Origin of the sequence: Actinomyces sp. HMT897, assembly GCF_016626125.1 — a bacterium.
GTDB lineage: Bacteria > Actinomycetota > Actinomycetes > Actinomycetales > Actinomycetaceae > Actinomyces.
Map to the genome: position 1 here is coordinate 978,038 of NZ_CP067336.1, position 54,843 is coordinate 1,032,880.

Here is a 54,843-nt window from a genome sequence, read left to right on the forward strand (position 1 = left end):
GAGCGTCGTCGTGTGGGACCGGCACACCGGCAGACCCGTCTACAACGTCATTGTCTGGCAGGACACCCGCACCCAGAGGATCTGCGACCGCCTGGCGGCCGCGGCGCCGGCACCGGACGGCTCCCCCGACTACGACCGCTACAGGGACCGCGTGGGCCTGAGCCTGGCCACCTACTTCTCCGGCCCCAAGGTGGCCTGGATCCTGGAGAACGTGGAGGGCGCCCGCGAGCGCGCCGAGGCCGGCGACCTGCTCATGGGGACCATGGACACCTGGGTGCTGTGGAACCTCACCGGCGGGACGGACGGCGGCGTGCACGCCACCGACGTCACCAACGCCTCGCGCACCATGCTCATGAACCTCGACACCCTGGACTGGAACACGCGGATCTGCGCGGACATGGGCATCCCCACCTCCATGCTGCCCGAGATCCGCCCCTCCTCGGGCGTGTTCGGGCTGGGCCGCAGGAACGGCCTGCTCATTGACACCCCGATCAGCGGGATCCTGGGCGACCAGCAGGCGGCCACCTTCGGCCAGGCCTGCTTTAAGGTGGGCCAGGCCAAGAACACCTACGGCACCGGCTGCTTCATGCTCATGAACACCGGCACCACCCCGGTGCGCAGCGACAACGGCCTGCTGACCACCGTGTGCTACCAGATCGAGGGCCAGGCCCCCGTCTACGCCCTGGAGGGCTCTATCGCGGTGGCCGGGTCGCTCGTGCAGTGGCTGCGCGACAACCTCGGCATGATCGCCGAGTCCCGGGACGTGGAGGCCCTGGCCCGCTCCGTGGACGACAACGGCGGGGCCTACTTCGTACCGGCCTTCTCCGGGCTGTTCGCCCCGCACTGGCGCCCCGACGCCCGCGGTGCCCTGGTGGGCCTGACCCGCTACGTCAACAAGGGGCACATCGCCCGGGCCGTGGAGGAGGCCACCGCCTACCAGACCCGTGAGGTGCTCGAGGCCATGAACGCCGACTCCGGGCAGGCCCTGACCGAGCTCAAGGTCGACGGCGGCATGACCCGCGACGAGCTGCTCATGCAGTTCCAGGCCGACCAGGTGGGCGTGCCCGTGGTGCGCCCCAAGGTTGTCGAGACCACGGCCCTGGGGGCCGCCTACGCCGCCGGCATCGCGGTGGGCTTCTGGTCGGGCACCCAGGACGTGGTGGACAACTGGGCCGAGGGCAGGCGCTGGGAGCCGGTCATGGAGGTCGCCGAGCGTGAGCGCCTCTTCCGCAACTGGGTCAAGGCCGTGGCCCGCACCCTGGACTGGGTGGACGACGACGTCGTGGAGTAGCCCCGCCCGCGCCCCGCGCTCCCACCCCATCCGCCCCCACTCGCCGAGAACGGTACTTATTCGCCGTGAGAACGGTACTTATTCCCCGCGAGAACGGTACTTGTTCGTGCTGAGAACGGTACTTGTTCGCCGTGAGAACGGGCGCGCCGCCCTAGCCCCTGCCGCCAGGGACCCGGCAGGAGGTGCCGGGACGCCGACGGCGGGGTACCAGCCGTGTCAGCTGGCACCCCGCCGTCGCGAGAGTGAGAGAGGTGAGCCCCGGTCGGGGATCAGGCGTCGAGGTCGGTCTCCAGGAGGGCCTTGAGCTCCTCCAGGGCGCCCTCAGAGCCAGCGGCGTCAGAGGCGAGGGTCACGACGTCGCCGAAGCCGGCGCCCAGGGTCATGACACCCAGGATGGAGGAGGCGTCAACGGGGGCGCCGCCCTCCTTGGCAATGGTGACGGGAACGCCCTTCTCGGCGACAGCCTTGACGAAGGTGGCGGCGGGACGGGCGTGGAGGCCGACCTTGGAGGCGATGGTGGCGGTGACCTGGGCCATGAGAGCTCCTTTAAGAGGATGGGGACGGCAGTGCGACGCCGTCAGACGCCACAGTGCCACATGACTGGGAGCAACCCGAGGGTTGCTTTGGGGCCACAGTACCGGACAATCGCCGTGCGCGCCGAGATCCTTTCGACCTGAGAGAAACATAGAAAGCGCTCCCCGTCACACCAACGACCCCCGGAGGCCGACCAACGAGCCCACCAGTATGGTCAGGGCCACACCGTGGGGGTCCTGCCGCCAGCACCCCACCGCTGGCCCCGTGAGCGGGGGCGTCCGCTCAGGCAGACGCACCTGACGGCGTGGGAAGGACCTGACCGTGAGCGGGGACATCCGGCCCGGCGTACCCGACGGACAGGCCGGGTAAGAGGCTGCCACCCGGGTAAGAGGCTGCCGCTGGTGTCGGCACCGGGTGCCATCCTGGCCCCATGAGCACCACCGAACCCGCCTCGCCCCGCCAATCTCGTCCCCGCGGACCTGAGGCCACCCGCCCCGCCTCCTGGGTCCAGGGGCCCCTGCTCGGCTTCGACACCGAGACCACGGGTGTGGACCCGAGCCAGGACCGCCTGGTCACCGCCGCCCTGGTCTGGCGCGGCCCGCGCCGGGCCGACGGCCCACGTGCCCAGAAGGTGCGGACCTGGCTGGCGGATCCGGGGGTCGAGATCCCCGAGGCCGCCACCGCCGTCCACGGCATCTCCACGGCGCAGGCCCGCGCCCAGGGGCGCAAGATCTCCGAGGTCCTGGAAGAGGTCGCCGCGGTCCTGGCGCGGGCAATGTCGGCGGGGACGCCGGTGGTGGCCTTCAACGGCTCCTACGACCTGACCCTCATGGAGGCCGAGCTGGACCGCCACGGCCTGCCCACGCTGCGCCAGCGCCTGGGCCGGGACCTGGGGCCCGTGGTGGACCCGCTGGTCCTGGACCGGATGGTGGACCGCTTCCGCAAGGGCAAGCGCCGCCTGGGGGACCTGACCGAGGTCTACGGGGTGAGGGTCGCCAGCAGCCTGCACACGGCCGAGGTGGACGTGGAGGCCACCCTGGACGTCCTGGAGGCCATGGTGGACGCCCACCCCCAGCTGGCGGACCTGCCCCGGGAGGATCTGGTCAGCACCCAGGCCCAGGCCCACCGGAAGTGGGCGGAGTCCTTCAACCGCTGGCTGGCTCGCCAGGACCCGGGCCGACCGGGTGCCAGCCTGTCCTGGCCCCTGCCGTAGTAGAGGCCGCGTGCCCTGGCCGGCCCCGCGCTAACGCACCCCAGCAGGCCCCGGCAGGCCCCGCAGTACTCCCGCCAGCCCCCTGGTAGCACCCCGGCGGCCCGGTAGCGCACCCGACCAGCCCCTGCGGTAGCGCCCCAAACCGGCCCCGGTAGCACCCCCGGCGAGGGCACCGGGTGCTGCCCGCCTCAGCGCCCCTCGCCGCGCCCGGAGTAGTTGGGCGCCTCCACGGTCATCTTGACGTCGTGGGGGTGGGACTCCTTGAGGCCAGCCGCCGTAATGCGCACGAACCGCCCCCGCTCCTTGAGCTCGCCCACGGTGCGGGCGCCCACGTAGAACATGGACTGGTGCAGCCCGCCAGCCAGCTGGTAGACGACGTCGGCCAGGGAGCCGGAGTAGGGGACCTGCCCCTCAATGCCCTCGGGCACGATCTTGGAGTCAGTGGACACGTCGGCCTGGAAGTAGCGGTCCTTGGAGTAGGAGGCGCGTCCGCGCGAGCTCATGGCCCCCAGCGAGCCCATACCGCGGTAGCGCTTCCACTGCTTGCCGTTGACGAAGACCAGGTCGCCGGGGGACTCGGTGCAGCCCGCCAGCAGGGAGCCCAGCATGACCGTGTCCGCCCCGGCCACCAGGGCCTTGGCAATGTCGCCGGAGTACTGCAGGCCGCCGTCGGCAATGAGCGGCACGCCCGCGGGGGCGCAGGCCAGTGAGGCCTCGTAGACGGCCGTCACCTGGGGCACGCCCACGCCGGCCACCACCCGGGTGGTGCAGATGGAGCCCGGCCCCACGCCGACCTTGACGGCGTCCACCCCGGCGTCGACGAGCGCCTGGGCGCCCTCGCGGGTGGCCACGTTGCCGCCCACGACCTGGACCCGGCTGAAGGCGGGGTCGGACTTGAGGCGGGAGATCATCTCCAGGGCCAGGCGCGCCCCGCCGTTGGCGGTGTCCACCACGAGCACGTCCACCCCGGCCTCGGCCAGGGCGCCGGCCCGCTGCCAGGTGTCACCCCAGTAGCCGACGGCGGCGCCCACCACCAGGCGCCCCTCGGCGTCCTTGGTGGCGTGGGGGTACTGCTCGGTCTTGACGAAGTCCTTGACCGTGATCAGGCCGGTCAGGTGCCCGGCGGCGTCGATCAGCGGGAGCTTCTCGACCCGGTGGGCGGCCAGGAGGGCCTTGGCGTCCTGGCGGGAGATGCCGGTGGAGCCGGTGACCAGGCGCTCGCGCGGGGTCATGTAGTCACGCACGCGGGCGGTGGGCCACAGCTCACCGGGGACGAAGCGCAGGTCACGGTTGGTAATGATCCCCACCAGGGCGCCGCCCTCGTCCACCACCGGCAGGCCGGAGATCTTGTAGTGGCCGCAGATCCTGTCCATCTGGGCCAGGGTGGCGTCAGGGTCCACGGTCACCGGGTCGGTGATCATGCCGGACTCCGATCGCTTGACGCGACGCACCTGGTCAGCCTGGTCCTCAATGGGCAGGTTGCGGTGGAGGACGCCCATTCCGCCCTGACGTGCCATGGCGATAGCCATCTCGGACTCGGTGACCGTGTCCATGGCCGCGCTGACCAGCGGGACGTCCAGTGAGATCGTCCTGGTCAGGCGGGAGACCGTGTCCACCTCCGAGGGGATGACGTCGGTGAGCCGTGGGAGCAGCAGGACGTCGTCATAGGTCAGTCCGGTCGGGGCAAAGAGGTCCGAGTTGGTGATCGAGTCGCTCACAGCACGCATCGTAGGGTGACGGTGCCGGGGACGCACCCTGAGCCCGACCGTCGTCGGGGCCCGCACCAGCCGTCCCGGTCCATCGCCCAGGAGGGGCAAGCCTAGTGTCCCGCTCCCGGCCCGTCCTGCCACCAGGGCCCTAAAACCTCCCCATAACGTGCCCACAACCAATTAAACGGTTGGACTCGCAATCGTAACTCATATTGTGAAGACGACCACTGGGGCGCCCTTGACCTGCGGGTTTTCCGGAAGGTCATTATTAAACTCTCGGAAAACATCTGTCAAACCTTGTCCCAACAGTTCGGGCCACCTATCATTATAAACAGGCGCATGTGCGACACCTGCACGATAGGCGTCTATCGGAGGGACACGATGACGGAGAACTCACGGCTTCCAGGCCCGATCTCCGCTCTGTGGGAGTGGCAGTACGATGGCGCCTGCCTGGGGATGGACTCCTCCCTCTTCTTTCACCCTGAGGGCGAGCGAGGCTCATCGCGTCGCCGTCGGGACGAGGGCGCCAAGCTGATCTGCGGCACCTGCCCGGTTGTTGAGCAGTGCCGCGCGCACGCTCTGCGTACGCGCGAACCCTACGGAGTCTGGGGAGGTATGACAGAGGAGGAGCGTCGGGAGTGGCTCGACGCGGAGTCCCGCAGGCGCCGCCGAAGCGTGGGCGCCTGAGGGCAGCACGATCCCGGCCTGCGACCAGGCCGGGGTCGTGCGCGGGCTTGTGCGCCCACGCGAGCGGGCCAGGGCCCCGACAGACACGACCCGCCCCTGACAGACACGGCCCGCCCCCGAGAAGGTCCTTCTCGGAGGCGGGCTGGTAGCTACCGGGCACCGGGGCGCGGTGCCGGCGAGGTCCTCAGCGGGTGATGACGGCCAGGACGTCGCGGGCGGAGAGGATGAGGTAGTCCTCACCGTCGTACTTGACCTCGGTACCGCCGTACTTGGAGTAGATGACGACGTCGCCCTCGGCGACGTCCACCGGGACGCGGTTGCCCTTGTCGTCCACGCGGCCCGGGCCCACGGCCACGACCTTGCCCTCCTGGGGCTTCTCCTTGGCGGTGTCCGGGATGACCAGACCGGACGCGGTGGTCTGCTCGGCCTCGACCGTCTGGACGACGATGCGGTCCTCCAGCGGCTTGATGGAGATCGACATTGCGGACCTCCCCTTCTCGCTTCTCAGCGTGCAGTAGAACGGCTTATTCGCCCTCCGCCGGGTGCGTCCGGCCGCCGTCGCGGGGGTCGGCCTGACGCTGGTGGAGCGCGAGTCGCAGGGCGCGTCCCGGACGTCCGCACATCCTGGCCACGCGCCTGCGCCTGCGCAGAATCTACGACGGCGTTAGCACTCAGTCAATGCGAGTGCCAACCACGGGGTGCGGTTTCGCCCGTGGCGTCACCACCCTCGTAACCGGTGAGACCCGGCACACCAGGGCAGTCACCCGGCTGGCCCCGGCACGGGCGGCTCGGCGGCTTCGTCGAGCTCACCCGGCTGGCCCCGGTACGGTCGGCGCTCCCGGTACGGCGTCGGCCGCTCCCTCACCGGCGCCGCGAGCCAGGGCCGGGCACCAGGCCGTCACGAGACCGACGGGCGCTGCGAGCGGGTCCAGGCCCTGGCCTCATCGACCGTGACCTCACGGTCCCCCAGGATGGGCTGACGGTCGCTGACCACGTCCCAGGCCGCCTTCATGGCCGCCACCCGCTCACGCAGCCAGCTGCGCCACCACGAGCGGGTCCCCGAGACGGTCTCGGCGTCCACCACGCCGCGGGCGTCGACCCCCACGGCCCGGCACACCGCCACGGCCCGGGGGGCGTGGAAGTCCTGGGTGACCATAATCGCCTGGTCCACGCCGAAGATCCGGTGGGCTCGCACGCAGGTGTCATAGGTGTCCAGCCCCGCGTAGTCCAGGGCGATCGCCTCGGGCGGCACCCCCTGCTCAATGAGGTAGGCCCTCATGGCCACCGGCTCGTTGTAGGTCATCTCGGAGTTGTCCCCCGAGACCAGGACCGCCTCGACCCGTCCGGAGGCGTACAGGCTCACCGCGGTGTCCAGTCGGCGGCGCAGGACGGTGGAGGGCGTCCCGTCGGCGTACACGGAGGCACCCAGCACGACGGCCACCGGGGCGGTCGACGTGTCACTGGGCGACCCCAGGGTCCTAATGCGTCCGTGGCTGAGGTGCCAGATCCACAGGTTCGGCCCCAGGACCACCGTCAACAGCACCAGGAGCACCAGCAGGACCGTGACCCGACGGACTCGTTTCCCCATGCCTCCTCCTCCTTCCCCACCGGCGGCACGGTGAGCCAGCCAGAGCCGACCCAGGGCGTCACTGTAGCCCTTGGAAGGTGACAGGACGCTGGGAACACCCGGAACGTCATGGGACACACACCCGGCCCCGCGCGAGCCGGGACGTGTCAGAGCCGAGGCCGTGGAATGATCACGGAGGTGACCGCCACGCAGGACGCCCTCGCCCCGCTGCTCACCCCCGCCGGGTGGGCGCTGCTCGCCACCCTGCCGCCCTACCGGCAGGACGAGGCCCTGGCGCTCGGTGAGCGCCTGCGCGCCCAGGGGCACTCCCCCGACCTGGTGGCCGCGGCCCTGACCCAGCAGCGCCTGCGCGCCCGGGCGGCGGCCAAGTTCGGCCCCTTCGCCTCCACCATGCTCTTCACCTCCGACGGCCTGGAGCAGGCCACCCGCCTGGCGGTCGCGGCCCACCACGCCGCCCGCTACCAGCGCGCCGGGACCACCCGGGTCGCGGACCTGGGCTGCGGGATCGGGGGAGACGCCCTGGCCCTGGCCGGCCTGGGCCTGGGCGTCCTGGCCGTGGAGAGGGACGAGGCGACGGCGGCCCTGGCCACGGTCAACCTCATGCGCTTCCCGGAGGTCACGGTCCGCTGCGCCGACGCCCGGGAGGTGGACCTGGTCGCCGAGGGGGTGGACGGCGTCTTCGCCGATCCCGCCCGGCGCTCCGGCGGACGGCGGCTGACCGACCCCGAGCAGTGGTCCCCGCCCCTGAGCACGGTCCTGGCGTGGCGCGAGCAGGTGCCCGCCCTGGGGGTGAAGGCCGCCCCCGGCATCGACCACGCCCTCCTGCCCGCCGACGCCCACGTCCAGTGGGTCAGCGTCGACGGCGGCGTCCTGGAAGCGGACATCTGGTGCGGCCCCCTGGCCCTCGAGGGCCCCGGCCGCTCCGCCCTGGTCCTGCGCAGCGCGCCCGCCGCCACCAGCGGGGCGGGTACCAGCGGGGACGGCCCGGACGCCGTCGCCCGCCCCGCCGTCGCCCGCCTGAGCGACCCGGAGTGCACCGACCCCACTACCCCGCCGCTCCAGCTGCCCCCGATCGCGGGGCAGGAGGAGCTCGGCGAGTACGTCCTGGAGCCCGACGGCGCCGCCATCCGCGCCGGGCTGGTGGCCCACCTGGCCTCCCGCGCCGGGGCCACCCCCCTGGCACCCCGGATCGCCTACCTCACCGGCCCCCGCCTGCCCGGGACGGACCTGGCCCCCTTCCTGCGCGCCTGGCGGGTGCGCGAGGTGCTCCCGCTGCACCTCAAGGCGCTGAGGGCCCGGGTGCGCGAGCAGGGGATCGGCCGCCTGGAGATCCACCGGCGGGGGGTGGACGTCTCCCCCGACGCCCTGCGCGCCTCCCTGCACCTGGAGGGCCAGGCCTGCGAGACCTGGCTCCTGACCCGGCTGGGTCCCGGCGGGCCGGACCCCCGGGACCGGGGACCGCGGGGAGCCGTCCTGGTGGTCGACCCCGTCCCCATGACCTCCTGAGCCGCCCGGAGCCCGACTGAGCCGCCCGGCCACCCCGCCGTCAGCAGGTAGGCCCCCTCCTGAGCCGCCTGCCCCGGGGCCCGGACAGTCGTCCTTGTCAGACCGTTGCACGTGAAACCGGCAGCCTCACCGACTGAATCGAGGGATCCATGACCCGCCCCCGCACCGGTACCCACCGTCAGCCGCTCCCGTTCGCGCTCTCGGCGCGCTCCACCCTGGGGGTGGAGTGGGAGCTAATGCTCATTGACCGCGACAGCCTGGACCTGCGCCAGTGCGCTGCCGAGATCCTGCGCGTCGCGAGCCAGAGCCCCTTCGTCCACGGCGAGATGATGCTCAACACGGTCGAGGTGGTCTCCGGGGCACGCGAGCGCGTGGCCCAGTGCATGGAGGACCTCACCGCGGCCCTCAACCACCTGCTGCCCGTCACCGAGCCGCTGCGCGTCGACCTGACCAGCGCTGGCACCCACCCCTTCGCCGACCCGCTGGTACAGAAGGTGACCGACGCCGAGCGCTACGCGCGCCTGGTGGACCGCACCCGCCTGTGGGGCCACCAGATGCTCATCTTCGGTACCCACGTGCACGTCGGCGTCGAGAGGCGCGCCAAGGTCCTGCCGATCCTCAGGGCCCTGCTCACCCGCACCGCCCACCTGCAGTGCCTCAGCGCCTCCTCGCCCTTCTGGTCCGGGCAGGACACCGGCTACGCCGACAACCGGGCCATGATGTTCCAGCAGCTGCCCACTGCCGGCGCCCCCGAGCAGCTGGACACCTGGGAGGAGCTGGAGGCCTACGCCGGGGACATGGTCCACACCGGCGTCATCAGGGACTTCACCGAGGTCCGCTGGGACGTGCGCCCCTCCCCGCGCCTGGGCACCATCGAGGTACGGGCCTGCGACGCCGCCACCAACCTCACCGAGCTCGCCGGCGTCGCCGCCCTGACCCAGTGCCTGGTGGAGTCCTTCTCCCGGGCCCTGGACCGCGGGGAGGAGCTCGACGCCATGCCTGACTGGTACGTGGCCGAGAACAAGTGGCGCTCGGCCCGCTACGGCATGGAGGCCATCCTCATTACCAACTCCGCCGGTGACGAGGAGCTCGTCACCGACACCGTGGCCAGGATGCTCACCGAGCTCGAGCCGGTCGCCTCCGACCTGGGCTGCCTGACCGAGCTCGAGGGCGTACGCGCCACGCTCGACGCCGGGGCCTCCTACCAGCGCCAGCTCGCCGCCGTCGGGGCCGCCGGGGGCTGCAAGGAGGCGGCGGTACGCCTCCTGCTGGCCGAGACACGTGCGGGACGGCCCCTGCACCCCACCCAGGTGCTGGCCCTGGCCTCGTCGTCCACCTGACTCGTCGTCCACCTGAACGGCCCGGGTGCGGCCCGCAGACTTAAGGAGCCGCTGCCGTCCAGGTCCAGGCGGTCCAGGACCTGACCGTGCACCCCGCAGGCTTAAGGAGTCGCTCGCGCAGACGGGGATCGGGTCACTCGCGGCCTGCACGGCTCCTTTCGCTACGGCAGCCCGCTCCCCGCTACGGCAACCCGCCCTCCCGCCGCGGCAACCCGCGGCCTGCACGCCGCCGACCGTCTACTGTGGTGCCATGGCGACGCCACCGTCCTCCCAGCTCACGCCCTACCCGTGGCAGCCCGGTCCGGCTGGCTGGCTCGTCCTGGACGCCGGGAGGAGTACCCGCCGCGCGCTGGGGCTGGTCCTCATCGTCGTCCTGCTCATGCTCCTGGTCCCCGTCCTGTTCATGCTGTTCTGGGTCGTGGTATCCACCGGTACGGACAAGCCCTTGGGCGGCGGGCTGGGCCTCGGCGTGTTCGCGGCCGCCCTCGCGCTGCCCCTGGGGCTGTGCATATGGGCTATGACCCGGGCCGGGACGCCGCCGACCGTGGTCGACGCCCAGGGACTGCACCTGAACCAGCCGGGCGCACCCGTCCAGACCATCCCCCGGTCCCAGGCACACGGCCACGTGGCGGTCAAGACGGTCACGCAGTACGTGCCCAGCGCGGTCGGCACGCCGTCCATGGCCTTTGTGTGCCTGGCGTTCGACGACGGGGAGATCCCCCTGCCGGGTACCATGCTCAGCTCCCCCACCCCCTACGCCATTAGCCAGCAGTCCTACGTCACCGCCCTGAGGGTCCTGGCCTACGACCCCTGGCACCAGGAGGCGCCCCTGACGCTGACTGAGCAGACCTACACACCCTGGGTACCCACCAGCACCTACTACCACCACCCCTACCACTACCCTTACCACTATCCTCACCCGTTCACGTAAGAAGACGTCCTCCGGCCGGGGCTGCTGCGTGGTGGGCCGAAAGCCTGCGGCCTGGCGGACGTCCCCCAGGAGAAGCGCGAGGCGGAGCGTCAGCGTCACCGGAGCCCGTGGCCTGGCAGACGTCCCCCGGCAGGGGATGCTGACGGCCCGGGCGGGCGGGGACTGGTACGCGGGGAGGCTCCCGGCAGGGGCTGCTGCGCGGTGGCTCCCCGACCCACGCCCTTAACCGCCGCAGGGACCGGCTCAGGGGCCCGGGGCGGTTCACGTCGCGTGGTGGTGGTCCTAGCCGACCAGCTCAGGGGCCTGGGGGCACGGGCTGGCACCGCGGGCGCGGGCTGGCACCGCGGGCGCGGGCCTTACCTGGCCACGACCGTCTCCAGGGGCATACCGGAGTCCGGGGCGAAGTCCAGGGGCGAGGGGGCGACGCCGGAGCGCGCGGCCGCCGATCCCAGCGCCGCGATCTGGGCGCCGTTGTCGGTGCAGTAGCGCAGCGGGGGCAGGCGCAGGGTGATACCCGCGGCCCCGCAGCGCTCTGCGGCGAGCTCACGCAGGCGGGAGTTGGCCGAGTAGCCGCCACCGACCACGAGGGTGTCCACGTCCTGGTCCAGGCAGGCCTGGACGGCCTTGGCGGTCAGGGAGTCGTTGACGGCCTCGGAGAAGGCCGCGCAGACGTCGGCCACGGGGACCAGCTCGCCGTCGTCCTCCAGGGACTCCACGTAGCGGGCCACAGCCGTCTTGAGCCCGGAGAAGGAGAAGTCGTACCGGTGGCGCTGGCGGTCCTTGGCGGCGGCCAGCCCCCGGGGGAAGCGGATGGCGGCGCGGTCCCCGTGCTGGGAGACGCGGTCCACGTGCGGGCCGCCGGGGTAGGGCAGGCCGAGCAGCCGGCCGACCTTGTCAAAGGCCTCCCCGGCGGCGTCGTCCAGGGTGCCCCCCAGCTCGTGCACGTCGGTGGCGAGGTCGCCCACGGCCAGGAGGCTGGAGTGCCCGCCGGAGACGACGAGCCCCACGAAGCGCCGGGGCAGGGGCCCGTCCACGAGCTCGTCGACCGCCAGGTGCCCGATGACGTGGTTGACGCCGTACAGGGGCAGGCCCAGCACGGCGGCCAGGGCCTTGGCGGCGCTCACCCCCACGGTGAGGCTGCCGATCAGGCCCGGGCCCGCGCTCACGGCGACCGCGTCCACCTGGTCCAGGCCGACCCCGGCCTGCTCCAGGGCGGCGTCCAGGGTGGGGAGGAGGGACTCCAGGTGGGCGCGCGAGGCGATCTCGGGGATGATGCCGCCGTAGCGGGCGTACTCGTCCATGGAGGTGGCGGTGACGTCCGTCAGCAGCTGGCGGCCGCGCACCAGCGCCACGCCGGTCTCGTCGCAGGTGGACTCAATGCCGAGGATCAGGGGCTCACTCACGCCCCCAGCCTACGCCCGGCTGCCGCCCCGCCCCCTCCCGTGGCCAGTAAGTACCGTTCTCGCGACGAATAAGTACCGTTCTCGCGACGAACAAGTACCGTTCTCACGAAAGGAAGGAGGAGGGGCGGCGGCGGGGCTCAGCGGGTGTGGGAGTGCTGGCCCTTCCACAGGGCGTGGCCCAGGTCGCGGTTGAGGCGGGAGATGACCTCGATCGGCACGCTCTTGGGGCACACCGCCGCGCACTCGCCGATATTGGTGCAGCCGCCGAAGCCCTCGGCGTCGTGCTGGTTCAGCATGCTGACCACGCGGGCCAGGCGTTCGGGCTGCCCCTGGGGCAGCAGCCCCAGGTGGGAGATCTTGGCGCCGGTGAACAGCATGGCCGAGGCGTTGGGACAGGCGGCCACGCACGCGCCGCAGCCGATGCAGGCCGCGGCCTCGAAGGCGGCGTCGGCCTTCTCCTTCTGGACCGGCACCGAGTGGGCCTCCGGGGCGCCCCCGGTATTGACCGAGATGTAGCCGCCGGCCTGGACGATCCGGTCCAGGGCGGAGCGGTCCACGATCAGGTCCTTGAGGATCGGGAAGCCCGTGGAGCGCCACGGCTCGATGGTGATGGTGCCCCCGTCCTTGAAGGAGGGGTCCTCCGCGATGTGGCGCATGTGCAGCTGGCAGGTGGTGGAGCGGATGGGCCCGTGGGCCTGGCCGTTAATGACCAGGCCGCACTGGCCGCAGATGCCCTCGCGGCAGTCGGAGTCGAAGGCGACCGGCTCCTTGCCCTCGGCGAAGAGCTGCTCGTTGAGCAGGTCGAGGACCTCCAGGAAGCTCATGTGCTCCTCGATACCGGTCATCGAGTACTCCTCGAAGTGACCGGGGGCGGAGGCGTTCTTCTGACGCCAGATCCTGAGCTTGATGTTCACTTGTAACTCCGCTGCTTGAGCTCGATGTCCTTGTAAACCAGGTCCTCCTTGTGGAGGACCGGGGGCTGGTTCTCCCCGCCGTACTCCCAGGCCGCCACGTAGAGGAACTCGTCGTCGTGCCGCATGGCCTCGCCCTCGGGGGTCTGGGACTCAGCCCGGAAGTGGCCGCCGCAGGACTCGCGGCGGTGCAGGGCGTCAATGCACATGAGCTCGCCCAGCTCGAAGAAGTCCAGCAGCCGCCCGGCCTTCTCCAGGGACTGGTTGAGCTCGTCGGCCTCACCGGTGACGCGGGCGTCGCGCCAGAACTCCTCCTTCAGGTCCCGGATCCGCCTAATGGCCTCGCGCAGGCCGGCGTCCCGGCGCTCCATACCGCAGTACTCCCACATAATGCGCCCCAGGGCCATGTGGAAGTCGTCCACGCTGCGCGTGCCGCGCAGGGCCATGAGGCGGGCGACACGCTCCTCGACGCTGCGCCTGGCCTCGGCGATCTCCGGGGCGTCCGGGTCCACCTTGCCCAGGCGGAGCATGTCCGCCAGGTAGTCGTTCATGGTGTCAGGCAGCACGAAGTAGCCGTCGGCCAGGCCCTGCATGAGGGCCGAGGCCCCCAGGCGGTTGGCCCCGTGGTCGGAGAAGTTGGCCTCCCCGGCCACGTACAGGCCCGGGATGTTGGACTCCAGGTCGTAGTCCACCCACAGCCCGCCCATGGTGTAGTGCACGGCCGGGTAGATGCGCATGGGCACCTCGTAGGGGTCGTCCCCGGTAATGCGCTGGTACATCTCGAACAGGTTCCCGTAGCGGGCCGAGACGGCGTCCTTGCCCAGGCGGCCGATGGCCTCGGAGAAGTCCAGGTAGACGCCGCGGCGCATCATGCGCTCGTTGCCGCTCGCGTCGCGCTCCTTGATGGCCGGGCCCACGCCGCGGCCCTCGTCGCACATGTTCTTGGCCTGGCGCGAGGCGATGTCGCGCGGGACCAGGTTGCCGAACGCCGGGTAGATGCGCTCCAGGTAGTAGTCGCGGTCCTCCTCGGGGATGTCACGCGGGTCCTTGTCGCAGTCCTCGGCCCTCTTGGGCACCCAGATGCGCCCGTCGTTGCGCAGCGACTCGCTCATGAGGGTGAGCTTGGACTGGAAGTCGCCGGACTGGGGGATGCAGGTGGGGTGGATCTGGGTGTAGCAGGGGTTGGCGAAGTACGCCCCCTTGCGGTAGGCGCGCCAGATCGCGGTGGCGTTGCAGCCCATGGCGTTGGTGGACAGGAAGAACACGTTGCCGTACCCGCCGCTGGCCAGCACGACGGCGTCGGCCAGGTGGGTCTCGATCTGGCCGGTGACCATGTCCCGGGTGACGATGCCCCGGGCCCGGCCGTCGACGACGATCAGCTCGACCATCTCGTGGCGGCGGAACTCCTGGACGGTGCCGGCCGCCACCTGGCGCTCCAGGGCCTGGTAGGCGCCGATGAGGAGCTGCTGGCCGGTCTGGCCGCGGGCGTAGAAGGTGCGGGAGACCTGCACGCCTCCGAAGGAGCGGTTGTCCAGCAGGCCGCCGTACTCGCGGGCGAAGGGCACGCCCTGGGCCACGCACTGGTCGATAATGGCGGCGCTGACCTCCGCCAGGCGGTAGACGTTGTCCTCCCGGGCCCGGTAGTCCCCGCCCTTGACGGTGTCGTAGAACAGGCGGTAGACGGAGTCGCCGTCGTTGCGGTAGTTCTTGGCGGCGTTGATGCCGCCCTGGGCGGCGATGGAGTGGGCCCGGCGGGCGGAGTCCTGGTAGAAGAAGACCTTGACGTTGTAGCCCTGCTCACCCAGGGAGGCGGCCGCGGCCCCGCCGGCCAGGCCGGAGCCGACGACGATAATGTCCAGCTTGCGGCGGTTGGCGGGGTTGACCAGCTTGGCCTCGAACTTGCGCTGCTCCCAGCGCCTCTCAATGGGGACGGAGTGGGGGGCCTTGGCGTCGGCGATCTTCTCGCCCTCGTGGTACAGGCCGTCAATGAGCTCAGTCATGGTGGTTCAACTCTCAGTGGGATCCGATACCGGCCTCGGCGGCCTTGACCGCGTACTCGACGGCGTCCATGGGCGCGTCCACCAGGTGGAAGAAGATCGCGGTGGGCACGCACATGAAGGCGAGGAAGAGGCCGAAGGCGACGACGAAGGCGACCAGGCGCACGAAGGGGATCACGTTGCCGCGGATGGCGCCCAGGGTCTGGAGGGCCGACCACACCCCGTGCCACACGTGCAGGCACAGGGCGGCCAGGGCCACGGCGTAGATGAGCCACACCCACCACAGCTGGAAGCCGTACCACATGTTCATGTAGGCGCGACCGTGCTCGTAGTGGCCGCCGGGGGTGATCGTCAGGGTGGTGAACTGCAGGATGTGCCAGACGAGGAACAGCAGCAGGATGACCCCGCCCCAGCGCATGGTGCGCATGGCGTAGCGGGAGGCGAAGTACTCGGCGCCGGGCTTCTTGACCGCGTACCTGTCGGTGCCGCGCGCCTTCTTGTTGCGCACCCACAGGTGGAAGGCGCTGCCGGCGTGGACCAGCAGGCAGGCCATGAGCGCCACGCGCAGGATCCACAGGACGCCGCTGGGGGGCAGGATCGGCACGAGCAGCTGGCGCAGGAAGTAGGCGTAGTGGTCGTAGGCGATCTCGCCCTCGAAGTAGTGGGTGTTGCCGTAGGCGTGGAAGATCACGAAGAGTATGAACACGAACCCCGAGATCGCCATCATGCGCTTCATGAAGACGGTCGTCGTGAACGCCGTGCGCTTCTTGGAGAGGAGAGTCGCTTTGGTCACGTCACTAGTCTAGTGACCAGCCGTCGGTCGCAGGCACCACTTGGCCCCCCTCTCTGCGACCGCCTCCAGGGAACCTTGCCGTTCCAACGTTTTCCCGCCGCCCGCCAGGGCCGCTCCCACGGGGGCGGGCAGGGGGGAGGAGGGGGCGGGGAGGACCTGGGGCGGTACTTTTGGCAAGGAGGACGTCAGACAAATCCGAGGGGCCGGTGGCAGGGGCGCGGCTAGGAGCCCACCGGGGCGGGAGCAGGGCGCAGCAGGGCCCGCATAACGACGGCGTCCTCCTGGGGCGTCTGGTAGTAGCGTCGCCGCAGCCCGATACGGGTGAAGCCGTGGGCGGCGTAGAGGCTCTGGGCGGCGGCGTTGGAGGCCCGTACCTCCAGCAGCACGGCCCGGCAGCCCGCCCGCCGCGCCGTATCCATGAGCTCAGTCAGCAGGCGGGAGGCCACCTTGCGACGTCGGGCCTGCGGGATGGTGGCAATGGTCAGCAGGTCGGCGTCGCCAGCACCGTCACCCACCCACATACCGGCGTAGCCCAGGATCCGGCTCTCCGCTCCTGCCGCGCCCCGCGCGTCTTCCCGCTCCCCCGGTTTGGGGCCCGCGGCCAGGGGGCTGGCGGGGCCCGTAGCCGGGGGGCCGGCGGGAGCTGCGAGCGGGGGGTCGGCTGGGCCCGTAGCCGGGGGGCTGGCTGGCGCCAGCGCCCGTGACCCGCCTGTCCCGGCAGATCCCGTCTGCGAGGGGTCGCTGGCCGGCCCCGGGACAGACAACCCCGTACTGGCTGGCCCCGGGACGGGGCAGGGGCCTGGTGGGGATCCCGGCCAGGACGTCGGCCCCGGGACGGGGAGGGGCCCGCGGGCCACGACGTAGCGGCGGTCCCCGCCTGAGGCGGCCGCCAGCTCGGCAGCCAGGAGGTCCTGGCTCCAGGCCTCCGCCCCGAACAGGCTGGCCTCCAGGCGCGCCACGACGGGCAGGTCCGCCTCGGTCATGTCCTCCAGGGTGACGCCGTCGGGGCCGGGCGGGGTGCTCACCGGGCGCGACGGGCCGTGCCGGGCACGTGGACGTCCGCGTGGCGCAGGTAGAGGGGCTCGCTGCCCAGCTCCTCCCCCCGCCCCACCCGGGCCAGGGCCAGCCGGACCTGGCTGGCCGCGTCCCCGGAGACCGGGGCGTGGACGGGGACGCCGAGCCGGTGGGCCAGGGACGGGTAGAGCACCGCCCCCGAGCCGGCCAGGACCAGGTGGTCGTGGCCGTCCGCCAGGGACAGGGCCTGCTCGGGGGGCAGCACATGCAGGTCGCTGAGGCGCTCGACGTCGTCGCCCCCCCGGGCGCGGTAGGTGGCGGCGTAGACCTCCTTGCGGCGCGCGTCGGTCAGGACCAGGACGGTGGTACCCGCCTGGGCCCCCTGGGCGGCCGCCTCGTCCAGGGCGGTGCGGGCGACGGCGTCCAGGCTCGGGATCCCGTACAGGGGGACGCCCCGGGCCCGGCAGACCACGCGCGCCGTGACCAGCCCGGCGCGCAGGCCGGTGAACGGCGCGGGCCCGGTAGCGGCCACGACGGCGTCCAGGCGGGCGACGGGGCTGCCGGGGTCGCCCAGGGCCTGCCGGAGCATGGGCCCCAGGGACTCGGCGTGGCGGCGGGGGTCGTCCTGCTCCTCCGCCACCAGGATCTCCAGCCGCACCCGGGCCCCGACGGCCGGGAGGCCCGGACCAGCCCCCTTCGCGCCGTCGTCGGCCACGGTGGCCTGCACGAGGAGGAGCCGGGTCCCCCGGGAGGAGTCAATCGACAGGATGCGCACGCCCCCAGCCTAGCCCTGCTGGGACGCCTCCGAGGCCGGGCCGGGCCCGGTGGCGCCGTGGCCCAGCAGGACGGCGGTACGACGTCGCTCACGCAGGATAATGCCGACCACGGCCAGGGCCCCCAGTCCCAGGACCACCCCGGCGGTCAGCCACGCCTGCCAGCTCGGGCCACCGCCGCGGGGGGCGGGGTCGGCCCGCGCGGAGGCCTGGGCGGTCTTGGCCAGGACCGCCGAGTAGGTCTCCAGGCTGACAGGTCCGGCCAGGCGGTCGTGGGCCAGGGCGTCCATGGCCGTCACGGTGCCCTCCGACACCGCGAACCAGGCGCCGTCGTCGTCCCGGACGATGGCGGGCCCCTCGGCCCCGGTGGTGGGACGGGCGGTGGACTGCTCCCCCGCCCCGGCGTCGGCCCCCGTCAGGACGGCGGTGGCCAGGAGGGCGTCAGGTACCCAGGTGGCCGTGACCTCCTGGTCCACGTCGAGCAGGACCGCCCCGGCAGGCTGCCCGCCCTCCTCGACCGCGCTGACCCACAGGGACGTAGGCACCGGTGCCGCCTGTGGGTCCGTACCGTCGCGGAAGCCGTCCGCCCAGGCGCACACCGGCAGGGCGGGGTGGACGACCAGGACGCCGGTCAGCCCCTGGGAGCGCAGGTAGGACTCACCGGAGGACCTGACCCAGGTCCCCGCCCTGCCCGTGGTCTCCAGGGGCTGGCAGGTCGCGGGCAGGGCCTGGACGGTGGGACAGGCCACCGGCAGGGCGGGGAGGCCCAGCACGAGCAGGAGCAGCGTCGCACCCGGCAGGAGGCGACCGGGTCCTGAAGAAGCCCGCCACCGGCCTCTCGGCACCCGGGCGGGAGGGCGGGACGTGGATCGCGGGCGACGGCGTCGGGCAGCCACGGCGGCCCTCAGCCGGTCAGGACGGTCAGGTCCACGCCCTGCCAGCGCGGGCCCACGGCGCGGACGGTCATGGTGCGGCGCCCGTCATCGGCCCCGGCCAGGTCCGTCACCGGCGAGCCGTCACCGGGCCCCAGCCCGCCGTGGGGGCGGCTGACCAGCACCTCCAGGCGGGAGGCGGCCAGGCCCTCCACCTTGTCCTGGCCCCACTCGACCAGGGTCACGCACTCCTCCATGGAGGAGTCCAGGTCCAGGGCGTCCACCTCCTCCAGGCTGCTCAGACGGTAGGCGTCCACGTGGACGAGGTCGGGCCCGCCGCCCAGGGCGGGGTGGACCCGGGCGATCACGAAGGTCGGGGAGGTCACCCGCCCGCGCACGCCCAGGGCCTCGCCGACCCCCTGGGCCAGGGTGGTCTTGCCCGCGCCCAGGCCGCCCGAGAGCATGACGAGGTCCCCGGCCCGCAGGAGGCCGGCGAGCCGCGCCCCCAGGGCCCGGGTGGCGTCAGGGCCGGTGGTGGTCAGGGTGATCTGGTTGCTCATACCTGCTCCTGGGGGTGGCCGGGGCGGGGCCCGCCGACGTAGACCCGCGGCACGTGGGGGCCCAGGCGGGTGACGATCTCGTAGTTAATGGTGCCGCAGGCCCGTGCCCAGTCGTCGGCGGTGGGGACGCCGGGCGTGGTCGCCGGGTCCCCCCACAGGACCGCGGTGTCGCCCGCGGCCGCAGGGGCCCGGCGGGTGGGGAGGCCGGAGGTGCCCTGGGCGCTGTCCTGGCCGGCGTCCCCGTCCTGGGCGTCCCCGGTGGCGGCGTCCGGGACTCCCCAGGCGGGACCGAGGTCAATGACCAGCTGGTCCATGCACACCCGCCCCACCACACGGGTGCGGTAGGAGCCGGAGGCGGTCAGGACCGTCACCGGCCCGGTGCCCGAGGCCGCGCGCGGGACACCGTCGGCGTAGCCCAGGGGGACCAGCCCCAGCCACCGGTCGGTGGGGGCGGTCCAGGTCCCGCCGTAGGAGACGGCCTGGCCCGCCGGGACGCGCTTGACCTGGACCAGGGGCGCCTCCAGGCGCATGGCCGGACGCAGCCCCAGGTCGGCGGAGGTGGCGACGGCGGGGTCCGGGGACAGCCCGTACAGGCCGATCCCGGCACGCACCAGGTCCAGGCGGGCCGCCGGGTGCCACAGCAGGCCCGCCGTGGCCGCCAGGTGGCGCACGTCCACCTCCAGCCCGGCGTCGGCCAGGACCCGCTCAGCGGCCTCCAGGCGGCGCAGGTGCGTCTGCGTGGAGCCGCAGGCGGGCTCGTCGGCGCGCGAGAGGTGGCTCCACAGGCCGACGACCACCACGTCCCCGGCGTCCTGGGCCGTCCGGGCGGCACCGGCCAGGGCAGGCAGGTCCGCGGCGACGGCCCCGGCCCGGGACATGCCCGTGTCCGCCTTGAGGTGGACGCGCGCCGCCCCGCCCTCGGCCCGGGCGGCGGCGGACACGGCGTCGAGCCCGGCCGGGGTGGAGACGGAGACGTCGATACCGGCGGCCAGGGCGGCCCGCAGGGGGGAGCCGGGGGCGGCGGCCTGGTCGGGGCTGAGCACCGGCAGGATCCAGGTCAGGAGACGGGGTGCCCGGGAGGTGGGAGCGGACCTGCCGGCGTCGGGACGCGGGAGGCCCGCCTGGTCCAGCAGCTCGCGCAGGCGCAGCGCCTCGGAGAGCTGGGCCACGCCGAGCCAGGTGGCGCCCGCACCCAGGCAGGCCAGGGCGACGGGCCCCAGCCCGTGGCCGTAGGCGTCGGCCTTGACCACCGCGAGCCAGGGCGTGCCAGCGGCTCGTGCCAGGAGCCTGGCGTTGGCGGCCACGGCGTCGAGGTCGACGACGGCCCGGGAGGTAGAGGCTGGTATCGCGGTCGAGGAGGTCACGACGCCGATTCTCTCACTGCGTACCGGTAACCCCGCCCAGGGCGAGCCACCTCTCCTCCTCGTTGGCCAGCAGCAGGGGCCCCTCGGCCCGGTACAGGTCCTCGATAATACCAGGCAGCTCACATGCCAGGTCCATGGCGGCCACGGCGTGCCCGGGGCCGGGGGCCTGTGAGACGGACGACGCCACCCCCGAGGCGGCCTCGGCCCCCACGGTGCCCGAGGCCGCCTGGGCCGCCAGCCGGTGGAGGCGCACGGCCAGCCCCACCGCGCCACGCACTCGCGGCAGAGGCATCTGGACCGCGGTGGTCAGCCCCCCGGCGGAGGGGGGCGGCAGGGTCCCGCCCTCGGTGTCCGCCTGCGCCCCGGCCAGCACCGCCCCGAGGATCCCGGCCAGGACGTCGCCGCTGCCAGCCGTGGCGAGCCAGGCCGGACCCGGCCCGGCCGTCCACAACCGGCTCGGGCGCCGGGACCTGGGCGGCGTGTCGCGGGGGGTGGCGATGACGCAGCGGGCGCCCTTGAGCAGGACGGTGGCGCCGGTGCGGATCGCCAGGCGGCGGGCGGCGTCCTCCTGGGCGGCCTCGACCTGGGCGCGCTCCGTGGGGCGTCCGAGCCCGCTCAGCAGGTCGGCGGCCTCCCCGGCGTGGGGGGTCAGGACGGTGGTGTGGGTCAGCCGGGTGCCTCCCTCCAGCAGCCCCGGCAGGAGGCTCAGGGCGCCAGCGTCCACGACGGCGGGCAGGACGCCCTGCGGGACGGGGTCGAGCGGGCCCGCCCCGCGCCGTGCCGTGGTCCCGGGGGCGTGCGGGGAGACGACGTCCTCCCCGGCGTCGGGTACGCCTCCGGGCTCGTCTCCCACGGGCACGCCTCCGGGCGCGCCTCCCACGGACTCGGCCCCAGGGCCACCGCCCAGGGAGGCGTCGACCGCGTTCACCGGCAGCGGGGTACGCACCAGCTGGCGCAGGACGTCACGCAGCTCCCTCATCCGGGGCTCGTCGGCGGGGTCGGTGCCCGGCCCCACCACCAGCGCCTGGCAGCGCCCGGTGGCGGGGACCACCTCGGGCCGGGCGGCCAGCACCAGGTCCTGCACCCGGCGCGGGGCCATGAGCCGGACCATGCCCGCACCGGTACGCACAGCGGCGGCACAGGTCAGGACCGCGGCCCCGGGGTAGGTCTCGCTGCCCGCCCAGACACTGAGGACACCGCGGGTGTACTTGTGGTCGTGCGACCCGGGGACACGCAGGTAGGTGAAGCGGCGGGGCGCGGGAAGGGTGTCAGTCACCCGCACATTGTCACCCGCCCACCGTCCGTAGGCGGTCAGGCCGCGCAGGCCGTCGTGCCCCGGGTGCGCCCGGGGCGGCAGGGACGGACGGTGCCGCTGGTGAAGTTAGTGGCCAGACTGCATTGCCACCCGCGCGGGCGGCGGGGACACTGGTGACGTGACGCGCGCAATCGGGACCGACGTGGTGGAGGTGGCCCGCCTGCGGGGCTACCTGGCCCGGGTGGGCCGCCTGGGTGAGCGCCTCTTCACCCCCGCCGAGCGACAGGCCTGCGCGGGCAGGACGGAGTCCCTGGCAGCGCGCCTGGCCGCCAAGGAGGCGGTGCTCAAGGCCCTGGGAGCAGCCCTGGAGGCCTGTGGCGCACCGCCGCCGACCGGCTGGCGCTACCGGGACGTCGAGGTGGTCGCCGGCCGGGGCAGCCCACCGCGCCTGCGGCTGCACGGGCCGCTGCAGGAGGCCGCCCGTGACGCGGGGGTCCGCACCTGGCACCTCTCCCTGGCGCACGACGCCGGTATAGCCCTGGCCTTTGTCGTGGCCGAGTAAGCCGAGCAGGTGCTGACGCCATCGGCCCAGCCCCCGGAGCAGGGACGGCCAGTGAGCACCGCGCAGGGGGCCGGGCGGGGCTCCACCCCGTCCCCTGGGCTCCACCCCGCCCTTAGAGCAGGGACGGCCGGGCCTACTCCACGGTGACGGACTTGGCCAGGTTACGCGGCTGGTCGATGTCCAGGCCCTTGGCCCGCGCCAGGGCGGCGGCGAAGACCTGCAGGGGGACCACGTCCACCAGGGGGCGCATGAGGGTCGGGGTGTCCGGCACCCGGATAATGGTGTCGGCGACGGCCTCCACGGCGTGGTCGCCCTCCTCGGCGATGACAATGGCCCGGGCCCCCCGGGCGCGGACCTCCTGGATGTTGGAGAGCACCTTGCCGTGGAGCTCGGGGCGGCGCGGGGTGGGCACGATAATGAACACCGGCAGCCCGTCCTCCACCAGGGCGATGGGCCCGTGCTTGAGCTCCCCGGCGGCGAAGCCCTCGGCGTGGACGTAGGCGAGCTCCTTGAGCTTGAGCGCCCCCTCCAGGGCCACCGGGAAGCCCACGTGGCGGCCCAGGAACAGGAAGGAGGCCTGGTCGCACAGGGCCGCCCCCAGGGCCTTGACCTCCTCCTCCTGGGTGTCCAGGAGCCGCTGGATCCGCTCGGGCATCCGCCCCAGGTTCTCCAGGTAGTCGGCGACCTCGTCGGGGAACTTGTTGCCGCGCAGCCGGGCCAGGTAGAGCCCCAGCAGGTAGCAGGCGGTGATCTGGGCCAGGAAGGCCTTGGTGGAGGCCACCGCCACCTCGGGCCCGGCGTGGGTGTAGAGCACGGCGTCGGCCTCGCGGGCGATGGTGGAGCCGTAGGTGTTGACGATGGCCAGGACCTTGGAGCCCTGCTCGCGGGCGTGGCGCACGGCCTGGATGGTGTCCATGGTCTCCCCGGACTGGGAGATGGCCACGGTCAGGGTCTTCTCGCTGACCACGGGGTCGCGGTAGCGGAACTCGTGGGCCAGCTCGATCTCGACGGGGATGCGGCACCAGTGCTCGATGGCGTACTTGGCCACGTGCCCGGCGTAGGCGGCGGTCCCGCAGGCCACCACGATGATCTTGTCCACGGATCGCAGCACGGAGGGCTCAATGCGCATCTCGTCGAGCTCCAGCTCGCCGCCCGCGCCCACCCGCCCGCGCAGGGTGTCGGCCACGGCGGTGGGCTGCTCGTGGATCTCCTTGTCCATAAAGGTCTCGTAGCCGCCCTTGACGGCGGCGGAGGCGTCCCAGGCCACCTCCCAGGTGGTGGGCTCGACGAGGTTGCCGGCCTGGTCCCACACGCGGACCTCGTCGGCGGTCAGCAGCGCGACCTGGTCGTCGTCCACCTCGGCGGCCCGGGAGGTGAAGGCCACGAAGGCGGCGACGTCGGAGCCCAGGAAGTTCTCCCCCTCGCCCAGGCCGATGACCAGGGGGCTGGAGCGGCGGGCGGCCACGATGGTGCCGGGGGCGTCGGGGGTCAGGACCAGGAGGGCGAAGGTGCCCTCCAGGCGGGCGGCGACGGCGCGCACGGACTCCACCAGGAGCATTGCGGCCCGGTGGCCGGTGGCGACGGGGGCCGGGGCGTCAGCCGCAGAGGGGGCCTGGGCATCGGGACCGTCCGCGGAGGGGGCAGGGGCGCCGTCCACGGCGGGGACCGGGCCCAGGAGCCCGGCGGCGGCCAGGCGGGCGGTGTAGTCCAGGTCCAGGAGGTGGGCGACGACCTCGGTGTCGGTGTCGGACAGCAGCACCCGGCCCGCGGCCTCGACCTCGGTGCGCAGGGTGCGGAAGTTCTCGATAATGCCGTTGTGGACCACTGCCAGCCGCCCGGCGCGGTGGGGGTGGGCGTTGACGGCGGTAGGGCCGCCGTGGGTGGCCCAGCGGGTGTGCCCGATGCCGGCCGTGGCGGGGGCGGGCGGGTCGGCGTCCAGGGCGGCGCGCAGGCCCGCGAGCTTGCCGGCGACCTTGACCAGGGTGACCCCCTCGACCGGGTCGGTACCGGTGAGCAGCGCGACCCCGGCCGAGTCGTAGCCGCGGTACTCCAGGCGCCCCAGTCCGTCCATGAGGACGGTCAGGCTCCGGTTCGAGGGATCCAGGGGACCCACGTGTCCAACAATTCCACACATGGTCCCGATGGAAGCACGCCGCCAGGGCCCGCACAACCGGTCGCACCGGTGGTTCGTGTGATTCCCGTCGGCACCCTGACACCTGGTGCGAGATCGACCTGACAATGCGTCACACTTGACCAGTGAGCATCCCGTCCCCGGTCCCGGCGTCGCCCACCTCCCTGGTGCCCGACGCCGACGCCCGCCCGGCCGCGCCCGGCCAGATCGGCATCCTGGGTGCGCCCGGTATCGGCAGCGTGCCCCACCAGACTGGCTCCCCGGGTGTGCCCGGCGTCGGCAGCGCCTCACCCGACCAGCTCGGTACCGCGCCCGAGGTCGGCGCCTCACCCTACCTGGAGCTGGGGCGTGAGCAGTGGTCCGCCCTGGCCTCCACCACGCCCCTGCCCCTGACGCAGGCGGACGTGGAGAAGCTGCGCGGCCTGGGCGACCCCATTGACCTGGCGGAGGTGGACGCCGTCTACCGGCCCCTGTCCGCGCTGCTGGAGAACTACATCTCCGCCACCCGCGAGCGCGCCCGGCGCACCGCCGACTTCCTGGGGGTCAGCGAGCCCGCCACCCCCTTCGTGGTGGCGGTGGCGGGCAGCGTGGCGGTGGGCAAGTCCACCACCGCCCGCCTCCTGGCCCACCTGCTGGCGCGCTTCCCGACCACGCCGCGGGTGGACCTGGTGACCACCGACGGCTTCCTGCTGCCCAACGCGGTCCTGGAGCGGCGGGGTCTGACGGGGCGCAAGGGCTTCCCCGAGTCCTACGACCGGCGGGCGCTGCTGGAGTTCGTGGCGGCGGTGAAGTCGGGGGCGCCCCGGGTGGAGGCGCCGGTGTACTCCCACACCACCTACGACGTGGTCCCCGGGGCGCGTACGGTGGTGGAGCGCCCTGACGTGCTGGTCCTGGAGGGGCTCAACGTCCTCCAGCCAGCCCCGCGCCTGCGCCCCTCCGGGCCGTGGGGTCCCGCGCCCAGCAGCCTGGCGGTGTCGGACTTCATTGACTTCTCCATCTACGTGGACGCCCGCAGCCGGGACATTGAGCGCTGGTACCTGGAGCGGTTCCTGACCCTGAAGCATACGGCCTTCACCCGCCCCGACTCCTACTTCCGGCGCTTCGCCCAGATCCCCGACGACATCGCGGTGGACGCCGCCCGGGGGATCTGGGAGAGCGTCAACCTGGCCAACCTGCGGGAGAACATCGCCCCGACGCGGGAGCGCGCCACCCTGGTCCTGGTCAAGGACAGCACGCACCACATGAGCCGGGTCCTGCTGCGCAAGGCGTGAGGCGCCCCCGCCCAGGCCCACCGTCGCGAGAACGGTACTTATTGCTCGTGAGAACGGTACTTGTTTGCCGTGAGAACGGAGGACGTCCACGCCTCTGCAAGAACTCGTGCAACCCGTGGGAGAGCACCGCCCGACGCGGGGGCACTCCACGCTGCCCTGCCCGCGGCCCAGGCACCGCCGCGACGCGGGAGTGCACCACTCCGGTCCGGGTCAAGGACAGCACGCACCAGCCCTGCTGCGCAAGGCATGAGGTAGAGCGACGGCGCCCCAGAGGCTCGCCCCCGAGGCGGAGCTCCGGGTCCTTACCCCGGATCCTCACCCCGGGAGCGAGTCACCACGCAGCCGCACGTCCTGGACGCGGCTGTACCGGCACCTGGGCGCTCACGACCCTGACCGACGGCTCCGGGGCCTCTTCAGGATCTTGCTGTTCAGCAACCTGTCTCCCAGCCGCCAGCAGTACCACGCGACCGGCCCGACCCCCACCAGAATGATAATGACAGCGGTCCAGACGACCTTCCCGGCAGTTGGCATAGTGTTGTTCTGGCGCCACACCTGGACCAGCGCGACCACGGTCAGCACCAGGACAATGACCAGCACAATGACGTGCTGGGGGCTGTACACGATCGTCGTGGGTTCCTGCATCATCTTGTCCTTACCCAACAACACGTTATGACAATATTAATGGTAGCACTCCACCCTCGTCATCGTCACCCATTGACGGGGGCGGCTGGCGGACCTCAATGCCCTCGTTTTTCTAACGACTTTGTCACGACACCCCCGAAAAGCCTCTGACCTGCAGCTTCCCGGAGGCGAATAACGTTACACAACGTCAGCAAAACCTGGTTCGGGCCTCTTGCCTCAAGAACAGGCAGGTCAGGACAATCTCGCTATAAGCGAACACGTTTATTGCCTGGTCTGGGACCGGGTTCAGCGCCGCCGTCCTGACAGCCCCACCGGTTTACTTCTTAGACTCTTCAAATTGATAGGCCCCGATCGGCATCCCCTACCCGCTCACAGAACGCGGGTGGGGACCCTGACCACCTGCCGGGGCGGGAGCCGTCGGAGGGCATTGCAGCCGGAGGCCGAGATACCGACGCCGTCGTCGGCGAACCGGTACTCCGTGGTCACACCGCCCCACTCCCTGCGGTCCACGGGCCTGTGGGCCACCCAGAGCAGCCAGTCGCGGGCGCGGGCGACCTGCTCCTCAAGAGACCCCTGGAACCTCTGACTGGGGCAGCACCTGTCATCAGGCTGCAGGTACATGCACTGGCAGTGCATGGAGCCCACGACGGTCTGTTCCCCGTCGTAGAAGGCGCCCACGGTGAGCAGCACGTAACGGTCCGCCACCAGGTCGTACCAGGCCATGCAGCGCCCCTGGGGCTCGGCCTCCTCCATACCCTGGTACCAGTCGGGCGCCAGCAGCATGGGGCGCAGCTCCTCAGGCATAGTACGGCGCATGAGCGCGACCCACCTGGCCTCGGCGGCCGTCAGCTCCGGGGCCGGGGTATCCGAGACCGGGGCCTCCGGGGCCTGGTCCGCCGCGGTCTGCCCGTCCGGGACCATAGCACCCGGGGCCTCCGCGGTCTGCCCGTCTGGGACCGGGGTACCCAGGACCTCCAGGGCCGGGGTATCCGGAACCGCAGCATCTGGGGCCGGGACGCCAGCCATATCCTCTTTTGAGGGCTCCTTGGTGCTCACAGTCCCAGCCTAGACGGGGAACGTCCTTACCGGCAGGCCCGCCGGGACCGCGCCCGGTCCAACGCCCCACCCGGCGCCGGGCACCGTGGCTGGAGCACCAGCCCAAAAGTCCCGACCACCCGGCAGCGCCCATGCGTGAAAGCTGCTTGAAGGTGCTGTGAAACCGCGCGGGTCTACCGTGACGCCCATGAAGTCATCAGCACCTTCACGACCCTCCGAGTCCTCCGCGCAGCCACCCGCTATTGAGACCAGGGGCCTGACCCGCACCTTCGGCTCCTTCACAGCCGTCGACTCCCTGGACCTGACGATCCCCACCGGCATCGTCTACGGCCTGCTCGGCCCCAACGGCGCCGGCAAGTCCACGGCCCTGCGCATGATCACCACGCTGCTGGCGCCCACCCGCGGCACCGCCCGGGTCCTGGGGCACGACGTCGTGGCCGAGCGCCACGCCGTACGCAGCCTCATCGGGGTGACCGGCCAGTACGCCAGCGTCGACGAGATACTCACCGGGGTCGAGAACCTCCGCCTCTTCGGCCGCCTGCTGGGCCTGAGCCGGCGCCGGGCCCACGAGCGGGCCGACGAGCTCCTGGCCTCCTTCAGCCTGACGCAGGCCGGGGGGAAGCGGGTGAGCGGCTACTCCGGCGGCATGCGACGCCGGCTCGACCTGGCCGTCTCGCTCATCGCCACGCCCCCGCTGGTCTTCCTCGACGAGCCCACCACCGGGTTGGACCCGCGCACCCGCGAGCAGATGTGGGACGTCATCCGCTCCCTGGTGGCCGGCGGCTCCACCATCCTGCTGACCACCCAGTACCTGGAGGAGGCCGACCGCCTGGCCCACCAGATCGGCATTATCGACCACGGCCGCCTGGTGGCCGAGGGGACCCCCGACGAGCTCAAGGACCGGGTGGGCAGCAGCGCCCTCATCCTGACCCCGGCCACGCCCGAGGACCAGGCAGCCACTGCCGCGGTCATCGAGCGGGTGACCGGTCACGCGCCCGCCGTGGTCGACCAGGGCACCCACCTCCAGGCTCCCCTGAGCGAGGCGTCCGTAGCCACCGAGGTGCTCGTGGCCCTGCGCGACGCCGGTCTGCCACCCAGGACGGTCTCGGTGGACCGCCCCAGCATGGACGCAGTCTTTATGGCCCTGACCGGTAAGCCTCAGGGTCACTCCGGGCAAGAGGCCCCGGCCCGTGCAACAGCCCGCAAGGCGACGTCGGCGCCTGGCCCGGATGCAGCCGCAACCGCCCCGGCCAGCTCAGTCAGCCCGGTCGCCTCCCACCGTCCCTCCGCCCGCGCCTCACAGAACCAGGAGCAGTCATGACCTCCACCGCCTCTACGACCGCAACCGCCCCCACGACCGCCTACCGCCCCACCGCCTCCCGCTTTAGCGAGGCGCGACTGGTCCCGGACACCGCCGCCATGGCCTGGCGCTCCCTGATCACCATGGTGCGCAACCCCGGGGAGTCCTACGACATCCTCATCCAGCCGGTGATCTTCACCGTCATGTTCGGTCAGCTCTTCGGCGGGGCCATCGCCGGGGACGTCAAGGCCTACCTGCCCACGATCGTCTCCGGACTGGTGATCATCAACGCGCTCACCACCAGCCAGAGCGTGGGCGTGGACCTGCGCGAGGACATGGACAAGGGGGTCTTCGACCGCTTCCGCACCATGCCGATGTCGCGCATCGCCCCGGTTCTGGGCCCCATGGTGGCCGACGTGCTGCGCTACCTCATCTGCACCTCGCTGACGATCGCCACCGGCGCGGTCATGGGCTACCGCCCGGTCAACGGCTGGTCGGGAGCCGCCGGCGCCGTCGTCCTGGCCGGCGGCTGCGCCTGGGCCATCGCCTGGGGGTTCCTGTTCCTGGGGACGCTCTTCTCCTCGTCGCAGGCGGTCACCTCCTTCGCGGTGATCGTCCTGTTCCCCCTGACCTTCCTGTCCAACGCCATGGTGCCCACCTCGACGCTGCCGGGCTGGCTCAAGGCCTTCACCCGCAACAACCCGGTCTCGCACATTGTGGGCGGCTGCCGCTACCTGCTGGACGGGACGGGCTCGGCGGCCGACGTGCGCTCGGCCATTATCGGCTCATTCCTGGTCCTGGCCGTCATGGCGCCGTGGACAATCGCCCGCTACCAGCGGCGCAACGCCTAATACCGCCCCATCCCCCGCGAGAACGGTACTTGTTCGTCGTGAGAACGGTACTTGTTTGTCGCGAGAACGGTACTTATTCGTCGCGAGAACGGGCGGCGGCCAGGCACCCGGACCCGGCCTCGACACAGCGGCGGGGCGTCCGGAGCCTGCCCGGCGGCCAGTGCGCCCAGGCGACGGGCGGCCCCGCGCGGGTCATCCTGCTCCAGGCGGCGCAGGGCCGAAGTCTCGGCGCAGCGGCCCCCGCGCGGGGTATCCACGAGCTACTGTTCTTCAAGCAGTACCGAGCAGTACCGCAAGAGGCCCCACCGCGCGGGGCATCTGCAATCCTGCCCCGCTCAGGCGGCCTCGTCCGCCAGACGGCGGGCGAGGCCGGCCGCGTGCGCGAGGAGCCGGGCGCGGTCCAGGTGCCGAACCCGCTCCTCGGCCACGGCCATAGCCCGGTCGTCCAGCACGTGGGCGCGGGTGCGCAGGTAGTCGTGGGAGAGCAGGCGGCAGGTCTGGTTGGTGCCCACGGCCAGGGCGGTAGCCACCAGCTCGGCACCAGCAGCCCTACGATCCGCATCCCGACCCGTCGGGCCCACCGGACCCGTGCCCCTCATGGGCGCCTTCGGTGCCGCCACGGGACCCCCGTCCCGGCCCACCGGACCCGCGTCCTGACCCGCCTCCCGGCCTGTCTCCTGGCCAGCACCCCGAGCCTCCTCCCGGCCTGCACCCCGGGCCTCCTCCTGCCCGACGGCGGCCATGACCGACAGCCCCACGGCCGCCGCGAAGGCCATGACGGCAGGCACGTCGCGCTGCCGGGGGGCGGGGTCGGCCAGCATGTCGCGCAGAAGGGGCACGGCCCGGGCGCGGACGCCCCCGGCGTCCAGCTCGGCCGCCTCGGCCGCCTCGAGCTCGACGTCGGTGACCAGGCACATGCCCAGGATGTAGAGCTCCCACGGAGACCCCGCGCCCATGACGGTGCGCCACCTGCCGGCGTAGCCCAGGCTCGCGCGCTGGATGAGGGCGGCCTCGCGGGTGCGCCCTCGAACCAGCTCCAGCTCGCCGCTGACGGAGCGGGCCACAAAGCGCAGTGTTCCGGGCAGCGTGCTGAAGTCCGTCGCAGCCAGGAGGCCGGTGACCAGATCCTCCTCAGGGGTGAGGTAGACCTGGCAGTAGGCCCTGTCCAGCTGCAGCGCCTCCCGGTAGGAGGCTCCCCAGGCTGGCAGCAGGCGGTCCACCAGCTCCAGCGCCCGGGCGCACTCGTCGGCCACCTGCTCGTAGCGTCCCAGTGTCATGAGCACCTGGAGCCGGCTGGTGCTCAGCTCGAGCAGGTAGATCCCCGCCAGGTCCGCTCCCCGCAGCCGGTCCAGCAGGTTCTCGACGACCTCCAAAGCGGCCTCGGGTGCGCCCTCGTTCTCCAGCTGTGCGGCCAGGCAGCGACCCGCGGCCCAGGCCACCCACGGGTCGGCGTCGTGGACCAGCTCCGGCCACTGGCGGGCCGGGGCGCGCAGGAAGCGCCGGATGCGCGCCATGGACGGATCCTCGCCGTCGAGGGAGCGGGGCAGGCCCTCGCCGACCTGCTCGGGCAGGGGGCCGAGCAGCCCCGAGAGGCTGGCGCACAGGGTCAGGAGGCTGAGTCGGGCCTCGTTGCCGCGGGTGCTCCGGGCCGGCCGCACGGCCAGTGCGATGAGGCGCGGCGCGTAGTCGGCCGCGCGGTCGTAGCTCCAGTTGACGCTCCACAGCCTCATGAGGGCGGCCCCAATGGTGCAGGCGGCGTCCGAGCTACCGTCCTGGCCGGGGCCGCCAGCCGCCACCTGCTGCAGCACGCGGTCGAGCTCCTGGACCACGACCGCCTCGTCGTCGACCAGCTGCTGGAAGACGAGGTTCTGCCGCTCGGCCTGCGGGCTGCCGACGTCGCCGAAGCTGTGCCGGCCCAGGGGCAGGCGGACCTCGGAGCACACCTCGAGCACCCAGGTGCGCAGGCGCTCGCGGGCGGCCTCCTCCCCGCCGGAGCCGGCCAGCCGGGCCAGGGCGAAGTCCCTGACGGTGACGAGCATGTGGAAGCGGGGGACGCCGCCGCGGTCGCGCACATTGAGCAGGCAGTGGCCCGCCAGGGCGTCGAGGACGTCGGCTGCCTCGGGGCCGATGAGGGCCTCGGCGGCGGTGAGGGTGAAGCCGTCGGGCAGCAGCGCCAGGCTCGCCAGGCCGCGGCGCTCGGAGTCGTCGAGCAGGTCCCAGGACCAGGCGATAACGGCTCTCAGGGTGCGCTGGCGGGCCGGGGCGTCGCGCGCGCCCGTCAGCAGGTCGGGCCGGGCGGGCAGCCGGGCGGCGATCTGGCCCACGGACAGGGTGCGGGTCCGGGCGGCCGCCAGTTCAATGGCCAGGGGGATGCCCTCCAGGCGGCCCAGGAGCTCCTCGAGGTCCGCCCCGTCAATCACCTGGCCGGGCCGGGCGGCCAGGGCGCGGGCCCGGAAGAGGCTGTCACTGGAGGCGGGATCCAGGGGCTCCAGGCGGTAGACGTGCTCGGCGCCCAGGTCCAGCTGGCGGCGTGAGGTGGCCAGCACCCGCAGGTCCGCGCAGGTGGCCAGGAGGGGACCAATGAGGTCGGCCACGTCCCCCGCCAGGTGCTCGCAGTTGTCCAGGACGAGGAGCGTGCCGGGCGCGGCCAGGACGGCACCCAGGGAGGCGCGCGCCTCGGCGTCGGCCACCGGCGGGCTCCCCAGGGCGTCGAGCAGGACCCGCACCAGGTCGGCCCCGGGGGCGACGTCGGCCAGGGCGGCGACGTACACGGCGGGACGCCGGCTGCGGGCCGCCACCGCCTGGGCCAGTGTGGTCTTGCCCACACCGCCCGGCCCGGTGACGGTGACCAGCCGATGGGTGCCCAGGGCCTTGCCGACGGCCGCCACGTCGTCCTGGCGCCCCAGGAAGTGCTCGGGGACCGGCTCCAGGCCCCGGCGCACGGGGTTCTCCGCGGCCAGCGCCACCTCGTGCGCGGCGCGCGCCACCGGGCCCGGCACCGCCCCCTGCTCACGCAGGCGCAGGCGGTAGTCCTCGTAGGTCCTCAGGGCCACCGCGGGCGAGCGTGCCCAGGCCTGGGCACGTACGAGGGCGGCCAGGACGGTCTCGTCGTCAGGCTCACGCTCCGCCGCGGCCCGTAGCAGGGGCACGGCCTGCTCGTACTCACCGACGGCCTCCAGGGCGAGGGCCCGCTGCCGCCCAGCGGCCTCGGCGTGTGCGGCGGCACGCTCTCGGAGCCGGGCCAGGGGGCCGGGACGCCGGGCCCCACCACCCGCCGGCCCTGTCCCCGCCGGCCCTGTCCCCGCCGACACGTCCGCGTCCGTCCCGGGCAGGTCGTCGGTCAGCTCCAGGACCTGGTCCCACTGGCCGGTGGCGGCGCAGGCACGGGCCCGGGCCGCCCGGGCCGCCAGGTCCCGGGCGTCGACGTCCGAGGTCGCCAGCGCCAGCCGGTAGCCGTCACCGACGCGCTCGACCACGTCCTCCCCCACGGCCGCACGCGCCCGGGAGACGACGACGTGCAGGGCCCGCAGCGGGTGCGCCGGGGGATCCGCGGGCCACAGGGCCCCGACGATCGCGTCGTCGCCCATCCGGGCGCCCTCGCAGCCGGCCAGGGCGGCGAGGAGGTCCAGCGTCCGGCCGCTGAGCGCCCGGCCGCGCCACGTCGCCCCGTCACTCAGCAGGGACAGGGGGTAGGAGGGCGTCACGGGAGCATTCTGCCCCCTCCGACCCCACCCGGCCCACCCGACCCCGGTGCGCCCGGGGCGCGGCTCGCCGAGCCGGCGGTGGGCCAGCTCCCTCCAGACCCGACCCCGGTGCGCCCGGGGCACGGACCTCACAGGGCGAGGTTGGACCTGACGACGTCGGCCAGTCCCTGGGCCACGGCGTCGGACTCCTCCTGGGTGGCGGCCTCGACCATGACGCGCACCAGGGGCTCGGTGCCGCTGGAGCGCAGGAGCACGCGCCCCGTCTCCCCCAGGCGCTCCTCGGCCCGGGCAATGGCCTGCTGGACGCCGTCGTCGGTGGTGACGGCGGTCTTGTCCACGCCGCGGACGTTAATGAGCGTCTGGGGCAGGCGGGTGACGATGCTGGCCAGGTCGGCCAGGGACCTGCCTGAGCGCTTCATGCGGGCGGCCACGCGCATGGAGGTGAGGATGCCGTCACCGGTGGTGGCGTGGATGGTGTCGATGACGTGGCCGGACTGCTCACCACCCAGGGTGTACCCCCCGGAGAGCATCTTCTCCAGCACGTAGCGGTCCCCCACACCGGTCTGGACGACGCGGATCCCGCGCTCACGCATGGCCAGGAGCAGGCCGAGGTTGCTCATGACGGTCACCACCAGGGTGTCGGAGGCCAGGGTGCCGTCCTCCTTCATGCCCACGGCGAGCAGGCCCATAATCTGGTCGCCGTCCACCAGGTTGCCCTGGGCGTCCACGGCCAGGCAGCGGTCGGCGTCGCCGTCGTAGGCCACGCCCATGTCCGCGCCCACGGCGGTGACGTAGTTCTGGAGCTGCTCGGGGTGGGTGGAGCCGCAGTCGGCGTTGATATTGAGGCCGTCCGGGGAGGCGTTCATGGCGATGACCTCGGCGCCCGCGGCGCGCAGGGCGGCCGGCCCGACGACGCTGGCGGCCCCGTTGGCGGCGTCCACCACAATGCGCAGGCCGGAGATGTCGGTCCCCACGGAGTCCACAAGGTGGCTGATGTAGGCCTGGTCGGCCACCGTCTCACCCTTGATGACACGCCCGACGGCGGCGCCGGTGGGGTGGGGCAGCTCGGCGGACAGGGCCGCCTCGATCTGGTCCTCGACGGCGTCCTCCAGCTTGTAGCCGCCCCGGGCGAAGAACTTGATGCCGTTGTCGGGGAAGGGGTTGTGGGAGGCGGAGATGACCACGCCCAGGTCCACGTCCTGGCTGGCGGTGAGGTGGGCGATGGCGGGGGTGGGCAGGACGCCCACGCGGGTGACGTCCATGCCGGCGGCAGCCAGGCCGGCGCTAATGGCGTGGTCCAGGAACTCCCCGGACGCACGGGTGTCACGCCCGACGACGGCGCGGGGACGCAGGTGCCCGGAGTGGCGCGCGTGGGTCGAGTCGGTGGTGGCCAGGACCCGGGCGGCCGCCTGCCCCAGGTGCAGGGCGAGGTCAGGGGTGAGCAGGTCGTTGGCCAGGCCGCGCACACCGTCAGTGCCGAAAAGACGTGTCATGGGTAGTCCTCCTTGGTAGGAAACGCCCCCATCCTCCCACGTCACCCCCGTGCGCGCTCCCCTCACACTCCCATGGCCCGTCACCCTCCCAGGCGCGAGAACGGTACTTATTCCTCGTGAGAACGGTACTTGTTCCTCGTGAGAACGGGGCCGCACACCTCGCTGCCCCGCCCCACGGGCCTGGGCCGGAGCAGGCAGGCGCGGGCAGGTGCTGGGGCGGGCAGGCAGGCGGGCGCAGGCACGGGCGAGCAGGCACAGCCAGACGGGCGGGCAGGTGCCGAAGTAGTCACGTGGGCAGGCGGTAGGTGCCGGGACGGGCAGGCAGGTGCCGGAGCAGTCACGCGGGCGGGCGCGGGCCTGGGCCGGAGCGCACACAGGCCCCAGCCTCAAGACGACGCTGGCGACCACTCCTGGGAGCGGTCGCCAGCGTGGGCCATCGCGTACCGGGGCACGTCGCACCCGGTAGGCCCGGTCAGCGCTTGGAGTACTGGGGAGCGCGGCGGGCCTTGTGCAGGCCGGCCTTCTTGCGCTCCACGACGCGGGCGTCGCGGCTGAGGAAACCGGCCTTCTTCAGGGCCGGGCGGTTGGCCTCGCGGTCGATCTCGTTCAGGGCGCGGGCAATGCCCAGGCGCAGGGCGCCGGCCTGGCCGGACACGCCACCGCCGTGGATGCGGGCCACGACGTCGAAGCGGCCCTCAAGGTCCAGGATGGTGAAGGGGGCGCGCACGAGCTGCTGGTGCAGCTTGTTGGGGAAGTAGTCCTCCAGGGTGCGGCCGTTGAGGGTCCACTGACCGGTGCCGGGCAGCAGGCGGACGCGCGCGACGGCCTCCTTGCGGCGGCCCAGGCCGGCGCCGGGGGCGGTGACGGACTGACCGCGGCCAGGGGTGGAGTCCTCTGTCTCAGTGGTGTAGCTGGAGGGGGCGTTCTCCTCGTCCAGCGCGTCAATGTCGACGGTGTTATCAGACACTGTTGGTCCTTTGCTTGAGCGTGGTGCCGAGCGCTGCGCGCTTACTGGGCGACCTGGGTGATCTCGAAGGGCTGGGGGTTCTGCGAGGCGTGCGGGTGCTCGCCGCCGACGTAGACCTTGAGCTTCTTCAGCTGGGCACGACCAAGCTTGGTGTGGGGCACCATGCCCTTGATGGCCTTCTCCACGACGAACCGGGGGCGGGTGGCCAGCAGCTCGCGGTAAGAGGTGGCGGTGAGGCCGCCGGGGTAGCCGGAGTGGCGGTAGGCGAACTTCTTGTCCGCCTTGCCGTGGGTCAGGACGACCTTGTCGGCGTTGATAATGACGACGTAGTCCCCGCAGTCCTCGTTGGGGGCGAACTGGGGCTTGTGCTTCCCACGGAGCAGGATCGCGGCCTGAGCGGCCAGGCGGCCCAGGACGACGTCGGTGGCGTCAATGACATACCAGTTCTTCTCGACGTCGCCGGGCTTCGGTGTGTACGTGCGCACGGGCGTTGCCTTCGTTTCTCTTGGCGTGTGGGCGCGCGAAACGGCGTAGAAGCGTCACTGTTCCGCGAGACCACCATGGTCAGGTGAGTGGTCGGAGCACAGGCGATCCGGGGCGAGTGGGACGGCACCGCAGACGCACTCGTGTGCTGCACGACGGTTCCCCACCATACCGGCGCGCCGGACAGGGGGTCAAAAGGTCCGGCCGACCGGCTGGCGTGAATCGTAACACTCAGGTACCGCCCCGAGTCGGGGCCGGAGAAGGGCCCACACGGCCCGGGGCCTCTAGTCGCAGCCGCACCCGGCGGCAGCAGGCAGTGTCCGCAGGACGCGCGCCCGCTCGGCCTGGACGGCGAGCTCAGCGTCGACCGGGTAGGTGACCTCCTCCAGGGTCAGCCCGTGGGGTGGCGCGACCGGGGCCGCCGTCCGACGTGAGCGAGCGACCAGGAGCGTGCCGGGCCAGTCGGGCCCCTTGCGCCCCTGCCCCACGGCCAGGGCGGCCCCGACCAGGGAACGGACCATGGAGTGGCAGAAGGCGTCGGCCTCGACCTCCAGGGTGACCAGTCCGGCGTCGGCCCCCTGCTCCACCCGCCGCCAGGTCAGGGACCGCAGGGTGCGCACAGTGGTGGCGCCCTGTCGGGGCCTGCAGTAGGACAGGAAGTCGTGCTCCCCGAGCAGGGGTGCGGCGGAGTCGGCCATGGCGCCTACGTCCAGGCAGCCGGGGACCCACAGGACGGTGGCGCGGCGGGCGGGGTCGCGGGGGGCCAGGGCGTCGGCCACCCGGTAGGTGTAGCGGCGGGACAGGGCGGAGAAACGGGCGTCGAAGGCGTCCGGGACCACGGCGGCGGCGCTGACGACGACGTCGCTGGCCCCCCGGGGGACCGCACCGAGTCCGTGCCCGCCGGCACTGGTCTGGGCCTCACGGGCCAGGACCCCGGCCAGTCGGGTCAGCAGCGCCGCCTGGGGTGCGCGGTGGGAGCGGCCGGGCAGTCGCCCCCAGGCCTCCTCGTCCACGTCGAGGTGGGCCACCTGGTGGGCGGCGTGGACACCGGCGTCGGTGCGCCCCGCCACGGTCAGGCGTACGTCCTGGCGCAGGATAGTGGCAAGGGCGCTGGTCAGGACCCCCTCGACGGTGCGCAGGCCGGGCTGGGCGGCCCAGCCGCTGAAGGCGGTGCCGTCGTAGGCGAGGTCGAGGCGGAGACGAGGCATGAGCACATCCTCCCACCCGTCCTGAGGCGGGATCAGGAGGGTTATGCACGACCTCGGTGAGACCGTCCCGGATTTTGACGCAATCTGAGGATCAGAACCGGACCCACCCCGCCCCAGCTTCTGTACACCTAATGTCCACGCAGGTCACGGGCCCAGGCTCCGGCGCGTCCGGGGGTGCCCTCCGTTCTGATCCTCAGATTGCGACAGGTGCGAGGATCCGCAGTGACAGACGCAGGAATCCGCAGCGACAGACGGTAGAGAGATAATGCGATAAATCAAATAATCAACCTAGGTTTACGTCAGGACCCGCCACAGGTACCCCGAGCAGCCCCTCCAGCACCTGTCAGCTATTGGGGAACGCGCCCTGCCCACCGCGGACGCACGAAGGTCGCCTCCAGGCTCCCGGGCCTGACCCAGAACACACCCCTACTCACCGCGGACGCGCCCTGCCCACCGCGGACGCGCCCTGGACGGCCTCCGCGGTGAGCCTCCCCACGACCAGGGCAGGCCAATGGCGCAAGGAGCCAGCCGCCCGTTCTCACGAGCAATAAGTACCGTTCTCGCGACGAATAAGTACCGTTCTCGCGGAGGAGAGCGGGCCGCTACCCTGGGGCGGTGAGCAGCAACACGACCCTGTCCGTCGACTGCGGGGGCGGCGGGATCAAGGCCTCCGTCCTGAACAGTGAGGGCGCCATGGTCTCCCGCGCCGTCCGCACCCCTACCCCTTACCCCCTGCCCCCGGACCTCCTGGTGGAGACGATCGCGGGCCTGGCCGAGCAGCTGCCCACCGCCTCGCGGGTCACGGTAGGCATGCCGGGCATGATCCGCCACGGGGTCGTGGTGGCCACCCCCCACTACGTCACCAAGGACGGCCCCCGCTCCCGGGTCCTGCCCCACCTGGTGGAGGCCTGGCTGCGGTTCGACATGGGCACCGCCGTCAGCCAGCGCCTGGGGCTGCCCACCCTGGTGCTCAATGACGCCGAGGTCGCGGGCGCCGGGGTGGTCACCGGCCACGGCCTGGAGATGATCGTGACCCTGGGCACAGGACTGGGCAACGCGGTGTTCGACAACGGCGCCCTGGCCCCGCACGTGGAGGTCTCCCAGGGCCCGGTGCGCTGGGGCCTGACCTACGACGACTACATCGGCGAGCACGAGCGCCTGCGCCTGGGGGACGCCCACTGGTCGCGCCGGGTGCGCCGCGTGGTGGACGCCCTGCGCCCCATGTACCTGTGGGACCGCCTCTACCTGGGTGGCGGCAACTCCCGGCGGATCACGTCCGCCCAGCTGGCCAGGATCGGCGACGACGTCGTGGTGGTGCCCAACGAGGCCGGCATGACCGGCGGCGCCCGCTGCTGGGACATGGTGCGCCCCTAAGCCACGCCCAGGCCGCCACACCCAGGATGCCGCGGACGGCGCACCCGGGACGCTGCACCCAAGCCGCCGCAGACACCGCACCCAAGCCGCCACACACCCAGCTACCCCCGGCCACCTCCTCGGGCCCCACCAGGGACGGGATTTTTGTAAGATCTCCATACCGTATTTCCCTCCCCGAGGACAGTGAGGACCCATGAGCGCACACCGCGTCGTCATTATCGGCTCCGGGTTCGGCGGACTCTTCGCCACGCAGGCCCTGCGGCGCGAGGACGTCGCGATTACCGTCATCGACCGCACCAGCCACCACCTCTTCCAGCCCCTGCTGTACCAGGTCGCCACCGGCATCCTCTCCGAGGGGCAGATCGCCCCGAGCACCCGCGAGATCCTGACCCGCCAGAAGAACGCCAGGACCGTGGTGGGCCTGGTGGAGGACATTGACACCACGGCCCGCGTGGTCCGCTGGCGCCACCACAACGACCAGCACTCCACGCCCTACGACACCCTGGTCGTGGCCGCGGGGGCGGGCCAGTCCTACTTCGGCAACGACCACTTTGCCGTCTTCGCCCCCGGTATGAAGACCATTGACGACGCCCTGGAGCTGCGTAGCCGCATCTTCGGCGCCTTCGAGATGGCCGAGATCGAGAAGGACCCGAAGCGCCGGGCGGCCCTGCTCACCTTCGTCGTGGTGGGTGCCGGCCCCACCGGGGTGGAGATGGCCGGCCAGATCCGCGAGCTGGCCAGGGACACCCTGCGCGGTGAGTTCCGCCGCATTAACCCCGGCGACGCCCGGGTCATCCTGCTCGACGGCGCGCCCCACCCCCTACCGCCCTTCGGCCGGGGGCTCGGGGCCAAGACCCGCGCGGCCCTGGAGCGCCTGGGCGTGGAGGTGGTCATGCGCTCCGTGGTCACCGGCCTGGACGCCGAGACGGTCACCGTCAGGAACCTGGACACCCAGGAGGTCTCCACCATCCACTCGGTGTGCAAGGTCTGGGCCGCGGGCGTCCAGGGCTCCCCCCTGGGCCGGATCCTCGCCGAGCGCACGGGCGCCGAGGTGGACCGTGCCGGCCGGGTGGTGGTGGACAAGGACCTCACCGTGCCCGGGCACCCTGAGATCTTCGTCATTGGCGACCTCATGAGCGTGCCCGGGGTACCGGGAGTGGCCCAGGGGGCCATCCAGTCGGGGCGCTACGTGGCCCAGGCGATCCGACGCCGTCTGCGGGGCAAGGAGCCCCAGGGACCCTTCACCTACCGGGACAAGGGCTCCATGGCCACCATCTCGCGCTACCGGGCGGTGGTCAAGATCCGCCGTCTGGAGGTGTCCGGGTTCGTGGCCTGGCAGATGTGGTGCTTCCTCCACCTGCTCTACATCGTGGGCTTTAAGAACCAGTTCTCCACGCTCATGGACTGGTTCTTCAGCTTTATCTCCGGACGACGTACCGAGCGCACAGTCACCAACCAGCAAATGGTGGCCCGCCTGGCCCTGGAGACCCTGGGGGCCGGCTCCTCGGGGAGGCTGGTGGCCGGCCAGGACGTGCTGGCCGAGGAGCGCCACGACCACGACTAGGCCAGCGGACCCGGCCCCGGGGCCACCCGCACCCGAGGCAGCCGTTCTCACGACGAACAAGTACCGTTCTCACGGCAAACAAGTACCGTTCTCGCGAGCAATAAGTACCGTTCTCACGAGTAGGGGCCCGGTCACCTCTGGAGGTGACCGGGCCCCGTGCGCTCACGCGGAGGACGTCGGCTCAGGCCCTGGCCGCGCCCTTCTTGGCGACCGCGCCCTTCGTGTCGGCCTCAGTCTTGGCGGCCTCAGGCGCCTGGGAGATGGCAGCCTCCGCAGCAGCCTCAGCCTTCCGCAGCAACCTTGGCGGCGGCCTTAGGCGTCTCCTCGGCGTCCGCGTCCTTCTGGGCGGCCTCAGTCTTCTCAGCGGCCTCGGCGTCAGCGCCCTTCGTGGCGGCCTCGGCGTCCGCGCCCTCCTCAGCCTCGGCAGGAGCCTCCTCAGCGGCCTCGGCAGGAGCCGCCTCGGCCTTCCTCGCGGCGACGGCCCTCTGCGCGGCCCGCTTGGCGGTGGTCACGGCGTCATCCACGACCTCCTTCTTGGCCACCGGCTCCAGGACCAGGGAGATCACGGCCATGGGGGCGTTGTCGCCCCTGCGCGGCATGGTCTTGATAATGCGGGTGTAACCGCCGTCGCGCCCCTCAAGCTGGGGGGCAATCACCTCGAAGAGACGGTACACGGCAAACTTGTCCGTGATCTTCTTCATCACCGTGCGCCGGGCGTGCAGGTCGCCACGCTTGCCCTTGGTAATGAGCTTCTCCACGTAGGGGCGCAGGCGCCGGGCGCGCGCCTCCGTCGTCGTAATGGACTCGTGGACAATGAGCTGGGTGGCGAGGTTGGCCAGCATGTGGCGCTCGTGCTGGGCGCTTCCGCCCAGGCGGGGACCCTTGGGGGGGCGAGGCATTGTTGTCTCCTAGTAGTTGACGAGCGGCTCTCAGGCCTGCTGCTCGTCGCTGAACGTGGGGTTGTTGGTGAAGTCGTCGTCCTCAGGATCGAAGTCGACCGGGGTGCCCTTGAGGGCCAGGCCCAGATCGGCCAGCTTGTCCTTGATCTCGGAGATCGACTTGGCACCGAAGTTACGGATGTCGAGCAGGTCGGCCTCGCTGCGGGAGACCAGCTCGCCAACGGTGTGAATGCCCTCACGCTTGAGGGCGTTGGAGGAGCGGGCCTGCAGGTCCAGCTCGTCAATCATCATGGCGAGGTCCTCCTGGAGGGCCTCGTCCACCGGGGAGGGACCCACCTCAATGCCCTCGGCCTCGACATTGAGCTCCCGGGCCAGCCCGAAGAGCTCCACGAGGGTCTTGCCGGCGGAGGCCAGCGCGTCACGCGGGGTAATGGAGGCCTTGGTCTCCACGTCCACCACCAGGCGGTCAAAGTCCGTGCGCTGCTCCACACGGGTGGCCTCGACGGCGTAGGACACCTTCTTGACCGGGGAGTAGATCGAGTCCACCGGGATCCGGGAGATCTCCGCCTGCGGGTCCTTGTTCTGGTTGGCGGACACGTAGCCCCGGCCGCGCTCGACCGTCAGCTCGATCTCCAGCTTGCCCTTCTCGTTGAGGGTGGCGATCACCAGCTCGGGGTTGTGGATCTCGACCCCGGCGGGGGGCGTGATGTCGCTGGCGGTGACGTCCCCGGGGCCGGACTTGCGCAGGTACATGACCACCGGCTCGTCGTTCTCGCTGGAGAGGACGATCTCCTTGATATTGAGGATGATCTGCGCGACGTCCTCCTTGACCCCCTCAATGGTGCGGAACTCGTGGGGGACGCCCTCAATGCGCACGCTGGTCACTGCCGCGCCCGGGATGGACGACAGCAGCGTGCGCCGCAGGGAGTTGCCGAGGGTGTAGCCGAAGCCGGGCTCAAGGGGCTCGAGGACAAACCGCGAGCGGCGGTCCTCCTCGACGACCTCCTCGGTGAGCGTGGGTCGCTGTGCGATGAGCACGTGGTTTCCTTTCGTCGCGGCGCCCGCTATATGACGCCGTTCCTGCTGGTGGTGGGGCGACGGCGCGGCCGCGCCCGGTGCCCCGGCGGGGCCGGTGGCCGACGACGGGCCGCTGCGTGCCCCGGCGTCGGCCACCGGGCTCAGACGTGGCGACGCTTGGGGGGACGGCAGCCGTTGTGGGCCTGGGGGGTGACGTCGGTAATGGAGCCGACCTCCAGGCCGGCGGCCTGCAGGGAGCGGATCGCGGTCTCGCGGCCCGGACCGGGGCCCTTGACGAAGACGTCGACCTTCTTCATGCCGTGCTCGGCGCCGCGGCGGGCGGCGGCCTCGGCGGCCAGCTGGGCGGCGTAGGGCGTGGACTTGCGCGAGCCCTTGAAGCCGACCTGCCCGGAGGAGGCCCAGGCGATGACCGCGCCGTGGGGGTCGGTCAGGGAGACAATGGTGTTGTTGAAGGTGGACTTAATGTAGGCGTGGCCGTGGGCGACGTTCTTGCGGTCCTTGCGGCGCACCTTCTGCGCGCCAGAGCGGGTCTTGGGAGGCATGTTTCCTTCTTCGTGATGAGATCGTGTGCGCGCACCGGGGCGTCTGACGCCTGTGCGCAGGCGGTTGCTTTACTTGGCCTTCTTCTTACCGGCCACGGTGCGCTTGGGGCCCTTGCGGGTACGCGCGTTGGTCTTGGTGCGCTGGCCGTGCACCGGGAGGTGACGGCGGTGGCGCAGGCCCTGGTAGCAGCCGATCTCGATCTTGCGACGGATGTCAGCCTGCACCTCACGCCTCAGGTCACCCTCGACCTGGTAGCTGGAGTCAATGTGGGTGCGCAGCCTGACGAGCTCCTCCTCGGTGAGGTCCTTGACGCGCGTGTCCGGGTTGACGCCCGTCGCGGCCAGGGTCTCGGTGGCGCGGGTGCGGCCGATCCCGAAGATGTAGGTGAGTGCGACCTCGACTCGCTTCTCGCGAGGCAGGTCGACACCGGAAATACGTGCCACGGTGTGGTCTCTCCTGTGTGCTCCCGGAGGTCGTCACCCGTCTGTCCGCGTATCGGCCCCGGCCTCCGGGAACCGGGGGTCGCGACGCTGCGCGCCGCGTGGGACGGGTGCTGTTCGGCGGCCACCTGGGTGGCCGGGTGGTGCTCAGCCCTGACGCTGCTTGTGGCGCGGGTTGGAGCAGATGACCATGACGCGGCCGTGGCGACGGATCACCTTGCAGCTGTCACAGATCTTCTTCACGCTCGGCTTGACCTTCATGATTGCCCTCCGCCGCCCCGTGAGGGGAGGCTTGTCACTTGTACCGGTAGACGATGCGGCCGCGGGACAGGTCGTAGGGGCTCAGCTCCACGACCACACGGTCCTCGGGGAGAATGCGGATGTAGTGCTGCCGCATCTTTCCGGAGATGTGCGCGAGCACAATGTGCCCGTTGTTCACCTCCACCCGAAACATTGCGTTCGGAAGGGCCTCGACGACCGATCCCTCGACCTCGATGACGCCATCCTTCTTAGCCATGTTCCTCCGCCGGTGCTTTCTCGCTCGAACTCCCCGACGACGACGCCGTCGGGTCAGCGCCCCCGCCCCCCTGCTCCACCTGCGAGGGGGAGTCCCCAGGGGATGGCCTGGGCGCGCCGACTGCCAACGATACGGCAGCATCCCGCTCCCCCTCCAGGCCAGAAGGCGCGTGATCGCGGTGTTTCCGGCCACATCTGCGGCGCTCCCTCAGGGCGGCGACGACCTGCCAGGTGGCGTAGGCCAGCAGCGCCACCCCGGCCAGGAGGCGCCCGACCTGCTTGACCTCGGGTCCCACCAGGGTCAGCAGGCGCCCCAGGACCGGCACGTGGTAGCGCTCCAGGCCCAGGACCTGGGCGGGCCTGACCGGGGCGGGGTCGGGGGCGGCGTTGGCGTCCCCCTGGATGGTGTAGGTGGTCGTGCCGTCGTCGAGCACGTTGAGCGAGACGATCCGGTGGGTGACCAGGTCCCTGCCGCCGGTGGCGCTCTGGTAGGTGACCACCGAGCCCACGCTCAGGCGGGTGGCCTGCTCCTCGCTCAGCGGCCGCACCACCACCAGCGAGCCCGCCGGGATGGTGGGCGCCATGGAGCCGGTCAGGACGGTCAGGGGCACCCAGCCCATGACGGTGGGCACCAGGGAGGCCAGGGCCACCACCGTCAGCGCCCCCAGGCCGACGACGGCCTCCAGCGCCCCCACGCCCCAGCGCAGCGCGCGCGACCGGGCCAGCCTCCTGACGGGGGAGGCGGACCCGGTCGGGACTGCGTGTCGCATGGGGGCGCCACCGGCTCACGCCGGGCGGCTCAGAGCGAGGGACGCATCTTCTGCTCGAGGACCACCTTGAAGGAGGGCACGTCCAGGGCCTTGCCCTGGCCCTCGGGGGCCTTCTGCCAGCCGGTGCCCTCGTGGGTGTCGTCGCCGTTGTTCTCGATAATGCCGGAGTGGGTGTTGTCCGCCCCGAAGGTGTACTGCACGAGGATCTTGACGTTGCAGGACTTGCCGTCGTCCGCGGTGGTAATGTCAGCGAGGTTGACGTTGCCGCAGTCGTAGGACGGCGTCGCGGTGACGCCCTCGGCCAGGGTGTAGCCCTCCTCCGCCACCACGCCCAGGGCGGCGTGGAGGTTCTTGCCCTGGAGGTGGAGGGTGACGGTGGTGGAGTACTCCACGACGTCACCGGGCACGATCTTGTCGGTGGCGGGGTCGAAGGGGACGGTGGCGTCGCCGTTCTCGTCGGTGGCGGCGGTGTTAATGGTCCAGGTGGGGGTACCGGTGGTGGTCAGGGACAGGGTGCCGGTGGCCACCCGGGACTCGGACAGGGTCTTCTCGTCATACCACCGAGCGAAGGTGGCGCCGGATCCGGCCAGGAGTGCGACGGCTGCACCTGTGGCGACCAGGGCACGGGTGGAACGGGACATGAGCATCCTCCTTGATGCATCGCGTAGGTTCGAGAGGGGAAGCAAGCAGTTCTGCTCACCGAGCAGAGACTACACCGAGCCTGGGACGGCGACAACCGCCGTCCTGGTCCCATAGCACCGGCTGCGTCACTCCCCCGCCGGGAGACCGGGTGGGACCTATGCGCCGCCTCGCCCGGGAGCTACCCCTCCCCCGCCCACGCACCGCCCTTAAGGGAGCCGTCTACCCGCGGGCGGGGGCGGGACGGGAGGTATCGCCAGCGAGGTTTCCGCCGCAGGACAGCCTACCCGCGGGCGGGAGGCGAGCAGCGCCCGCGCCGCCGTCTCACCGCCCCCGCGGGGGTGGTGGCGCGTCCTGGGCCCCTAGCCGGCCCGCTCGGTCAGGGGCCTGGGCGCGATCCCGAAGGGGGCCAGGCCCTCCACCCCGCCGTCGGAGGCTGTGAGCACCCACACGCCACCGGGCACGAGCGCCACCGTGTGCTCCCACTGGGCCGCCCGGGAGCCGTCCTGGGTGACCACCGTCCAGCCGTCGTCGAGCTCACGCACGGCGGGCCCGCCCGCGGTCAGCATGGGCTCCACGGCCAGCACCATGCCGGGGCGCAGGCGCGGCCCCTTACGGCGCACCGAGTAGTTCAGGACGTCGGGGGCCATGTGCATCTGGGTGCCGATGCCGTGGCCGACGTACTCCTCCAGTATGCCCAGCTCCATGTCCTCACGCTCACGGGCCGCGGCCACCACCTCCTCGACGGCGTCGCCCACGGCGTTGAGGCGCTCGCCGCGTCCGGTGGCCTGGCCCTCCATGGCGCGGGCCAGGGCGGCGACGGCGCTCCACAGGGCCTCACGGGTGGTGGTGTCCAGGACCCGGTCGGAGTCACTGGCGTAGCGCCCGCCCACCACCGTGGTGAAGGCCGCGTCCCCGTGCCAGGCGGTGCCCTCCTCGTCCAGGACGTAGGCGCCGCAGTCGAAGGTGACCAGGTCCCCCTCGGCCAGGACCCGCGGGCCCGGGATCCCGTGGACGACCTCCTCGTTGACCGAGACGCAGACGGTGGCCGGGTAGTCCTGGTAGCCCAGGAAGTTGGAGACCGCCCCCGCGCGCCGGATGGTCTCGGCGCTGACGGCGTCCAGCTCGGCGGTGGTCACGCCGGGGCGTACCGCCTCGCGCAGGGCGGCGTGGACGTCGGCCACGACCAGGCCCGCGCGCCGCATCTGGCGTACCTGGTCGGGTGTCTTGATCTGGATGTGGTCGCGGCCCAGCATGGTCTCCTCCTGGATAACGTGGTGGGTCAGGGGCAGGACGGCGACCCACCTACGCCACAGGCCTGCCGCGACCCGCTCTCAGGCCCCGACACCCCGGGAGGCCAGTGCGGTCATGAGGCGGTCGGTGACCTCCTCCAGGGTACCGATCCCGTTGACGCGCACCAGCAGGCCACGCCGCTCGTAGAGGGCGGCCAGGGGCTCGGTGGCCTCGGCGTAGACCTCCAGGCGACGGCGGATGACGGGCTCGGTGTCGTCGGCGCGCCCCTGCTCGGTGGCGCGCTTGAGGAGCCGGGCAATGACGGCCTCGGCGTCGGCGGTGATCTCCACCACGACGTCCAGGGCCCGTCCGTCGCGGGCCAGCATGGCGTCCAGCTCGTGGACCTGGGCCTCGGTCCGGGGGTAGCCGTCCAGCAGGAAGCCGTCTGAGGCGTCTGGCTGGGCCAGGCGGTCGGCGACCATGGCGTTGGTGACGGAGTCCGGGACGTACTCGCCCCTGTCCATGTAGGTCTTGGCCTGGGCGCCCAGGGGGGTGCCCCCCGAGACGTTGGCCCGGAAGATGTCCCCCGTGGAGATGGCGGGGACGGCCAGGCGCTGGCAGACGCGGGCGGCCTGGGTGCCCTTGCCGGCCCCGGGGGGGCCCAGGAGGACCATGCGTGCGCTCATGAGAGGAACCCTTCGTAGTGGCGCTGCTGAAGCTGGGAGTTGATCTCCTTGACGGTCTGGAGACCGACACCCACCATAATGAGGATAGTCGTGCCACCGAAGGGCAGGTGCTGCGACAGGCCCAGCCAGATGACCGCCAGGGTGGGCAGGAGGGCCAGGACCACCAGGTAGAGGCTGCCCGCCGTGGTGACCCGGTTAATGACGTAGGACAGGTACCGGGAGGTGGGCTCACCGGCCCGGACGCCGGGGATGAAGCCGCCGTACTTCTTCATATTGTCGCTGATCTCCGCCGCGTCGAAGGTGATCGCCGTGTAGAAGAAGGTGAAGAACAGGATGAGGACGCCGTAGGCCGCCAGGTAGATGGGCTGGGTCTGCTGGAGGTTGGTCTGGATCCACTGCACCCACCCGCTGCTCCGGTCGCCGAACTGGGCCACGAGCTGGGGCACGGAGAGGATCGAGGAGGCGAAGATGACGGGGATGACGCCGGCGGTGTTGATCTTAATGGGGATGTAGGTGGTGGACCCCCCGTACTGGCGCCGCCCGATCATGCGCTTGGCGTACTGCACGGGGATGCGGCGGGTGGCCTGCTCCACGAAGACCACGGCCAGGGTGGCCAGGAGGACCACGGTGATAATGGCCAGGAACTTGCCCGTGCCCCCGTTGCCCCCGATGACGGAGGCCATGTTCTGGGGGAAGCGCGCCACGATGGAGGTGAAGATGAGCAGGGACATGCCGTTGCCGATGCCCTTCTCGGTAATGAGCTCGCCGAGCCACATAATCAGGCCGGTGCCCGCCGTCATGGTCACGATCATGAGGGCCAGGTTGACCGGCGAGGAGTTGGGGATGACCTTCGCCGTGCACCCGGGGAAGAGCTGGCCGTTGGCGGCGGTGGCCACGATGGTGGCGGACTGCAGGACGCCCAGGCCAATGGTCAGGTAGCGCGTGTACTCCGTGAGCTTGGCGGTACCGGACTGGCCCTCCTTGTGCAGCTCCTCAAAACGGGGGATGACCACGCGCAGCAGCTGGATAATAATGGAGGCGGTAATGTATGGCATAATGCCGAGCGCGAAGACGCTCAGCTGGAGCAGGGCCCCTCCGGAGAATATATTGACCAGGCCCAGCAGGCCCGCGTCCTGGCTCTGACCAATGCATTGCTGCACATTGGTCAGGTTGACGCCCGGCGTCGGCAGGACCGACCCGAGCCGAAACAGGGCCATAATGCCGAGGGTGAAGAGGAGCTTGGTCCGCAGGTCCGGTGTCCTGAAGGCCTGAGCGAAGGCGCGAAGCACTCGTCCCTCCCAGGAAGTCGCGTGTGGGTGGAGCGACCCCGGGTACGGCGTCGCGTGGTGGCACCGGTGGTGGCACCACAGGCCACCCTACCGCGTGCCGGGCCCGACCCTGAACCCCGGGGCCTGCGCGCCCGCCGCGGCCCTGGCCACGCCTGCCGCGGCCGCGCCCGCGGATGCGAGCCCGCGCACGCCCACCTGACCACACCCGCCGCGGCCGCGCACCTGAGGTGTGGGTGCGCCCCTACGCAGCGGTCCCCGGCCAGCAGTGCTGGCCGGGGACCGGGGAAGCAGGCAGGAGCGCTCAGCGGGCGGTGAGCGTGCCCCCGGCGGCCTCGACCTTCTCCTTGGCGGAGGCGGACCAGGCGTCGGCGGTAATGGTCAGGGCCACGGTGACGTCGCCACCGCCGAGGACCTTGACCGGCTGGTTCCTGCGCACGGCGCCCGCGGCGACGAGGTCCTCCACGGTGACCGTGCCACCGGCGGGGAACAGCTCGGCGATACGGCCGACGTTCACGGGCTGGTACTCCACCCGATTGGGGTTCTTAAAGCCCTTGAGCTTGGGCAGACGCATGTGCAGCGGCATCTGACCGCCCTCGAACCCGGGGCGGACCTGGTAGCGGGCCTTGGTGCCCTTGGTGCCGCGGCCAGCGGTCTTACCCTTGGAGCCCTCGCCACGGCCCACACGGGTCTTGGCCTTCTTGGAGCCGGGAGCGGGACGCAGGTCGTGCAGCTTAATGACCTGCCCCTTCTCCTCCTGCGTGTTGCTGGTGTCAGCCATCTCAGACCTCCTCAACGGTGACCAGGTGGTGCACCGTGGCAATCAGGCCGCGCACGCTGGGGGTGTCCTCGCGCACGACGGACTGGCGGATCTTACGCAGGCCCAGGGTCTTGAGGGAGGCACGCTGCCGGTGGGTACCACCGATGCCGGAGCGGACCTGGGTCACCTTGAGCTGCTTGGTCGTGGTGGTAGCCATCACGCACCAACTCCTTCAGCGGCCTTCTCGGCCTCCTTCTTCTCGGCCTCGGCCCGCTTCTCGGCCTCCCCCTCGGCACGGGCCCGCAGCATGGACTGCGGGGCGACGTCCTCCAGGGGCAGGCCGCGGCGGGCGGCGACGGCCTCGGGCTGCTCCAGCCTCTTGAGCGCGTCCACCGTGGCGTGCACGATATTGATCGCGTTGGAGGAGCCCAGCGACTTGGACAGGATGTCGTGGACGCCGGCGCAGTCCAGCACCGCGCGCACCGGGCCCCCGGCGATGACGCCGGTACCGGGGGACGCGGGGCGCAGGAAGACGATCCCGGCGGAGTCCTCACCCTGGGTGATGTGCGGGATGGTGCGGCGGATCATGGGGACGTGGAAGAAGTTCTTCTTCGCGATCTCCACGGCCTTGGCAATGGCGGAGGGGACCTCCTTGGCCTTGCCGTAGCCCACGCCGACGGTGCCCTCGCCGTCACCCACGACGACCAGTGCCGTGAAGGTGAAGCGGCGGCCGCCCTTGACGACCTTGGACACGCGGTTAATGGCGACGACGCGCTCAATGTACTTGTCGTCGGTGCCGCGGCCGGAACGGTCACGGCGGTCGTTGTTGCGGTCACGGCGCCCGCGGCCCTCGCCGCGACGCTCGTCGGTGCTGCGGGCCGAGCCGTCGGACGACGCGGACCTGTCTCGCTGCGGTGCAGCCATCAGATGCTCCTTAGTTCTCTCGTCGTCCGGCGCTCACAGTACCAGGCCGCCCTCGCGGGCGCCCTCCGCGACGGCCGCCACACGACCGTGGTACTTGAATCCGCCCCGGTCGAAGACGACCGTCTCGATGCCCAGGGCCCTGGCGCGCTCGGCCACGAGCTCGCCGACCCTGTGGGCGGCACCGACCTTGTGGCCCTCCACGTCCGCGTCCCTGACGGCCTTCTCCAGGGTGGAGGCGGAGCACAGGGTGTGGCCGATGGTGTCGTCCACGACCTGGGCCACCATGTGGCGGTTGGACCGGGTGACCACCAGGCGCGGGCGCTCGGGGGTGCCGTTGACGTGCTTGCGCACGCGCTGGTGGCGGATCTTGCGGGCCGTCACCTTCCTGGCGGCGCCCTTGCCCCTCTTGATCGCGTAAGCCATGGTCACTTACCAGCCTTTCCGACCTTGCGGCGCACGTTCTCGCCGGCGTAGCGCACGCCCTTGCCCTTGTAGGGCTCCGGCGGACGGATCTTGCGGATGTTCGCGGCCACCTCGCCGACCTGCTCCTTGGAGATGCCGGAGACGGCGATCTTGAGGTTGCCGTCGACCTTGAGGGTGATGCCCTCGGGCGCCTCGACGACCACGGTGTGCGAGAAGCCCAGGAACAGCTCGATGGCGGTCCCCTTCTGGGCGGCGCGGTAGCCGGTGCCGACGATCTCAAGGTTCTTGGTGTAGCCCTCGGTGACGCCCACGACCATATTGTGGATGAGGGTACGCGACAGGCCGTGCAGGGAGCGCGAGAGGCGCTCGTCGTTAGGGCGGGTCACCAGGACGGAGCCGTCCTCCTGGCGGGTCACGCTCAGGGGCGCGGCGATGGTGCGGGTCAGGGTGCCCTTGGGGCCCTTGACCGTCACCTCCCGGCCGTTGATGGTGACGTCCACGCCGGCGGGGACCGGAACGGGAAGTCGTCCGATACGAGACATTGTTCTCCTCCGTTCCTTCTCTTACCAGACGTAGGCGAGGACTTCGCCGCCCACGCCCCGGGACTCGGCCTGCCGGTCGGTCAGGAGGCCGGAGGAGGTGGACAGGATGGCCACCCCCAGGCCGCCGAGGACCTTGGGCAGGTTGGTGGACTTGGCGTAGACGCGCAGTCCGGGCTTGGAGACGCGCTTGAGGCCCTGGATGGCGCGCTGGCGGTTGGCGCCGTACTTCAGGGTCAGGGTGAGCGTCTTGCCCACCGCGGCGTCGGCGACCTCGTAGGAGGCGATGTAGCCCTCGGCCTTGAGCATCGCGGCAATGTTCACCTTGAGCTTGCTCGACGGCATGGAGACGGAGTCGTGGTGGGCGTTGTTGGCGTTGCGCAGACGGGTCAGCATGTCTGCGATCGGGTCTGTCATAGTCATAAGTGGGCCTCGGCCCTTCCTCGTCGCGGTTTCCTCACCGGACCTGCGACGTAAGTTCTTACCAGCTGGACTTGGTCAGGCCGGGGAGCTCGCCGCGAAGCGCCATCTCCCGCAGGCAGATACGGCACAGGCCGAACTTGCGGTACACCGAGTGGGGGCGTCCGCAGCGCTGGCAGCGCGTGTAGGCGCGGACACCGAACTTGGGCTTCCGGTTGGCCTTCTCGATCAGGGCGGTCTTCGCCATGTCACTTCTCCTTGAAGGGGAAGCCGAGCTGCTTGAGCAGCGAGCGGGCCTCCTCGTCGGTCTTGGCCGTGGTCACCACGGTAATGTCCATACCGCGTACGCGGTCGATCTTGTCCTGGTCGATCTCGTGGAACACCGCCTGCTCCGTCAGACCGAAGGTGTAGTTGCCGTTGCCGTCGAACTGCCTGGGGCTCAAGCCCCGGAAGTCGCGGATACGGGGCAGGGCGATGGAGATGAGGCGGTCGAGGAACTCCCACATGCGGTCCCCGCGCAGGGTGGCGTGGGCCCCGATGGGCATGCCCTCACGCAGCTTGAACTGCGCGATGGACTTGCGGGCCCGGGTGACCTGGGGCCTCTGCCCCGTGATGGCGGCCAGGTCGCGCACGGCGCCCTCGATCATCTTGGAGTCGTGGGCGGCCTCGCCCACACCCATGTTGACGACGACCTTGACAATGCGCCCGACCTCCATCACGTTGCCGTGCTGGAACTCCTTGAGCAGGGCGGGGCGCACCTCCTGGACGTACCTGGTCTTCAGGCGGGGGGTGATCTTCTCGGTCATGGTCACAGGTCCTCCCCGGACTTCTTGGCGTAACGCACCCGGACGGTACGCTTGCGGCCGTTGGAGCGCACACCCGGCTCGACCCGGAAGCCCACGCGGGTGGTCTTCTTGGTCTTGGGGTCGACCAGGGCCACCTTGCACAGGGGGATGGGGACCTCGACGGTCTCAATGCCGCCGGACTGCCCCTGCGCGTTCTGGCGGACGTGACGGGTCCTGAGGTTGACGCCCTCGACGAGGACCTTGTCCTCGGCGGGGAAGACGCGCAGGACGCGGCCCCGCTTGCCCTTGTCGCCGGGCTGGAGGGGGTCGAGGCCCTCGTCGGCGCGGCGGGCGTTGCGCTCGGCCAGCTTCTTGGGGTCCGAGGTGCGTCCGCGCACGACCTCGACCAGGTCGCCCTTCTTAATGCGTGCCATGTTCAGATCACCTCTGGGGCGAGCGAGACGATGCGCATGAACTTCTTCTCACGAAGCTCACGGCCGACGGGACCGAAGATGCGCGTGCCGCGCGGGTCGCCGTCGTTCTTGAGGATGACGGCGGCGTTCTCGTCAAAGCGGATGTACGAGCCGTCCGGGCGCCGACGCTCCTTGCGGGTGCGCACGACGACCGCCTTGACGACGTCGCCCTTCTTGACGTTGCCACCGGGGATGGCGTCCTTCACGGTAGCGACGATCGTGTCGCCGATACCCGCATAGCGCCGACCCGAGCCGCCGAGCACACGGATGCACAGGATCTCCTTGGCACCGGTGTTGTCGGCGACCTTCAGTCGCGACTCCTGCTGGATCATTGAGTGTTCTCCTGTCGTCGAGCCGGTTCTCGGCGTCCCGGGGGTCGCAGAGCCTAGCCGAACGTTCCTGATAGGTAATGCGCACTTCTCTGCCCGCCAGGGGGCGAGTGGAGTCCCGGTACCTCGCCAGACACAGGCACCCGTGGCACGAGGTCTCTGGCGGGCGCACCCGGGGCGCACGCAACTCCGTAAGCCTAGTGCACGCCGTGACGCGGCAAAACCTCAGGACGAAGTCCGCCCTTGTGCCTTTGCTCACCGACGCAAGACACGACGACGCCGCAGCCACCGGAAGTGGCTGCGGCGTCGTGCGTGACTGGGCCCGGGCCCCGGGCAGGGGCTTAAGTGGTGGCCTCAGCGGTGGGTCACTTGGCCTTCTCCACGATCCGGGTCAGGCGCCAGCGCTTGGTGGCGCTGAGTGGACGGGTCTCCATGATCTCGACGAGGTCGCCCACGTGGGCGGTGTTGTTCTCGTCGTGCACCTTGTACTTCTTGGTGCGGCGCAGGACCTTGCCGTACAGGGAGTGCTTGTAGCGCTCCTCGACCAGGACGACGACGGTCTTGTCCATCTTGTCGGAGACGACGTAGCCGCGGCGGACCTTGCGCTGGTTTCGCTCGGTGGCCTGGGCCGTGGTGGGGGTCTGCTCGCTCACTTGGACTCCTCCGTGCTCGGTGCGGTGCGGATGCCGAGCTCACGCTCGCGCACGATGGTGTAGATGCGGGCAATGTCGCGGCGCACGGCCTTGAGCCGTCCGTGGTCCTCGAGCTGGCCGGTCGCCGAGGCGAACCGCAGGTTGAACAGCTCGGCCTTGGCCTTGGAGAGCTCCTCGGCGAGGCGCTCGTTGTCCATGCCGTCGAGGTCGGTGGGGGTCAGCCCCTTGGAACCGATAGCCATCAGACGTCACCACCCTCACGAGTCACGAAACGGGTCTTCATGGGAAGCTTGTGCTGCGCGCGGCGCATGGCCTCACGGGCGAGGGCCTCGTCGACACCGCCGAGCTCGAACAGGATGCGCCCGGGCTTGACGTTGGCGACCCACCACTCGGGGGCGCCCTTACCGGAGCCCATACGGGTCTCAGCCGGCTTCTTGGTCAGGGGACGGTCCGGGAAGATATTGATCCACACCTTGCCGCCGCGCTTAATGTGGCGGGTCATGGCGATACGGGCCGCCTCGATCTGGCGGTTGGTGACGTAGGCGGGCTCCAGGGCCTGGATGCCGTACTCACCGAAGGCGATGCTGTTACCGCCCTTGGACAGGCCCGAGCGGTGCGGGCGGTGCTGCTTACGGAACTTGGTCCGACGGGGGATGAGCACGGCTCAGGCCTCCGTTCCCTGCTCAGCGGCAGCGTTCTCGGCGACCGGCGCCTGCTCGGTCTGCTGCTCGGTACTCTGACGCGCGCCACGCTCACCGCGACGGCCGCCGCGACGGTCGGACCGACCGCCCCGACGCTGACCGGCCTCGGCCTGCTGGCGGGCGAACTCACGCTCGGTGAGGTCGCCCTTGTAGATCCACACCTTGACGCCGAGACGCCCGAAGGTGGTCTTGGCCTCGTAGAAGCCGAAGTCGATGTTCGCACGCAGGGTGTGCAGCGGCACGCGCCCCTCGCGGTAGAACTCGCTGCGGCTCATCTCGGCCCCGCCCAGACGGCCCGAGCACTGCACCCGGATGCCCTTGGCGCCGGCGCGCATGGCCGACTGCATGCCCTTGCGCATGGCCCGGCGGAAGGACACGCGGCTGGCGAGCTGCTCGGCAATGCCCTGGGCCACCAGCTGGGCGTCCAGGTCGGGGTTAC

59 protein-coding genes (2 of these 59 only partly in view) are annotated in these 54,843 nt (G+C 71.6%); 12 read left to right on the plus strand and 47 right to left on the minus strand.

Translation table 11 applies throughout. The annotated features are described in order from the left end of the window. Positions 1-1,291, plus strand: partial view of a glycerol kinase GlpK gene (gene glpK / locus JJJ15_RS04015; RefSeq protein WP_200511526.1) — the 3' portion only. 266 nt of this gene lie to the left of the window's left edge; 1,291 of the gene's 1,557 nt are visible here — the last part of the coding sequence; its start codon lies beyond the left edge, outside the window; the stop codon is at positions 1,289-1,291. Between the two features lie 269 nt (positions 1,292-1,560). On the opposite strand, the gene JJJ15_RS04020 is transcribed toward glpK, so the two are convergent. Then, positions 1,561-1,827, minus strand: a complete 267-nt coding sequence (locus JJJ15_RS04020) for an HPr family phosphocarrier protein (protein WP_200511527.1) — start codon at positions 1,825-1,827, stop codon at positions 1,561-1,563. Between the two features lie 428 nt (positions 1,828-2,255). Here JJJ15_RS04020 and JJJ15_RS04025 point away from each other — a divergent pair, with 428 nt between their 5' ends. After that, a complete protein-coding gene (locus tag JJJ15_RS04025; RefSeq protein WP_200511528.1) occupies positions 2,256-3,038 on the plus strand; it encodes an exonuclease domain-containing protein in 783 nt (260 codons plus the stop codon). A 188-nt stretch (positions 3,039-3,226) separates the two neighbouring features. Here JJJ15_RS04025 and guaB read toward each other — a convergent pair whose 3' ends face one another. Next, entirely contained in the window at positions 3,227-4,765 is a 1,539-nt protein-coding gene (gene guaB / locus JJJ15_RS04030; protein ID WP_200511529.1) for an IMP dehydrogenase, read from the minus strand. Positions 4,766-5,128: 363 nt separating this feature from the next. Here guaB and JJJ15_RS04035 point away from each other — a divergent pair, with 363 nt between their 5' ends. Continuing rightward, on the plus strand, positions 5,129-5,434 hold the full coding sequence (locus tag JJJ15_RS04035) for a WhiB family transcriptional regulator (protein WP_106110715.1): 306 nt from the start codon (positions 5,129-5,131) through the stop codon (positions 5,432-5,434). 184 nt (positions 5,435-5,618) lie between these two features. Here JJJ15_RS04035 and groES read toward each other — a convergent pair whose 3' ends face one another. Together groES and JJJ15_RS04045 are read right to left on the minus strand one after the other, a co-directional pair. After that, the gene (groES, locus tag JJJ15_RS04040; RefSeq protein WP_106109578.1) at positions 5,619-5,915 is read right to left on the minus strand and encodes a co-chaperone GroES; all 297 of its coding nucleotides are present in this window, start codon (positions 5,913-5,915) and stop codon (positions 5,619-5,621) included. 417 nt (positions 5,916-6,332) lie between these two features. Further along, positions 6,333-7,022 (minus strand): ElyC/SanA/YdcF family protein, encoded by a 690-nt coding sequence (locus JJJ15_RS04045; RefSeq protein WP_106109579.1) that lies wholly within the window; start codon positions 7,020-7,022, stop codon positions 6,333-6,335. 177 nt (positions 7,023-7,199) lie between these two features. On the opposite strand from JJJ15_RS04045, the gene JJJ15_RS04050 reads away from it, so the two are divergent. From JJJ15_RS04050 to JJJ15_RS04060, 3 genes are all read left to right on the plus strand, one after another. Further along, a complete protein-coding gene (locus tag JJJ15_RS04050) occupies positions 7,200-8,528 on the plus strand; it encodes an SAM-dependent methyltransferase (RefSeq protein WP_246742145.1) in 1,329 nt (442 codons plus the stop codon). A 149-nt stretch (positions 8,529-8,677) separates the two neighbouring features. Next, positions 8,678-9,868, plus strand: a complete 1,191-nt coding sequence (locus tag JJJ15_RS04055) for a glutamate--cysteine ligase (RefSeq protein ID WP_200511531.1) — start codon at positions 8,678-8,680, stop codon at positions 9,866-9,868. Between the two features lie 250 nt (positions 9,869-10,118). Further along, positions 10,119-10,799: a hypothetical protein gene (locus JJJ15_RS04060; RefSeq protein WP_200511532.1), complete on the plus strand. Its 681-nt coding sequence runs from the start codon at positions 10,119-10,121 to the stop codon at positions 10,797-10,799. A 356-nt stretch (positions 10,800-11,155) separates the two neighbouring features. Here the strand turns inward: JJJ15_RS04060 and tsaD are convergent, their stop codons facing one another. From tsaD to JJJ15_RS04115, 10 genes are all read right to left on the minus strand, one after another. Continuing rightward, a complete protein-coding gene (tsaD, locus tag JJJ15_RS04065) occupies positions 11,156-12,202 on the minus strand; it encodes a tRNA (adenosine(37)-N6)-threonylcarbamoyltransferase complex transferase subunit TsaD (RefSeq protein WP_200511533.1) in 1,047 nt (348 codons plus the stop codon). A 137-nt stretch (positions 12,203-12,339) separates the two neighbouring features. Next, positions 12,340-13,116 (minus strand): succinate dehydrogenase/fumarate reductase iron-sulfur subunit, encoded by a 777-nt coding sequence (locus JJJ15_RS04070; protein ID WP_200511534.1) that lies wholly within the window; start codon positions 13,114-13,116, stop codon positions 12,340-12,342. Then, the gene (locus JJJ15_RS04075) at positions 13,113-15,113 is read right to left on the minus strand and encodes a fumarate reductase/succinate dehydrogenase flavoprotein subunit (protein ID WP_106109585.1); all 2,001 of its coding nucleotides are present in this window, start codon (positions 15,111-15,113) and stop codon (positions 13,113-13,115) included. The genes JJJ15_RS04070 and JJJ15_RS04075 overlap by 4 nt, the downstream gene beginning before the upstream one ends. Before the next feature lie 13 nt (positions 15,114-15,126). Beyond that, positions 15,127-15,846 (minus strand): succinate dehydrogenase cytochrome b subunit, encoded by a 720-nt coding sequence (locus JJJ15_RS04080; protein WP_174714806.1) that lies wholly within the window; start codon positions 15,844-15,846, stop codon positions 15,127-15,129. Positions 15,847-16,124: 278 nt separating this feature from the next. After that, on the minus strand, positions 16,125-16,928 hold the full coding sequence (gene rimI, locus JJJ15_RS13585; RefSeq protein WP_348641491.1) for a ribosomal protein S18-alanine N-acetyltransferase: 804 nt from the start codon (positions 16,926-16,928) through the stop codon (positions 16,125-16,127). Then, a complete protein-coding gene (tsaB, locus tag JJJ15_RS04095; RefSeq protein WP_200511535.1) occupies positions 16,925-17,692 on the minus strand; it encodes a tRNA (adenosine(37)-N6)-threonylcarbamoyltransferase complex dimerization subunit type 1 TsaB in 768 nt (255 codons plus the stop codon). The genes rimI and tsaB overlap by 4 nt, the downstream gene beginning before the upstream one ends. A 9-nt stretch (positions 17,693-17,701) precedes the next feature. After that, the gene (locus tag JJJ15_RS04100) at positions 17,702-18,463 is read right to left on the minus strand and encodes a hypothetical protein (RefSeq protein WP_200511536.1); all 762 of its coding nucleotides are present in this window, start codon (positions 18,461-18,463) and stop codon (positions 17,702-17,704) included. Positions 18,464-18,594: 131 nt separating this feature from the next. Continuing rightward, positions 18,595-19,122, minus strand: a complete 528-nt coding sequence (gene tsaE / locus JJJ15_RS04105) for a tRNA (adenosine(37)-N6)-threonylcarbamoyltransferase complex ATPase subunit type 1 TsaE (RefSeq protein ID WP_200511537.1) — start codon at positions 19,120-19,122, stop codon at positions 18,595-18,597. Beyond that, on the minus strand, positions 19,119-20,486 hold the full coding sequence (gene alr, locus JJJ15_RS04110) for an alanine racemase (protein WP_246742146.1): 1,368 nt from the start codon (positions 20,484-20,486) through the stop codon (positions 19,119-19,121). The genes tsaE and alr overlap by 4 nt, the downstream gene beginning before the upstream one ends. A gap of 13 nt (positions 20,487-20,499) precedes the next feature. Then, positions 20,500-21,762: an ADP/ATP-dependent (S)-NAD(P)H-hydrate dehydratase gene (locus JJJ15_RS04115; protein WP_348641492.1), complete on the minus strand. Its 1,263-nt coding sequence runs from the start codon at positions 21,760-21,762 to the stop codon at positions 20,500-20,502. A gap of 157 nt (positions 21,763-21,919) precedes the next feature. Between JJJ15_RS04115 and JJJ15_RS04120 the strand changes: the two genes are divergently transcribed. Continuing rightward, positions 21,920-22,303, plus strand: a complete 384-nt coding sequence (locus JJJ15_RS04120) for a holo-ACP synthase (protein ID WP_106110719.1) — start codon at positions 21,920-21,922, stop codon at positions 22,301-22,303. Between the two features lie 133 nt (positions 22,304-22,436). Here the strand turns inward: JJJ15_RS04120 and glmS are convergent, their stop codons facing one another. Beyond that, on the minus strand, positions 22,437-24,437 hold the full coding sequence (glmS, locus tag JJJ15_RS04125) for a glutamine--fructose-6-phosphate transaminase (isomerizing) (protein WP_200511538.1): 2,001 nt from the start codon (positions 24,435-24,437) through the stop codon (positions 22,437-22,439). Positions 24,438-24,700: 263 nt separating this feature from the next. Between glmS and coaA the strand changes: the two genes are divergently transcribed. After that, complete coding sequence (gene coaA, locus JJJ15_RS04130; RefSeq protein WP_200511927.1) at positions 24,701-25,705, plus strand: type I pantothenate kinase; 1,005 nt, start codon at positions 24,701-24,703, stop codon at positions 25,703-25,705. 381 nt (positions 25,706-26,086) lie between these two features. Here coaA and JJJ15_RS04135 read toward each other — a convergent pair whose 3' ends face one another. Both JJJ15_RS04135 and JJJ15_RS04140 read right to left on the minus strand, forming a co-directional pair. Continuing rightward, on the minus strand, positions 26,087-26,350 hold the full coding sequence (locus JJJ15_RS04135) for a PLDc N-terminal domain-containing protein (protein ID WP_106109591.1): 264 nt from the start codon (positions 26,348-26,350) through the stop codon (positions 26,087-26,089). A gap of 366 nt (positions 26,351-26,716) precedes the next feature. Next, on the minus strand, positions 26,717-27,403 hold the full coding sequence (locus tag JJJ15_RS04140; RefSeq protein ID WP_200511539.1) for a hypothetical protein: 687 nt from the start codon (positions 27,401-27,403) through the stop codon (positions 26,717-26,719). A 187-nt stretch (positions 27,404-27,590) separates the two neighbouring features. Between JJJ15_RS04140 and JJJ15_RS04145 the strand changes: the two genes are divergently transcribed. Then, complete coding sequence (locus tag JJJ15_RS04145) at positions 27,591-28,724, plus strand: ATP-binding cassette domain-containing protein (protein WP_200511540.1); 1,134 nt, start codon at positions 27,591-27,593, stop codon at positions 28,722-28,724. Continuing rightward, entirely contained in the window at positions 28,721-29,554 is an 834-nt protein-coding gene (locus JJJ15_RS04150) for an ABC transporter permease (protein ID WP_200511541.1), read from the plus strand. Before JJJ15_RS04145 ends, JJJ15_RS04150 begins: the two co-directional genes overlap by 4 nt. A gap of 335 nt (positions 29,555-29,889) precedes the next feature. On the opposite strand, the gene JJJ15_RS04160 is transcribed toward JJJ15_RS04150, so the two are convergent. From JJJ15_RS04160 to JJJ15_RS04180, 5 genes are all read right to left on the minus strand, one after another. Then, positions 29,890-33,258 carry an AAA family ATPase gene (locus tag JJJ15_RS04160; RefSeq protein WP_246742147.1) on the minus strand — a complete coding sequence of 1,123 codons (3,369 nt, stop codon included), beginning with the start codon at positions 33,256-33,258 and terminating at the stop codon, positions 29,890-29,892. 128 nt (positions 33,259-33,386) lie between these two features. Continuing rightward, positions 33,387-34,751, minus strand: coding sequence for a phosphoglucosamine mutase (gene glmM, locus JJJ15_RS04165; protein WP_200511542.1), 1,365 nt, complete (start codon positions 34,749-34,751; stop codon positions 33,387-33,389). Positions 34,752-35,223: 472 nt separating this feature from the next. After that, a complete protein-coding gene (gene rpsI / locus JJJ15_RS04170; RefSeq protein ID WP_106109597.1) occupies positions 35,224-35,718 on the minus strand; it encodes a 30S ribosomal protein S9 in 495 nt (164 codons plus the stop codon). A gap of 41 nt (positions 35,719-35,759) precedes the next feature. Beyond that, positions 35,760-36,203, minus strand: coding sequence for a 50S ribosomal protein L13 (rplM, locus tag JJJ15_RS04175; protein WP_106109598.1), 444 nt, complete (start codon positions 36,201-36,203; stop codon positions 35,760-35,762). 282 nt (positions 36,204-36,485) lie between these two features. After that, positions 36,486-37,409, minus strand: coding sequence for a tRNA pseudouridine synthase A (locus tag JJJ15_RS04180; RefSeq protein ID WP_200511543.1), 924 nt, complete (start codon positions 37,407-37,409; stop codon positions 36,486-36,488). A gap of 615 nt (positions 37,410-38,024) precedes the next feature. Between JJJ15_RS04180 and JJJ15_RS04185 the strand changes: the two genes are divergently transcribed. Next, positions 38,025-38,783, plus strand: a complete 759-nt coding sequence (locus JJJ15_RS04185) for an ROK family protein (protein WP_200511544.1) — start codon at positions 38,025-38,027, stop codon at positions 38,781-38,783. A gap of 193 nt (positions 38,784-38,976) precedes the next feature. Then, positions 38,977-40,347 (plus strand): NAD(P)/FAD-dependent oxidoreductase, encoded by a 1,371-nt coding sequence (locus JJJ15_RS04190; RefSeq protein ID WP_200511545.1) that lies wholly within the window; start codon positions 38,977-38,979, stop codon positions 40,345-40,347. 281 nt (positions 40,348-40,628) lie between these two features. Here JJJ15_RS04190 and rplQ read toward each other — a convergent pair whose 3' ends face one another. From rplQ to rpsC, 25 genes are all read right to left on the minus strand, one after another. Next, complete coding sequence (rplQ, locus tag JJJ15_RS04195; RefSeq protein ID WP_106109602.1) at positions 40,629-41,246, minus strand: 50S ribosomal protein L17; 618 nt, start codon at positions 41,244-41,246, stop codon at positions 40,629-40,631. Between the two features lie 30 nt (positions 41,247-41,276). Then, positions 41,277-42,284, minus strand: coding sequence for a DNA-directed RNA polymerase subunit alpha (locus JJJ15_RS04200; RefSeq protein ID WP_106109603.1), 1,008 nt, complete (start codon positions 42,282-42,284; stop codon positions 41,277-41,279). A 140-nt stretch (positions 42,285-42,424) separates the two neighbouring features. After that, positions 42,425-42,826 carry a 30S ribosomal protein S11 gene (gene rpsK / locus JJJ15_RS04205; RefSeq protein ID WP_106109604.1) on the minus strand — a complete coding sequence of 134 codons (402 nt, stop codon included), beginning with the start codon at positions 42,824-42,826 and terminating at the stop codon, positions 42,425-42,427. A 69-nt stretch (positions 42,827-42,895) separates the two neighbouring features. After that, a complete protein-coding gene (rpsM, locus tag JJJ15_RS04210) occupies positions 42,896-43,270 on the minus strand; it encodes a 30S ribosomal protein S13 (protein ID WP_106109605.1) in 375 nt (124 codons plus the stop codon). Positions 43,271-43,414: 144 nt separating this feature from the next. Next, positions 43,415-43,528, minus strand: a complete 114-nt coding sequence (rpmJ, locus tag JJJ15_RS04215) for a 50S ribosomal protein L36 (protein ID WP_008729428.1) — start codon at positions 43,526-43,528, stop codon at positions 43,415-43,417. A 34-nt stretch (positions 43,529-43,562) separates the two neighbouring features. Beyond that, positions 43,563-43,784, minus strand: a complete 222-nt coding sequence (gene infA, locus JJJ15_RS04220) for a translation initiation factor IF-1 (RefSeq protein WP_106109606.1) — start codon at positions 43,782-43,784, stop codon at positions 43,563-43,565. Continuing rightward, positions 43,777-44,553, minus strand: coding sequence for a signal peptidase I (locus tag JJJ15_RS04225; protein ID WP_200511546.1), 777 nt, complete (start codon positions 44,551-44,553; stop codon positions 43,777-43,779). The genes infA and JJJ15_RS04225 overlap by 8 nt, the downstream gene beginning before the upstream one ends. Positions 44,554-44,582: 29 nt before the next feature. Continuing rightward, positions 44,583-45,194, minus strand: coding sequence for an alternate-type signal peptide domain-containing protein (locus JJJ15_RS04230; protein ID WP_200511547.1), 612 nt, complete (start codon positions 45,192-45,194; stop codon positions 44,583-44,585). Positions 45,195-45,554: 360 nt separating this feature from the next. Beyond that, positions 45,555-46,448 (minus strand): type I methionyl aminopeptidase, encoded by an 894-nt coding sequence (gene map / locus JJJ15_RS04235; protein WP_106109609.1) that lies wholly within the window; start codon positions 46,446-46,448, stop codon positions 45,555-45,557. Between the two features lie 78 nt (positions 46,449-46,526). Then, the gene (locus tag JJJ15_RS04240; protein ID WP_246742148.1) at positions 46,527-47,111 is read right to left on the minus strand and encodes an adenylate kinase; all 585 of its coding nucleotides are present in this window, start codon (positions 47,109-47,111) and stop codon (positions 46,527-46,529) included. After that, positions 47,108-48,400 (minus strand): preprotein translocase subunit SecY, encoded by a 1,293-nt coding sequence (gene secY, locus JJJ15_RS04245; RefSeq protein ID WP_200511548.1) that lies wholly within the window; start codon positions 48,398-48,400, stop codon positions 47,108-47,110. The genes JJJ15_RS04240 and secY overlap by 4 nt, the downstream gene beginning before the upstream one ends. Positions 48,401-48,701: 301 nt before the next feature. Continuing rightward, a complete protein-coding gene (gene rplO, locus JJJ15_RS04250) occupies positions 48,702-49,178 on the minus strand; it encodes a 50S ribosomal protein L15 (protein ID WP_200511549.1) in 477 nt (158 codons plus the stop codon). Between the two features lies 1 nt (position 49,179). Further along, entirely contained in the window at positions 49,180-49,374 is a 195-nt protein-coding gene (gene rpmD / locus JJJ15_RS04255; protein ID WP_106110721.1) for a 50S ribosomal protein L30, read from the minus strand. After that, on the minus strand, positions 49,374-50,081 hold the full coding sequence (gene rpsE, locus JJJ15_RS04260; RefSeq protein WP_106109613.1) for a 30S ribosomal protein S5: 708 nt from the start codon (positions 50,079-50,081) through the stop codon (positions 49,374-49,376). Before rpsE ends, rpmD begins: the two co-directional genes overlap by 1 nt. Before the next feature lie 33 nt (positions 50,082-50,114). Further along, the gene (gene rplR, locus JJJ15_RS04265; RefSeq protein WP_106110722.1) at positions 50,115-50,504 is read right to left on the minus strand and encodes a 50S ribosomal protein L18; all 390 of its coding nucleotides are present in this window, start codon (positions 50,502-50,504) and stop codon (positions 50,115-50,117) included. 2 nt (positions 50,505-50,506) lie between these two features. Continuing rightward, on the minus strand, positions 50,507-51,046 hold the full coding sequence (gene rplF, locus JJJ15_RS04270) for a 50S ribosomal protein L6 (protein ID WP_106109614.1): 540 nt from the start codon (positions 51,044-51,046) through the stop codon (positions 50,507-50,509). Positions 51,047-51,067: 21 nt separating this feature from the next. Next, complete coding sequence (gene rpsH, locus JJJ15_RS04275; protein ID WP_106109615.1) at positions 51,068-51,466, minus strand: 30S ribosomal protein S8; 399 nt, start codon at positions 51,464-51,466, stop codon at positions 51,068-51,070. 58 nt (positions 51,467-51,524) lie between these two features. Next, positions 51,525-51,710, minus strand: coding sequence for a type Z 30S ribosomal protein S14 (locus JJJ15_RS04280; RefSeq protein WP_106109616.1), 186 nt, complete (start codon positions 51,708-51,710; stop codon positions 51,525-51,527). 1 nt (position 51,711) lies between these two features. Then, complete coding sequence (gene rplE, locus JJJ15_RS04285) at positions 51,712-52,269, minus strand: 50S ribosomal protein L5 (protein WP_106109617.1); 558 nt, start codon at positions 52,267-52,269, stop codon at positions 51,712-51,714. Between the two features lie 2 nt (positions 52,270-52,271). Continuing rightward, positions 52,272-52,682, minus strand: coding sequence for a 50S ribosomal protein L24 (rplX, locus tag JJJ15_RS04290; RefSeq protein ID WP_200511550.1), 411 nt, complete (start codon positions 52,680-52,682; stop codon positions 52,272-52,274). Between the two features lie 2 nt (positions 52,683-52,684). Continuing rightward, positions 52,685-53,053, minus strand: a complete 369-nt coding sequence (gene rplN, locus JJJ15_RS04295) for a 50S ribosomal protein L14 (RefSeq protein WP_006548393.1) — start codon at positions 53,051-53,053, stop codon at positions 52,685-52,687. 362 nt (positions 53,054-53,415) lie between these two features. Then, complete coding sequence (gene rpsQ / locus JJJ15_RS04300) at positions 53,416-53,703, minus strand: 30S ribosomal protein S17 (protein ID WP_106109619.1); 288 nt, start codon at positions 53,701-53,703, stop codon at positions 53,416-53,418. Next, positions 53,700-53,945 (minus strand): 50S ribosomal protein L29, encoded by a 246-nt coding sequence (gene rpmC / locus JJJ15_RS04305; protein WP_003781894.1) that lies wholly within the window; start codon positions 53,943-53,945, stop codon positions 53,700-53,702. The genes rpsQ and rpmC overlap by 4 nt, the downstream gene beginning before the upstream one ends. Continuing rightward, a complete protein-coding gene (gene rplP, locus JJJ15_RS04310; protein WP_106109620.1) occupies positions 53,945-54,364 on the minus strand; it encodes a 50S ribosomal protein L16 in 420 nt (139 codons plus the stop codon). Before rplP ends, rpmC begins: the two co-directional genes overlap by 1 nt. A 3-nt stretch (positions 54,365-54,367) precedes the next feature. After that, on the minus strand, positions 54,368-54,843 hold the 3' portion of the coding sequence (rpsC, locus tag JJJ15_RS04315; protein ID WP_106109621.1) for a 30S ribosomal protein S3. It continues 331 nt past the right edge of the window; the window shows 476 of its 807 coding nt (coding positions 332-807); its start codon lies off the right edge, out of view; it ends in the stop codon at positions 54,368-54,370.

Excerpts from the sequence above, each read along its gene's own strand:
- JJJ15_RS04020 (WP_200511527.1), bottom strand. The coding sequence starts at position 1,827 with ATGGCCCAGGTCACCGCCACCATCGCCTCCAAGGTCGGCCTCCACGCC.
- JJJ15_RS04025 (WP_200511528.1), top strand. The coding sequence starts at position 2,256 with ATGAGCACCACCGAACCCGCCTCGCCCCGCCAATCTCGTCCCCGCGGA.
- guaB (WP_200511529.1), bottom strand. The coding sequence starts at position 4,765 with ATGCGTGCTGTGAGCGACTCGATCACCAACTCGGACCTCTTTGCCCCG.
- JJJ15_RS04035 (WP_106110715.1), top strand. The coding sequence starts at position 5,129 with ATGACGGAGAACTCACGGCTTCCAGGCCCGATCTCCGCTCTGTGGGAG.
- groES (WP_106109578.1), bottom strand. The coding sequence starts at position 5,915 with ATGTCGATCTCCATCAAGCCGCTGGAGGACCGCATCGTCGTCCAGACG.
- JJJ15_RS04045 (WP_106109579.1), bottom strand. The coding sequence starts at position 7,022 with ATGGGGAAACGAGTCCGTCGGGTCACGGTCCTGCTGGTGCTCCTGGTG.
- JJJ15_RS04055 (WP_200511531.1), top strand. The coding sequence starts at position 8,678 with ATGACCCGCCCCCGCACCGGTACCCACCGTCAGCCGCTCCCGTTCGCG.
- JJJ15_RS04060 (WP_200511532.1), top strand. The coding sequence starts at position 10,119 with ATGGCGACGCCACCGTCCTCCCAGCTCACGCCCTACCCGTGGCAGCCC.
- JJJ15_RS04075 (WP_106109585.1), bottom strand. The coding sequence starts at position 15,113 with ATGACTGAGCTCATTGACGGCCTGTACCACGAGGGCGAGAAGATCGCC.
- JJJ15_RS04080 (WP_174714806.1), bottom strand. The coding sequence starts at position 15,846 with ATGAAGCGCATGATGGCGATCTCGGGGTTCGTGTTCATACTCTTCGTG.
- tsaE (WP_200511537.1), bottom strand. The coding sequence starts at position 19,122 with ATGAGCAACCAGATCACCCTGACCACCACCGGCCCTGACGCCACCCGG.
- glmS (WP_200511538.1), bottom strand. The coding sequence starts at position 24,437 with ATGTGTGGAATTGTTGGACACGTGGGTCCCCTGGATCCCTCGAACCGG.
- JJJ15_RS04135 (WP_106109591.1), bottom strand. The coding sequence starts at position 26,350 with ATGATGCAGGAACCCACGACGATCGTGTACAGCCCCCAGCACGTCATT.
- JJJ15_RS04145 (WP_200511540.1), top strand. The coding sequence starts at position 27,591 with ATGAAGTCATCAGCACCTTCACGACCCTCCGAGTCCTCCGCGCAGCCA.
- JJJ15_RS04150 (WP_200511541.1), top strand. The coding sequence starts at position 28,721 with ATGACCTCCACCGCCTCTACGACCGCAACCGCCCCCACGACCGCCTAC.
- glmM (WP_200511542.1), bottom strand. The coding sequence starts at position 34,751 with ATGACACGTCTTTTCGGCACTGACGGTGTGCGCGGCCTGGCCAACGAC.
- JJJ15_RS04180 (WP_200511543.1), bottom strand. The coding sequence starts at position 37,409 with ATGCCTCGTCTCCGCCTCGACCTCGCCTACGACGGCACCGCCTTCAGC.
- JJJ15_RS04190 (WP_200511545.1), top strand. The coding sequence starts at position 38,977 with ATGAGCGCACACCGCGTCGTCATTATCGGCTCCGGGTTCGGCGGACTC.
- rplQ (WP_106109602.1), bottom strand. The coding sequence starts at position 41,246 with ATGCCTCGCCCCCCCAAGGGTCCCCGCCTGGGCGGAAGCGCCCAGCAC.
- rpsK (WP_106109604.1), bottom strand. The coding sequence starts at position 42,826 with ATGCCTCCCAAGACCCGCTCTGGCGCGCAGAAGGTGCGCCGCAAGGAC.
- rpmJ (WP_008729428.1), bottom strand. The coding sequence starts at position 43,528 with ATGAAGGTCAAGCCGAGCGTGAAGAAGATCTGTGACAGCTGCAAGGTG.
- infA (WP_106109606.1), bottom strand. The coding sequence starts at position 43,784 with ATGGCTAAGAAGGATGGCGTCATCGAGGTCGAGGGATCGGTCGTCGAG.
- JJJ15_RS04225 (WP_200511546.1), bottom strand. The coding sequence starts at position 44,553 with ATGCGACACGCAGTCCCGACCGGGTCCGCCTCCCCCGTCAGGAGGCTG.
- JJJ15_RS04230 (WP_200511547.1), bottom strand. The coding sequence starts at position 45,194 with ATGTCCCGTTCCACCCGTGCCCTGGTCGCCACAGGTGCAGCCGTCGCA.
- map (WP_106109609.1), bottom strand. The coding sequence starts at position 46,448 with ATGCTGGGCCGCGACCACATCCAGATCAAGACACCCGACCAGGTACGC.
- JJJ15_RS04240 (WP_246742148.1), bottom strand. The coding sequence starts at position 47,111 with ATGAGCGCACGCATGGTCCTCCTGGGCCCCCCCGGGGCCGGCAAGGGC.
- rplO (WP_200511549.1), bottom strand. The coding sequence starts at position 49,178 with ATGGCTGACACCAGCAACACGCAGGAGGAGAAGGGGCAGGTCATTAAG.
- rpmD (WP_106110721.1), bottom strand. The coding sequence starts at position 49,374 with ATGGCTACCACCACGACCAAGCAGCTCAAGGTGACCCAGGTCCGCTCC.
- rpsE (WP_106109613.1), bottom strand. The coding sequence starts at position 50,081 with ATGGCTGCACCGCAGCGAGACAGGTCCGCGTCGTCCGACGGCTCGGCC.
- rplR (WP_106110722.1), bottom strand. The coding sequence starts at position 50,504 with ATGGCTTACGCGATCAAGAGGGGCAAGGGCGCCGCCAGGAAGGTGACG.
- rplF (WP_106109614.1), bottom strand. The coding sequence starts at position 51,046 with ATGTCTCGTATCGGACGACTTCCCGTTCCGGTCCCCGCCGGCGTGGAC.
- rpsH (WP_106109615.1), bottom strand. The coding sequence starts at position 51,466 with ATGACTATGACAGACCCGATCGCAGACATGCTGACCCGTCTGCGCAAC.
- JJJ15_RS04280 (WP_106109616.1), bottom strand. The coding sequence starts at position 51,710 with ATGGCGAAGACCGCCCTGATCGAGAAGGCCAACCGGAAGCCCAAGTTC.
- rplE (WP_106109617.1), bottom strand. The coding sequence starts at position 52,269 with ATGACCGAGAAGATCACCCCCCGCCTGAAGACCAGGTACGTCCAGGAG.
- rplX (WP_200511550.1), bottom strand. The coding sequence starts at position 52,682 with ATGGCACGCATTAAGAAGGGCGACCTGGTCGAGGTCGTGCGCGGACGC.
- rplN (WP_006548393.1), bottom strand. The coding sequence starts at position 53,053 with ATGATCCAGCAGGAGTCGCGACTGAAGGTCGCCGACAACACCGGTGCC.
- rpmC (WP_003781894.1), bottom strand. The coding sequence starts at position 53,945 with ATGGCTATCGGTTCCAAGGGGCTGACCCCCACCGACCTCGACGGCATG.